The 56,267-nt window shown below is 64.1% G+C and carries 49 protein-coding genes and 1 riboswitch (1 of these 50 running past the window's edge); of the genes, 19 read left to right on the forward strand and 30 right to left on the reverse strand.

The annotated features are described in order from the left end of the window. Window positions 1–27: the 3' portion of a hypothetical protein gene (locus tag FRC98_RS02545; protein WP_146979727.1), read on the forward strand. Its footprint begins 288 nt before the window's first position; the window shows 27 of its 315 coding nt (coding positions 289–315); the start codon falls outside the window, past its left edge; its stop codon occupies window positions 25–27. On the opposite strand, the gene FRC98_RS02550 is transcribed toward FRC98_RS02545, so the two are convergent. The 3 genes from FRC98_RS02550 to FRC98_RS02560 form a co-directional block, all read right to left on the reverse strand. After that, window positions 10–705 (reverse strand): DUF2306 domain-containing protein, encoded by a 696-nt coding sequence (locus tag FRC98_RS02550; RefSeq protein ID WP_230467193.1) that lies wholly within the window; start codon window positions 703–705, stop codon window positions 10–12. The genes FRC98_RS02545 and FRC98_RS02550 overlap by 18 nt on opposite strands. Before the next feature lie 111 nt (window positions 706–816). Then, window positions 817–2,322, reverse strand: a complete 1,506-nt coding sequence (locus FRC98_RS02555; RefSeq protein ID WP_146979729.1) for an SLC13 family permease — start codon at window positions 2,320–2,322, stop codon at window positions 817–819. A 78-nt stretch (window positions 2,323–2,400) separates the two neighbouring features. Next, window positions 2,401–3,486, reverse strand: coding sequence for a hypothetical protein (locus FRC98_RS02560; protein WP_146979730.1), 1,086 nt, complete (start codon window positions 3,484–3,486; stop codon window positions 2,401–2,403). Window positions 3,487–3,866: 380 nt separating this feature from the next. On the opposite strand from FRC98_RS02560, the gene FRC98_RS02565 reads away from it, so the two are divergent. Then, window positions 3,867–4,271, forward strand: a complete 405-nt coding sequence (locus tag FRC98_RS02565; protein WP_146979731.1) for a hypothetical protein — start codon at window positions 3,867–3,869, stop codon at window positions 4,269–4,271. A gap of 303 nt (window positions 4,272–4,574) precedes the next feature. Then, window positions 4,575–4,788, forward strand: a riboswitch (cobalamin riboswitch). A 131-nt stretch (window positions 4,789–4,919) separates the two neighbouring features. Further along, entirely contained in the window at window positions 4,920–5,360 is a 441-nt protein-coding gene (locus FRC98_RS02570; protein WP_230467194.1) for an acyl-CoA thioesterase, read from the forward strand. 128 nt (window positions 5,361–5,488) lie between these two features. On the opposite strand, the gene FRC98_RS02575 is transcribed toward FRC98_RS02570, so the two are convergent. From FRC98_RS02575 to FRC98_RS02595, 5 genes are all read right to left on the reverse strand, one after another. Further along, window positions 5,489–8,587, reverse strand: a complete 3,099-nt coding sequence (locus tag FRC98_RS02575; protein WP_146979732.1) for an HzsA-related protein — start codon at window positions 8,585–8,587, stop codon at window positions 5,489–5,491. Between the two features lie 454 nt (window positions 8,588–9,041). Next, the gene (locus tag FRC98_RS22155) at window positions 9,042–10,022 is read right to left on the reverse strand and encodes a pirin family protein (RefSeq protein ID WP_146979953.1); all 981 of its coding nucleotides are present in this window, start codon (window positions 10,020–10,022) and stop codon (window positions 9,042–9,044) included. A 974-nt stretch (window positions 10,023–10,996) separates the two neighbouring features. Next, window positions 10,997–12,913 carry a hypothetical protein gene (locus FRC98_RS02585; RefSeq protein ID WP_146979733.1) on the reverse strand — a complete coding sequence of 639 codons (1,917 nt, stop codon included), beginning with the start codon at window positions 12,911–12,913 and terminating at the stop codon, window positions 10,997–10,999. Between the two features lie 170 nt (window positions 12,914–13,083). Further along, window positions 13,084–14,340, reverse strand: a complete 1,257-nt coding sequence (locus FRC98_RS02590; RefSeq protein WP_230467196.1) for an Nramp family divalent metal transporter — start codon at window positions 14,338–14,340, stop codon at window positions 13,084–13,086. A gap of 124 nt (window positions 14,341–14,464) precedes the next feature. After that, window positions 14,465–15,253, reverse strand: a complete 789-nt coding sequence (locus FRC98_RS02595) for a sulfite exporter TauE/SafE family protein (protein WP_146979734.1) — start codon at window positions 15,251–15,253, stop codon at window positions 14,465–14,467. Window positions 15,254–15,541: 288 nt separating this feature from the next. Between FRC98_RS02595 and FRC98_RS02600 the strand changes: the two genes are divergently transcribed. Continuing rightward, a complete protein-coding gene (locus FRC98_RS02600; protein ID WP_146979735.1) occupies window positions 15,542–17,656 on the forward strand; it encodes a M13 family metallopeptidase in 2,115 nt (704 codons plus the stop codon). A 154-nt stretch (window positions 17,657–17,810) separates the two neighbouring features. Here the strand turns inward: FRC98_RS02600 and FRC98_RS02605 are convergent, their stop codons facing one another. From FRC98_RS02605 to FRC98_RS02615, 3 genes are all read right to left on the reverse strand, one after another. Continuing rightward, on the reverse strand, window positions 17,811–18,203 hold the full coding sequence (locus tag FRC98_RS02605; RefSeq protein ID WP_146979736.1) for a VOC family protein: 393 nt from the start codon (window positions 18,201–18,203) through the stop codon (window positions 17,811–17,813). A gap of 82 nt (window positions 18,204–18,285) precedes the next feature. Then, a complete protein-coding gene (locus FRC98_RS02610; protein WP_146979737.1) occupies window positions 18,286–18,921 on the reverse strand; it encodes a hypothetical protein in 636 nt (211 codons plus the stop codon). Window positions 18,922–19,027: 106 nt separating this feature from the next. Then, window positions 19,028–19,609: a hypothetical protein gene (locus FRC98_RS02615; protein ID WP_146979738.1), complete on the reverse strand. Its 582-nt coding sequence runs from the start codon at window positions 19,607–19,609 to the stop codon at window positions 19,028–19,030. Between the two features lie 151 nt (window positions 19,610–19,760). Here FRC98_RS02615 and FRC98_RS02620 point away from each other — a divergent pair, with 151 nt between their 5' ends. Continuing rightward, entirely contained in the window at window positions 19,761–20,453 is a 693-nt protein-coding gene (locus tag FRC98_RS02620) for a protein-L-isoaspartate(D-aspartate) O-methyltransferase (protein WP_230467197.1), read from the forward strand. 21 nt (window positions 20,454–20,474) lie between these two features. Here FRC98_RS02620 and FRC98_RS02625 read toward each other — a convergent pair whose 3' ends face one another. The 11 genes from FRC98_RS02625 to FRC98_RS02675 form a co-directional block, all read right to left on the reverse strand. Next, window positions 20,475–20,786 (reverse strand): GNAT family N-acetyltransferase, encoded by a 312-nt coding sequence (locus tag FRC98_RS02625; protein WP_146979739.1) that lies wholly within the window; start codon window positions 20,784–20,786, stop codon window positions 20,475–20,477. A 35-nt stretch (window positions 20,787–20,821) separates the two neighbouring features. Continuing rightward, window positions 20,822–22,108: a glutamate-1-semialdehyde 2,1-aminomutase gene (gene hemL, locus FRC98_RS02630; protein WP_146979740.1), complete on the reverse strand. Its 1,287-nt coding sequence runs from the start codon at window positions 22,106–22,108 to the stop codon at window positions 20,822–20,824. Between the two features lie 59 nt (window positions 22,109–22,167). After that, window positions 22,168–23,196 (reverse strand): ferrochelatase, encoded by a 1,029-nt coding sequence (gene hemH, locus FRC98_RS02635; protein ID WP_146979741.1) that lies wholly within the window; start codon window positions 23,194–23,196, stop codon window positions 22,168–22,170. Between the two features lie 24 nt (window positions 23,197–23,220). Further along, the gene (gene hemB / locus FRC98_RS02640; protein WP_146979742.1) at window positions 23,221–24,204 is read right to left on the reverse strand and encodes a porphobilinogen synthase; all 984 of its coding nucleotides are present in this window, start codon (window positions 24,202–24,204) and stop codon (window positions 23,221–23,223) included. Between the two features lie 14 nt (window positions 24,205–24,218). Continuing rightward, window positions 24,219–25,607: a protoporphyrinogen oxidase gene (hemG, locus tag FRC98_RS02645; RefSeq protein ID WP_146979743.1), complete on the reverse strand. Its 1,389-nt coding sequence runs from the start codon at window positions 25,605–25,607 to the stop codon at window positions 24,219–24,221. A 23-nt stretch (window positions 25,608–25,630) separates the two neighbouring features. Further along, entirely contained in the window at window positions 25,631–26,659 is a 1,029-nt protein-coding gene (hemE, locus tag FRC98_RS02650; protein WP_146979744.1) for a uroporphyrinogen decarboxylase, read from the reverse strand. Then, on the reverse strand, window positions 26,656–27,378 hold the full coding sequence (locus tag FRC98_RS02655) for a uroporphyrinogen-III synthase (protein WP_146979745.1): 723 nt from the start codon (window positions 27,376–27,378) through the stop codon (window positions 26,656–26,658). Before FRC98_RS02655 ends, hemE begins: the two co-directional genes overlap by 4 nt. Continuing rightward, window positions 27,375–28,283 (reverse strand): hydroxymethylbilane synthase, encoded by a 909-nt coding sequence (gene hemC, locus FRC98_RS02660; RefSeq protein ID WP_230467198.1) that lies wholly within the window; start codon window positions 28,281–28,283, stop codon window positions 27,375–27,377. The genes FRC98_RS02655 and hemC overlap by 4 nt, the downstream gene beginning before the upstream one ends. After that, the gene (gene hemA, locus FRC98_RS02665; RefSeq protein ID WP_146979747.1) at window positions 28,273–29,562 is read right to left on the reverse strand and encodes a glutamyl-tRNA reductase; all 1,290 of its coding nucleotides are present in this window, start codon (window positions 29,560–29,562) and stop codon (window positions 28,273–28,275) included. Before hemA ends, hemC begins: the two co-directional genes overlap by 11 nt. A 1-nt stretch (window position 29,563) precedes the next feature. Beyond that, on the reverse strand, window positions 29,564–30,394 hold the full coding sequence (gene ccsA / locus FRC98_RS02670; protein ID WP_146979748.1) for a cytochrome c biogenesis protein CcsA: 831 nt from the start codon (window positions 30,392–30,394) through the stop codon (window positions 29,564–29,566). A 122-nt stretch (window positions 30,395–30,516) separates the two neighbouring features. Continuing rightward, window positions 30,517–31,356 (reverse strand): carbon-nitrogen hydrolase family protein, encoded by an 840-nt coding sequence (locus FRC98_RS02675; RefSeq protein WP_146979749.1) that lies wholly within the window; start codon window positions 31,354–31,356, stop codon window positions 30,517–30,519. A 503-nt stretch (window positions 31,357–31,859) separates the two neighbouring features. Here FRC98_RS02675 and rimP point away from each other — a divergent pair. From rimP to FRC98_RS02720, 9 genes are all read left to right on the forward strand, one after another. Continuing rightward, window positions 31,860–32,399: a ribosome maturation factor RimP gene (gene rimP, locus FRC98_RS02680; protein ID WP_146979750.1), complete on the forward strand. Its 540-nt coding sequence runs from the start codon at window positions 31,860–31,862 to the stop codon at window positions 32,397–32,399. Then, window positions 32,396–34,123, forward strand: a complete 1,728-nt coding sequence (nusA, locus tag FRC98_RS02685; protein WP_146979751.1) for a transcription termination factor NusA — start codon at window positions 32,396–32,398, stop codon at window positions 34,121–34,123. Before rimP ends, nusA begins: the two co-directional genes overlap by 4 nt. Window positions 34,124–34,191: 68 nt before the next feature. Then, a complete protein-coding gene (locus FRC98_RS02690; RefSeq protein ID WP_230467199.1) occupies window positions 34,192–34,758 on the forward strand; it encodes a DUF448 domain-containing protein in 567 nt (188 codons plus the stop codon). A 246-nt stretch (window positions 34,759–35,004) separates the two neighbouring features. Continuing rightward, window positions 35,005–37,767, forward strand: coding sequence for a translation initiation factor IF-2 (gene infB, locus FRC98_RS02695; protein WP_230467200.1), 2,763 nt, complete (start codon window positions 35,005–35,007; stop codon window positions 37,765–37,767). Window positions 37,768–37,808: 41 nt separating this feature from the next. After that, window positions 37,809–38,174, forward strand: coding sequence for a 30S ribosome-binding factor RbfA (gene rbfA / locus FRC98_RS02700; protein WP_146979754.1), 366 nt, complete (start codon window positions 37,809–37,811; stop codon window positions 38,172–38,174). A 54-nt stretch (window positions 38,175–38,228) separates the two neighbouring features. Then, complete coding sequence (locus tag FRC98_RS02705; protein ID WP_230467201.1) at window positions 38,229–39,275, forward strand: DHH family phosphoesterase; 1,047 nt, start codon at window positions 38,229–38,231, stop codon at window positions 39,273–39,275. A gap of 44 nt (window positions 39,276–39,319) precedes the next feature. Further along, entirely contained in the window at window positions 39,320–40,210 is an 891-nt protein-coding gene (truB, locus tag FRC98_RS02710; RefSeq protein ID WP_230467202.1) for a tRNA pseudouridine(55) synthase TruB, read from the forward strand. A 68-nt stretch (window positions 40,211–40,278) separates the two neighbouring features. Further along, on the forward strand, window positions 40,279–41,331 hold the full coding sequence (locus FRC98_RS02715) for a saccharopine dehydrogenase family protein (protein ID WP_146979757.1): 1,053 nt from the start codon (window positions 40,279–40,281) through the stop codon (window positions 41,329–41,331). Between the two features lie 63 nt (window positions 41,332–41,394). Further along, window positions 41,395–43,515 (forward strand): Tex family protein, encoded by a 2,121-nt coding sequence (locus FRC98_RS02720; protein ID WP_146979758.1) that lies wholly within the window; start codon window positions 41,395–41,397, stop codon window positions 43,513–43,515. Window positions 43,516–43,603: 88 nt separating this feature from the next. Here FRC98_RS02720 and trxB read toward each other — a convergent pair whose 3' ends face one another. From trxB to FRC98_RS02745, 5 genes are all read right to left on the reverse strand, one after another. Next, complete coding sequence (trxB, locus tag FRC98_RS02725; protein WP_146979759.1) at window positions 43,604–44,587, reverse strand: thioredoxin-disulfide reductase; 984 nt, start codon at window positions 44,585–44,587, stop codon at window positions 43,604–43,606. 83 nt (window positions 44,588–44,670) lie between these two features. Further along, window positions 44,671–45,255: a hypothetical protein gene (locus FRC98_RS02730; RefSeq protein WP_146979760.1), complete on the reverse strand. Its 585-nt coding sequence runs from the start codon at window positions 45,253–45,255 to the stop codon at window positions 44,671–44,673. A 151-nt stretch (window positions 45,256–45,406) separates the two neighbouring features. Beyond that, window positions 45,407–46,840, reverse strand: a complete 1,434-nt coding sequence (gene glnA / locus FRC98_RS02735) for a type I glutamate--ammonia ligase (RefSeq protein ID WP_146979761.1) — start codon at window positions 46,838–46,840, stop codon at window positions 45,407–45,409. A 108-nt stretch (window positions 46,841–46,948) separates the two neighbouring features. Then, the gene (locus FRC98_RS02740) at window positions 46,949–47,290 is read right to left on the reverse strand and encodes a P-II family nitrogen regulator (protein WP_115603038.1); all 342 of its coding nucleotides are present in this window, start codon (window positions 47,288–47,290) and stop codon (window positions 46,949–46,951) included. A gap of 68 nt (window positions 47,291–47,358) precedes the next feature. After that, the gene (locus FRC98_RS02745) at window positions 47,359–48,543 is read right to left on the reverse strand and encodes an ATP-grasp domain-containing protein (protein ID WP_146979762.1); all 1,185 of its coding nucleotides are present in this window, start codon (window positions 48,541–48,543) and stop codon (window positions 47,359–47,361) included. Between the two features lie 187 nt (window positions 48,544–48,730). Here FRC98_RS02745 and FRC98_RS02750 point away from each other — a divergent pair, with 187 nt between their 5' ends. Then, on the forward strand, window positions 48,731–50,017 hold the full coding sequence (locus FRC98_RS02750; RefSeq protein WP_146979763.1) for a Glu/Leu/Phe/Val family dehydrogenase: 1,287 nt from the start codon (window positions 48,731–48,733) through the stop codon (window positions 50,015–50,017). Between the two features lie 14 nt (window positions 50,018–50,031). On the opposite strand, the gene FRC98_RS02755 is transcribed toward FRC98_RS02750, so the two are convergent. The 3 genes from FRC98_RS02755 to FRC98_RS02765 all read right to left on the reverse strand — a co-directional run bounded on the left by FRC98_RS02755 (window position 50,032) and on the right by FRC98_RS02765 (window position 52,807). Beyond that, complete coding sequence (locus FRC98_RS02755) at window positions 50,032–50,475, reverse strand: hypothetical protein (protein WP_146979764.1); 444 nt, start codon at window positions 50,473–50,475, stop codon at window positions 50,032–50,034. Between the two features lie 86 nt (window positions 50,476–50,561). Then, window positions 50,562–51,350 (reverse strand): hypothetical protein, encoded by a 789-nt coding sequence (locus FRC98_RS02760; RefSeq protein ID WP_146979765.1) that lies wholly within the window; start codon window positions 51,348–51,350, stop codon window positions 50,562–50,564. A gap of 62 nt (window positions 51,351–51,412) precedes the next feature. Further along, window positions 51,413–52,807 carry a zinc-regulated TonB-dependent outer membrane receptor gene (locus tag FRC98_RS02765; RefSeq protein WP_146979766.1) on the reverse strand — a complete coding sequence of 465 codons (1,395 nt, stop codon included), beginning with the start codon at window positions 52,805–52,807 and terminating at the stop codon, window positions 51,413–51,415. A gap of 312 nt (window positions 52,808–53,119) precedes the next feature. On the opposite strand from FRC98_RS02765, the gene FRC98_RS02770 reads away from it, so the two are divergent. The 4 genes from FRC98_RS02770 (at window position 53,120) to nuoF (ending at window position 56,200) form a co-directional block, all read left to right on the forward strand. Further along, window positions 53,120–53,638, forward strand: a complete 519-nt coding sequence (locus FRC98_RS02770; protein WP_146979767.1) for a hemerythrin domain-containing protein — start codon at window positions 53,120–53,122, stop codon at window positions 53,636–53,638. Between the two features lie 32 nt (window positions 53,639–53,670). Further along, window positions 53,671–54,156: a GNAT family N-acetyltransferase gene (locus FRC98_RS02775; protein WP_230467203.1), complete on the forward strand. Its 486-nt coding sequence runs from the start codon at window positions 53,671–53,673 to the stop codon at window positions 54,154–54,156. A 118-nt stretch (window positions 54,157–54,274) separates the two neighbouring features. Next, complete coding sequence (locus FRC98_RS02780) at window positions 54,275–54,805, forward strand: NADH-quinone oxidoreductase subunit NuoE family protein (protein ID WP_146979769.1); 531 nt, start codon at window positions 54,275–54,277, stop codon at window positions 54,803–54,805. Window positions 54,806–54,898: 93 nt separating this feature from the next. Continuing rightward, entirely contained in the window at window positions 54,899–56,200 is a 1,302-nt protein-coding gene (gene nuoF, locus FRC98_RS02785) for an NADH-quinone oxidoreductase subunit NuoF (protein ID WP_146979956.1), read from the forward strand. Window positions 56,201–56,267: the final 67 nt, after the last annotated feature.

A 56,267-nucleotide genomic window follows, 5' to 3' on the forward strand; every position in this document is an offset into this window, starting at 1 on the left:
GAGAAAGACTCAGTGGGTGGGAGTTGAGCGTCGGGCCAGAAGACGCGCGCGCCAGTCCGAGCGCAGCCGCCCCTTGTAGGTGGTGGCGCGGATGTAGAGTTCAGCGAGTATCAGGTTGGGGACCCAGCAGAGCCAGGTGATGAAGGGGTACCACTGATCCAGGGTGAGAAAGGCGGGGTGGGGGAGCATGCGCACGGTGACGACGGCCAGGGTGACCAGGTAGCTGCGCAGCATCCACTCGCGGTGCTCGCGGAAGCGGCGGCCGAGGGCGGTTTTCAGCGCCATCCAGGTGGTGAAGAACCAGACGACTGCCAGGGTGGCGAAGCCGAGTTTTGCAAAAATGCCGTACTCGTTGGCGGTGGCCAGGGCAAAGCCTGTGATGCTGCTGACGAAGATGGTGACCACGTAGACCCAGCCCGACCAGCGGTGGTAGCGGGTGCGCAAATAGCGGCGGATGAAGTTAAAGGGCCCGAGCATCAGGGGCGGGAGCGCGGTGAGGATGTGGATGCCCAGGATCAGGTTGTTGAGGCGGTGCTGGCCGGCAAAAACCTCGGAGGAGAGGGGCTCAGAGCGGGTGAGAAAGCCGTGGGAGACCAGGATATAAATCACCGAGGAGGCCGTCACAAAGGCCACCACCGTGGTGAAAAACCAGACGACGCGCTGGTAGAGCTCAAAGGAATCTTGAGGGGAGCGGGGATCTGCCATACGCAAAAAGTCTCGGCTCGTCGGGGCCAGGGGGAGGAGCGTTTTGAGGCACCTTAGACGTTGACAGAAAGGTGGCGGGGGCTCAACCGGGGCCTCAGGCGCGCCGGGCGCTCAGATCCCCCAGGCCACCGGCAACCACAAGCGCCCCAGAAGGGCGATGAGCACGATAAAGGCGATGTTGAGGCGCAGGCCGGCGCGCATCATGTCGTTCATGGTGACGTAGTTTGAGGCAAAGACCACGGCGTTGGGTGGGGTAGCCACCGGCAGCATAAAGGCGCAGGAGGCGGCGGTGACCACCGAGATCATCAGGGTGTAGGGGTGCAGACCCACGACGGTGGCCAGGATGGCGACCACGGGCACAAAGATGGTGGCGGTGGAGGTGTTGGAGGTGACCTCGGTCAAAAAGATGACGACGGCCACGAGCACTAGGATCACCAGAATGCCCGGGGCGCCTTCTAAAAAGCCCAGACCCTCGGCGAGCCAGGTGGCAAGGCCGCTGGCCTCGATGCCGCTGGCCAGCGCCAGCCCCCCCCCGAAGAGCAAAAGAATGCCCCAGGGCACCTCGCGCACGTCTTCCCAGACGAGCAGGGGCTCACCGGGCTCGCAGTGGGAGGGGACGATGAAGAGCAGGATGGCGCCGAGGATGGCGACGGTGGTGTCGGAGAAGCCGCCCAGGCCAAAGGTTGCCAGGTGGGGGGCCAGCGCGCCGCGAAGCACCCAGAGGCCGGCGACGAGCGCGAAGATGGCGAGCACGCGGCGCTCGGAGTGGCGCATCGCGCCGAGCTCGCGCAGCCCCTCGTCGACGACCTGCGCGATGCCCTCCATGCCACCGATGCGAATGGGGTAGGCCCTCTTGGTCAGGTAAAACCACGCGATGAGGATGCCCACGATCGCGATGGGGAGGCCGTAGTACATCCACTGCAAAAACGAGATCGTGGTGCCGTAGACGCGGTCCACGTAGCCCACAAAGATGGCGTTGGGTGGGCTGCCGATGATGGTGGCGATACCGCCGATCGACGCCGAGTAGGCGATGCCCAGCATCAGCGCCATGCCGAAATGAAAGCCGCCGGGGCGGGTGTCGATCTCGGGCTGGTGCTTTTGGGTGAGGGCGGCCACCTGGGTGACAACGGCCAGGCCGATGGGGACCATCATCATGGCGCTGGCGGTGTTGCTGATCCACATCGACAAAAAGCCCGTGGCGACCATAAAGCCCAGCACCAGCCGCGAGGGCTCAAAGCCGACTTTGGCGATGATGGTCAGCGCGACGCGGCGGTGCAGGTGCCATTTCTCCACGGCGATGGAGAGCAGAAAGCCGCCCAGAAAGAGGTAGATGAGCTCGTGGCCGTAGTTGAGCGTGGTCTCCGCCGCGGGGAGCACCCCGGTGAGCGGAAAGAGCACAATGGGCACGAGCGCTGTGACGTAGATGGGGATGGCTTCGGTGAGCCACCAGATGGCCATCAAGAGGGTAATGGCCAGCGCGGCGGTGCCGGCGGCAGATAACCCCTCAATGCCCTGGCCGAGCATGATCAAAAAGAAGACCACCGGGCCGGCGATCAGGCCGATGCTTTTTGCCGGGGTGCGGGTGGGGGCGGGCGTTTCAGCTGAAGGGGGGGTCATGTGGCGAGCACTCCGAAGGAAGGAGCGCACAGATTAAGGGATGGGTGGGGGTGGTCAAGGTAGGGAGCTCATGACTGCTCAGGGGGAGCAGATCTCTGTGCACGAGAGGTCGTGGCCGATGTTGCAGGCCGACTCCCAGGTGCGGGCGGCGGCCTGGGCCTGGCCGCGCTGGCAGAGCACCACGCCCAGGGTGTGGATGATGTTGCCGTTTTCGGGGGCGAGGTCCACGGCCTTGCGAGCGATGGTCTCGGCGGTGGCGTCGCATTGGCCGGCGCCGTAGCAGCGCTCCCATGCCAGGCTGTTGCAGGCGTCGGCGTCGTCGGCGTCGCAGGCGGACTGATTGTAGATCTCGCGCGCTTCGGTGGAGTTCCAGTGGGCGTTGGCGAGCTCGCGGCAGGCTTCGGGGTTGCCTTCGGTCAGGCAGGCGTCTTCGTGAAGGTCGCGGAACATGGCCTGGCGCTCGGCATGCCAGCGCTGCTGGATGCGGTTCTGGAGTTTCTGGTGACGCTCTTTGAGGTGTTGGTCGAGCCCGATGCCGGTGCCGTGCACCAGATATTGCACGCGGGTCTGGTCGCCGACGGTGTTGACCATGGGCTGCTGGCGAGCGTGGCCAAAGAGGGTGTTGATGGCCGGGCAGGCCGCCCGATAGTCGAAGCGCCAGGCCTGTTGCGGGTCGCCTTCATGCTCCAGAGGGAACTCCATCGCGCAGGGGTACTCGGAGCAATTGACGGTGGTCTCCGGGGGAAAGACATCGGGGCACTCTTGCATGAGCTGGTCGACCATCTGCTCAAAGTTCTCGGGCCGAAAGGCCTCGTCGAGCTCGGCGGGAAAGGCCATGGGCACCTCCGGGGAGGTGCGATCGATGAGCTTTGCGAGCTCGTCGTTATGCTCGCGCAGGGCGTCGCGCTCCTGGATGGCGCTGGCGAGGGATTTCTGGGTGAGCGCGAGCGTCTCCTCGCAAGATTGGCCGCTTTTGGCCGCGGCCTCCTGCAGCTTCGCCAGGGTCTCCTCGCCCGCGCCTTCGCCCGGAGGCCGGTCCGCCGCGTTATAAGCGATCATCGTCGGACCCTCGGCGGGCTCGGATGAGAAGAGCAGGAAGGGCAGGGCGCCGGACGTGATGCCGACCACAAAGACGATGAGGTAGGAGAGGTAGGTTCGCATCATGCTATCGCTCGGACATCGATGGGCGCAGAGACAGGCAGAATGATGAGGAGAGTAGCAGACGAAACGGGGGTGTGGGAGAGGGCGCGCGCGCGGGTTGGGATGGTCGAAGGTGGTCGTTTTGTGTGGGTCGTGTGTTCATAAAATGAACATGGTCTGTGCGTTTTGCGCAGAGACATGCAAATAACGACCTAAAATCAGCATGAAACCCACCTGGCATGTGTATTGCTGAAGGGCTTGCCACCCTGATTGAGGAGGTCGTCATGGAAGCCCTGAAACTACATCAAATCGTCGTTCAACTGCTTCTTTTACTCGTCCTGAGCGTGTTCGCGTTGGGCTGCGCTGCGGGCGGGCGCGTCGGTCTTAGCGCGACCCCTGCAGAAATGGGGAATCTTTCGAGTTATCAGGCCCACGGCGCCATTGAGTTGGGCGATGATCGCACGGGGGGATTTTTGGTCTTCCAGGAGCTTCGTGTGGGCATGAAGGGCCTGGGAATTGGTGGTGGGGTCAAGTTTCCCATCTATATCGAGACGGAGAAGCTGACCTTTTACGGGGCTCCGTCCCTGGGCTTTGTGGCAGGATATGTGGGCGATGAAGAGCGCTCCGGCCTCAACGTGCGTCTGGCGGTAGGACTTGCCGATCGCCAGCATAAAGGGGGTGGGGCTCTCGATCGTTTGTTCGGGTGGGACTACGACACCCGTACGATCAGCCTGGAGGTCTCGCAGGTCATGAACACCGAGCGGTTCATGCCGACGACGCTGGTGCTCAGCGTGGGGCGGTTGCGTTGAGGGTAGGAATGGGCAGTGGTTGCCGGGCTATCGCGGCCCCTTCGGCAGCGGGCGTTTCAGTCGCGGATAAGGGGGGCGGATTGTGTTGTGGAGACACAGAGATAAAAGCGACAAAGGGGAGGAGGGCTACGGAGGATGCTGGCAGTCCACGCGCTCGGAGGAGTCTTTGTGGCTACCGCATCCCGGGGGCAAGGAGTGGCCCCGAGCATCACCGCGCGGCTTGCCCTGAGCGCATGTGCCCCCGATACTCCCCCCGCGCTGGTGTCCGCCCCGTGAGGGGCTGGCGAGTAGCCGGGAGGAATCGGCCCATGATGGCGTGTGGGTCGGGGACTTTTGGCCAGAAGAGGGAACCCGGTGAGATTCCGGGGCTGCCCCGCAGCGGTAAGCAAGAACGAAGGCCACATGAAAGGCACTGGCTCTTTTAGAGTCGGGAAGCCGTGGCCGGTAGGAGGTGAGTCCCGAAGGTGGGGCTGCCGCGCTTGCAAGCCCGAAGACCTGCCCGCGCCGGGTGATCTGAGCGAAAAACGGACCCCGTACCGACCTTGATTCTCGCGGGAGATGGGCAGGTCGCCGCGCGCGCCCCTGGATGGGGGGTGCCACGGCTCTCTGTGCATCTTCGGCCTTCATACGACTTTGAGAGGCAGACCGATGCACAGCTCCAACGACATGCTCGACCCTCAGACCCTCGCCCCCGGTCAGGTGACCGAGGTGCAGCTCATTGAGATGGTCTTTCCGCAGCAGACCAACCACTACGGCACGCTCTTTGGCGGGCAGGCGCTGGCGTTGATGGATAAGGCGGCGTTTATCGTGGCGTCGCGTTACACGCGGCGCACGGTGGTGACGGCGTGCAGCGAGCGCTGTGATTTTCATGTGCCGGTGCGTCAGGGGCAGCTCGTGGAGCTGACCGCGCGGGTGGTGGAGACGGGGCGAACCTCGGTGACGGTGGAGGTCACGCTTGTGGCCGAGGATCTTTTGAGCGGGGATCGGCAGCCGGGCACGCAGGGGAAGTTCGTGATGGTGGCGCTTGATGCGCATGGGAAGCCGACGCGGGTGCCGGCGCTGGCGACATCGGCAGAGACCTCGATGTGAGGGGAGCCCCCCCGGGGCGGAGGCTTCGGAGCGAGGGGCAGGAGCTCCAAAAAAAGCCGGCCCCCCTGGCGGGGGCCGGCTCTGGCTGATGATGCGGCAGACGTGCCGAGCAGCAGGATCGGGGTGGTTCAGTCGCTGAGCTCGAAGTAGCGCTCGCGGCGAGTCTGGTTGCCCTGCTGATCGTAGACGGTGACGGTGATGGTGCCGCTGCTCACCGGGGTCTCAAGAGGCAGCGCCCAGACGCGATCGTGGCTTTCGACGAAAAGGTCGGCCAGCTCACTTCCAGCCGGGCGGCCCTGGATCTCGAAGTCGGCGATGACCGAGGTGCGCGCCTCATCGAGGGCGGTGTAGTAGTCGAAGGCGCCGAAGCGAATCTCCTGCAGAGGCTCGCTGATGTGCCGCTCGCGGGGGCTTGCGACCACGAGGGTGGGGCGAAGGTCGTCGAGGAACCAGCCGTAGCCAGACTCGGCGGCGTCGATATGGTCGACAGGGCTGCCAAGGTCGATCCAGCGGGCGATGGTCATCTTCTCGTCATGGGTCAGCGCCGGCACGTCGGAGCCGGGCGGGGGCATGAGCTCGCCGATGTAGTCGAGATCGGAGTCGTTGGGGTGGGCACCCTCGGGGAGGGTGGAGGCGTCGCCGGGGACGCTGGCCGAGGGGTGGTCTTCGTTGCTCCAGCCGTCGAGGCGGCGGCCAAAGACCTTCCAGGTCAGCAGGCTTCGCCGCGACTGGAACTTGCGGATGGTGCGTGAGGCGTTGGCCTGGCGCCAGCGCGGGGATTCGCCCACGCGGACCAGCGGGGGGATGCCCCATTGGGCGGCCGCGTCGTTGTTGAGGCGATGCCAGGTGCCCGGATAGCCGTCGATGAGCTCGGTGTCGTCGAGCACCAGATCCATGGCCGGGCCACCGGTGCTGCTCTCGGAGTGGCAGGGGGTGCAGGAGCGCTCAAAGAGGGGCTGGATATCACGCAGGTACTCCACATCCACGGCGCGCTCAGATCGCTCGATGAGCGCCGGCTGCCCCTCATCATCACGGGTGAGCAGGGGCGTTGTGCGGGTCAAGTCCCAGATCTGGTAGTCCTCGCGTGCGGCGGCAGTCGCTTCAAAGTCCGTCGGGCTCTGGGAGTGCGCGTGGCATCCGCCGCAATCGTAGCGAACCTCACCGGGGCGAAGCTGGTGCCAGGTCTGCGAGGAATTGAGGACCATGCCGTCGCGGTCCAGGGTCTGGAAGGTGAAGGGGGTGTCGGCCGGAATTTTGGCCAGAAAACTCGTATCGGGGTTGCCATCCGGGTCGACCACAGGCTCGCCGGCGTCATCGAACTTGCGCACCGGGATCTCGCCAAGGATGCGCAGGCGTTCGTTGGCGTGGTTGGTAAACTTCACGCCGGAGTGCGTTCCGTAGCTGCGGTGGGTCGGGGTCTCCATCGCGACGATGCGCACCGCCCAGATGTCGTCGTCGGTGTAGATGCCCGAATCCGCGCCCTGCACAAACCAGTTGGAGCCGGTGTTGTTCTGGGAGGTGTTAAAGGGCTCCAGGCCGTCGAAGGCGTCTTTGCCCTGGCCGGGGCGGGTGTCGCGTTTGATGAGGCTGGCGCTGCCGAGAAGGGCGAAGGGGCTTCCCGTGGGAAGTTCGTCGGCGTGCTCCTGATCTTCGGGAAGCCAGCTCAGCCGCGCGGGCTCCTCGATGCCGTAGATGTCGCGGTAGGCCACGACCGCGCGGGGCTGTTGCTCGTTGTAGGCCGGGTCGTTTTTGATCTCGATGAGATCTTCGGGGTTGAGCACCGGCTCACCGGCGGCCAGGCGGTAGATGCCGCCGTCGTAGTAGGGGATGGGGGTGGGGCGGTTGAGGTGGTTGGCCGGGCCGGGGGTATAGACCAGCAGAAGATCGTTATGGGGGGCGGCCGAGGGGTGGGTCACCTTGCCGGTGAACTCGCCAGTGTCAGGGTGAATCGACGCGGCGCTGTCGCCGCCCAACGCGAAGGGGGTCAGCGAGTAGAGCCCCTGTGGCGAGAAGGGAAAGCGCATGTACTGCGGGTTTCCGTTGGAGTACCAGCCGATCTGGATCCTGGGGTTGCTCGCGTCGTCGGGCACCGGCGAGCCGAAAGGAGCTCGGTCGGGCTCGGGCAGGGTCAGCGGGAAGGCCGCCAGGGTGCCAAAGCCGTTGTTGTTCTGGTTGTAATACTCGGTGACGGTTACATGGCCGTTGGAGAGCTGGGCGAAGAAGTGAAATGAACTCGCGGAGGCGAAGGAGCTCATCAGGGGGTTCCACTGACGCCCATCGGGGTAGATGACCCACAGCGCCCAGTTGCGCTGGTCGCGCAGGCCCTGGGACTCGTAGCTGGAGAACATTACGCGGCCATCGTGAAGGATGTTCGGATGCAGGGCGCTACCGAGGTTGAGGTGGCCGACCGGCTCGACATTTTTGCCGTCGGCGTCCATCACGTAGAGGCGCAGGTTGGGGAAGGTAAAGTCTTTGTTGGGGAGCATGGTGTCGCGGCTGGACGTGAACATGATCTTGCCGCCGGGCAGCGGCGTTGCGCCCAGGTTGAAGACGCCGTAGCCCGGGTAGTTCTGCCCGCGCTCCTGAGCTTCGAGCATGTTGGGGGACCAGTTGCCGGCGCCGGTGTTGGGGGTCCACTCCTGGTGGGTCAGGCGCACGATCTGGCGGCTCTCAAGCTCGATGCGATAGATGTCGCAGCCGGCTCGGGGAGCGTCGCGGCGCTGGGTGTTGACGTCGACCACGTCGGGGCAGTGCGAGTAGAGCACCGAGGTTCCGTCGAAGGTCACAAAGGGGTCGATCACCGCGCCTTTCTCACCGCCGGAGACCAGGACCTCTTCGCTGCCGTCGGGACGAAGAAGCATCAGGTCGGTGCCGGGCTCCATGCGGATGGGGTCCTTGACCTCGGGCCACTCGGTGTTGGTCTCGTCGCCGTAGCGCGGGGCGCGCACATACACGATGTCGTAGTAGACGCCTTGCGCCACGTCGTCGGGAGTGCCGGGTGGGGGCTCGCCGGGGTGGTAGGGCAGCCCCGGCCCCTCGGCGCGACCCGGGTTGTTCGGATCGTCGGGATCGCTGGGATCATTCGGGTCATGGGTATCCTCACCCACGTCGCCGCCATCGGGAGCGTGGCCAGGGGTGAGGTCATCGCCTCGCGTCTCTTCGGAGCAGGCTGAAGTGAGCGCAAGGAGAAGCCCGATACACAGGTGTGTGAGAAGAAGTCGCTGCATCGTCGCCTCCATATAAGGCAAAATCGTCATTAAAATTTCTACGCCGTGAGCCAACGTTGACGCCATGTCTGCTGCATCGAGAGCACCCTGAGCTGCGTTGCAAATCCTCGACGATGCTAAAGCATCGCCTGTGGTTTTCGCCTTGCCCAGGCCACTCTCGATTTCGCATCCAAAGGCGTCAACATGGTCTCACGGCGCTATAAGCGGATAGGTCCATCATTTCGCCGCGGGCATTGAGGCATACAGATGGGGTTCGCGACGACAAAAGGCCCCGGAGTTTCATCAAGTGAGCGAATACTAACATTGCGGTGCCGGGCCCGCACATGTGTGTTTGCAAAAGGTGGTAACGCCGGGGGGCTGATGCCGGGGAGCGTGATAAGAGGCATAAAAAACGCCGAACCTTTGGAGAGGTTCGGCGCTTTTTGACGCGTTCTTCAGGTGGGTGCGGTGACGATCAGACCGGCTCCTCAAAGGTGCCATCGGCGTGGAGCGCAAAGCGCCCCTTTTTGACTTCGTGGACCGGACCGTTGTCGCCAAAGGACCAGCCCCCGAACTGGGTGCGCTGGTAGTCGGCGTAGGCCTGGCGGATCTCGTCCTGGGTGTTCATCACAAAGGGACCGCGCTGGGCGATGGGCTCGTTGATGGGGCGGCCCTGAAGAAGCAGGACCTCGGCCTCGGCCGGGCCGCCCTCCAGGGTGATGGCGCCGGGATCTTCCACCTCGACGCGGCGTTTGTTGGCGATGGGGCGGCCGGCGATGGTCACGCTCTGGCCCTGGTGCACGTAGAGCGAGCGCAGAGTGCCGGGGTTGACCTCGGGAAGCTCAAGCTGTGCGCCGGCCTCCAGGCGAATCGACCAGATCGCCACGTCGCTCTCTTTGCGCGCGGCCCAGGAGGCGGGGGGAGGGGCCGGGGGGCGGTGACCTTTAAAGGTGCCGGCGGCGATGGTCAGCTCGCTGATGCGGCCTTTTGCGTCTTGCTCAATGACGCGGGGGATGCGCTCGTTCCAGAGCATGGTGAAGTGCGGGTCGACCATCTTGTCGGCGCGGGGCAGGTTCATCCAGATCTGAAAGAGCTCCAGAGGGTTGGGGGCGTCGTCGCGCAGAAGCGGAAACATCTCGGAGTGCTGGATGCCGCGGCCCGAGGTCAGCCATTGCACATCACCGGCGCCGTAGCGGGCGGTGGCGCCCATGGAGTCGGTGTGGTCGAGAAAGCCAGAGCGCACCACGGTGACGGTCTCAAAGCCACGGTGAGGGTGGCGAGGAAAGCCGGGGACGCTCTGGCCGTGGTACATCCGCCAGGGCTTTTGCTCGTCGAAGTCGCGGCCGAGATGACGGCCCGCCAATGATGCAGCCGGGCCCATCTTGCCGTTACCCTCGGGGTAGTCGTCGCGGTGGTGGGCACAGAAGAGAAAGGGATCGGTGGTGGGCCAGTGCATCGCGTCGATGGCGCTGACCGCTTTGATGGTCGCCGGGGGATGCTCAAGGTCGGGCGTTGATGCGGCGCCCGGATCGGTAGGGGAGGTGGCGCGGGCGGGGCGGTTGTCGCGCTCGATCTTCTGGCAGGCGACGGCGGGCAGCAGCGCGCCGGCGGCCAGCATCTTCAGCGCGGTGCGTCGGGCCACCACCGGCGTTCCGATGCGACCGGGGGAGGGCTCGCTGAGCATCAGGCGGCCCGCCAGCCGCTCATCGGCGATGTTGAGCGACTCGCCACAATAATCGTGGAGCTGCCAGGCCTCGAAGATAAGATCGGCAACGTCGTCGCTGGTCAGCGTGTGGCCATGGGTGACCCGGGTGTGCAGCGCTTCCAGGCGCAGCGCGACCCTGGCCTGGGGAGGCGGCGAGGCCTGACGTGCGTAGATCGCTTGGAGGGAGCCGGCCTGGGGGAGCTGGCCTTTTTCGCCGGTGTGGATGTCGCTGAGGGGCTCGGGATGCAGAGCATTGAGCAGCCAGGCCACACCGTGCCAGACCTCCTCAAAAGCCCAGTCAAAGGCATCGAAGGTGAGGTTTTCGGTGGCTTCATCCAAAAAGGCTTTGCCGCGGCGCAGGGCATCTTCCGGAGTCATACATCAGGCCTGTGAAGAGGTTTTTCGTCGGGAATTCAGCGACTTTGACATCTCTGACATCGTAGCCTCAAACGTGTTTGAGGGTGGATTCATTTCATAGATATGGCGCATGTTTGGTATGCAGAAGGCGCATGTTTTGGAGGAGGTCCAACGAAGAACGCCGGCGCTCCGATCGGAGCGCCGGCGTTTTTTCAATCAGGGCAAGCGTTGACCCTGAGAGGGGGCAGGCTGCTGGCTTTTTCAATCAGGGCAAGCGTTGACCCTCAAAGCGCTCAGGCTGCTGGCTTCGCGCTCATGAGCGGACTACGCCCGACGAGCCTTTTTAAAGCACAGCCCCGGGGCAACGCTCAGGGGGCCAGTACATGGACATAACCCTCCCCGCCGTCTCCACCTCGGGTGGTGTTCCAGGGGCCGTTGTTCAGCGAGCCGACGCCACCGATGCCGCCCGCGGCCGAGGGCAGCACGCTGCCGCGATCGGCCTCGGCTGTTTCGGTGTAGATGAGCACCAGGCCGCCGGCACCGCCTCCGCCGCCGCCACCCTCACCGTTGTCTTCGCGCACGGCGTTGTTGCCGTTGAGGCCGGCGGCGCGCACCGCTCCGTTAAGCTGCACCTGAGCCGCGGCGATGAAGATGATGCCGCCCCCCGCGCCACCTGCACCACCGCGCGCCCCGTCGGAGTTGCCCGCACCGCCGGTGTAGTGGTCGGCACCTCCGCCGCCCCCGCCGGAGCCGGCGGTGAGCAGCGTGGCATCGCCCGCGCCGTAGGTCGTTCCAGCGATTCCGCCACTGCCGTGTTTGCCGACGCCGTTGGCGCCCGCTGTGGCGTGGGATCCGCCGCCTCCGCCGCCGGCGTCATCTTCGGAGCCGGAGCCGCCATAGGTACCTCCGCCTCCACCGCCTTCGTTATTACCGCGCGCGCGAAGTCGTGTGGTCTTCAAAAAGGTCTCTCCCTGCCCGCCGGTGCGCGTCGTTCCGCTTCTCTCGCCGCGAATGCCACCGACAAAGCCCAGCCCGTCAGCGAGGATCTGGCCGCTCTCGTTGACCGTGAGCGTGCCCGAGACGCGGAAGGCCACCACGCCGCCCAGGGTGCCGTTCCAGGCCGACGCCGTCAGGGTGCCGTCGACGATTAAATCGCTGAAGTGGGGCACGCGCTGCACCATGGTGGTGTCTGCGGCGTCGTAGACGTGGGTCAACGCCGTGCTCAGCGAGAGCGTGTCGTCGGTGACCGACTCGACGAACGCGAATTCATGGGTGCCCGCCGCGCCGATGAGGCTCTTCATGGTGATGACCAGCACCTCGTCGCCCGCCTCGAAGAACGAGGCGTCGCTCACCGTGAGGGTATCGGCGGTGTGCGAGATCAGCGAGGTCTTGTCGGCGTCGATCAGCAGGGGCTCGCCAGTGAGCACGCTGACGTCACCCTCGCTTCCGTCACCGTAGTGCGGGGTGTTAGGGGCGGCGCAGAAGCCATCCAGGCAGAGGCGGCTGAGGCAATCATTGGCGAGCAGGCAGGCGCCGGCGGTGTCGCAGGCGGAGCAGGAGTCGCCACCGCAATCCTGGTCGGTCTCACTGCCGTTTTGCACGCCGTCGTCGCAGGAGGGCGCAGCGCAGAAGCCGCCGTCGCAGACGCCGCTTGCGCAGTCGTTGGCGATGGCGCAGGCAAGGCCATCATCGCAGGCGCCGCAGGCGCCGCCGCAATCGACGTCGGTTTCGTCGCCGTTTTCCACGCCGTCGTCGCAGGCGGGGATGGCGCAGAAGCCGCCGTTGCAGACGCCGCTTGCGCAGTCGTTGGCGATGTTGCAGGCCAGGCCATCATCGCAGGCGCCGCAGGCGCCGCCGCAATCGACGTCGGTCTCGTCGCCATTTTGCACGCCGTCGTTGCAGGCGGGGATGGCGCAGATTCCTTCGTCACACACGCCGCTGCTGCAATCTTCGGCGATGTCGCAGCTCAATCCCTCGTCGCAGACGCCGCACTCACCGCCGCAGTCGACATCGGTCTCGTCTCCGTTTTGCGCCCCGTCGTCGCAGGTCGGGTCGGGAAGCGCGGGGCTCACGCAGACGCCCTCGTCGCAGACCTCGCTGGCGCAGTCACTGTCCTCGTCGCAGCTCTGAGCCACGTCGCACGTGCCGCAGGTGTCGCCGCCGCAGTCGACATCGGTCTCGACGCCGTTTTGCGCGCCATCGTCGCAGGTGGGGGCCGGGACATTGGGAACGACCGAGGCATCATCGCCGCAGGCCGCCAGCGTCCAGGCCAGGCATAGAAACATCAGAAATCAAAGAGGGGATCGGACCATCGGATTTGGCTCCAGAGGATTTCGCGACTCGCCAGGTGTGGCGCGCGCGCGGGGGATTGGAAAGGGTTGTTGCGCCATGTAAAGCACACCCTGCCCCCGATGGCCAGCCCCCCTTCGAGGGGGGGGCTGCTGGAGCCGCGGGCTTAGCCCATCATCCCACCGAAAATCGCCTCGAGGACGCCGCGTCCGGAGCTGATCGCCACGTAGGTGGCAAAAATCACCAGCACCACGTTGATCAGGTTGCTCTTCCATCCATTGACGTGCTCGCCCATCGTCTTCTTGTCGTTCACCGCCCAGAAGAGGAAGGCCGCGGTCAGCGGAAGTCCAAACACGCCGTTGAAGGCCGGGAAGAGGGTGATCATCTGTACGATGCTCAGGCCGGTGACCGCCGAGACGATGGGCGACGACATGCCCAGCAGGATGCCGCCGGCGTAGATGAGTTTGAAGGACTTCGAGTCCTGCTCTTTCTCGGGGGCGTCGACGGCCTCCAGGATCATGTAGGGGATGGTCCACATGATGGGCACGATGCTGTTAAACGCAGCGCCGATGACTCCGAGCAAAAAGACGACCATCGCCCACTCGCCAAGGACTTCGGCCAGGGCCTGGCCGGGCGTAATGAAGCTGGTTAGTTCGGTGTAGCCGGCCGGGCGGAGTACGGCGGCCGACACCACGATGATGCACACGGTGATAATGCCGCCGACGATGTAGCCAAAGCTCAGGTCGTGGCGCACATCGGAGAGATCTTCTTTGGTGGTCCAGCCTTTCTTTTTGACGAGGATCGACTCCAGAAAGAAGTTCGGCCACAGCGCGGTCGTCCCCAGAATCGCAGCTCCCAGCAACATCGCGCCCTGGTCGGGGAGTGAGGGCACAAAGCCCTGCGCAACTTCCACCGGGGAGGGACCGCTGGCACCGGCGACGACGATGTAGAGCACGAGCAGCACGAACATCATCGCGGTCACGAACTTCTCGACGCGGTCGTATTTGAGCACGCCGGTGAGAATCGCGGCGACCCCGGCGACGAGCGCCACCGGCTGCCAGGCCAGCGCCTCGCCAGTGAGAATCTCAACGGACATCCCCACCGCCGCAGTCAGCGCGACCGTCCAGGCGATGCACCCCAGCGAGAGAAAGAGGGCGATGGTCAGCGCCGGGCCTTTGCCGATCTTTTTGCGGATAAAGCCCATCAGCGTGTCGCCAAAAATGCCCAGGCGCGCGCTCATATCCTGGGCCATAAAACCCAGGAGCACCGCGCCGATCACCGCCCAGATCAACGCGTAGCCGTACTCAACCCCGGCCTGGCTGGCGATGTAGATGGAGCCGCTGCCAAAGTAGCTGGCGACCATCACAAAGCTCAGGCCGTACTTCTCGAAAAAACGCTTCATAAGGGACTGCACTTTCAACATAAGTTCTCGTTGTGTTGGGGGTGGAAGGGGGCAAGGGGGGCGCGAGACGTGCGAGGGCATCCCGCGCGTGTGGGTCTTGCAAACCATGAAGATGGTGGCGATCGGAGGGTGATACGTCGGCGCGCTATGTCGTCCCGGCGCCCGAGAGCATGTAGATGCCCAGGGCGAGCAGCACGAACGCCAGGCCTGTTTTGAGGCGAGTGGGGTCGATGCGGCGGGCGATGACCCAGCCGGCGACGGTGCCGATGAAGAGGGGGATGCCCACCAGTATGGCGAGTCCCCAGTCGATGGCACCGACCATCGCAAAGCCCAGCGCGGCGAAGGCCGCGATGAAGATCGACTGCACCTGGGCAAGCGCCACCGCCAGGAGCATCGGCACGCCCAGCACCACCATCAGAGGCACGGCCAGCACCGGGCCACCCACGCCGAGAAGTCCGCCGGGCAGCCCCACGGCAAGGCCCAGACCCGCCATCGCCAGGCGACCTTTCGGGGAGTCGAGCTCAAAGTCTGCAGGTGCTTCCAGCGCGCGGGAGCGAGAGCGCTCGCGCACCAGGATGATCACGCCCGTCATCAGCACGAACCCGCCGAGCAGAAGCCCGAAGAGGTCGGCGTCGAGCACGGTGTTGAGCCGCGCGCCCACAAAAGCCCCCACCACGCTTGTGAGGCTCAAGATCAGCGCGGCGTTACGTGCGGTCGACGTCGCCAGCTGTCCGGAGCGCAGGTACGCGTAACTTCCCAGAAGGCCGGTGCCGATAAAGGTCACGCTGGCGGTGCCAGCGACGGTGGCCGGATCGATGTCGAGCAGAAGAAAGAGCGCGATGGTGACGAAGATGCCACCGGGCCCGATCGTGGTGATGCACACCCCGCCGATAAGCGCGATAAGAACAAGGATAATGCCAAGCCCGAGAGTCATGGGGGCCTTTAGAGAGGGTCAACCAGGCTGTCCGAGAGGACGGCGACGAACGCAGGGCGCAGCGAAAGGTCGGGGGGAAGAGGTGACCTGTGCACCCATAAAGCGCGCAGAGTATACATAATTCCGGGCGTTTTGGGGAGGGAAGATCGAAAATACCCGCTACGCCCCCCCGGAGCGAGGATTGCCGAGGGGGGCGATGGCGGTTAAGCAGGTGGCGAGTATTTGAGACAAAGCAGCGTCTGCCCGGGCAGACGACGGAAACAGAGCGAAGCGAAAAGCGAGGCGTGTATGAGGTTGAAAAAGAGCAGCTGGTGGTTGGCCGGGTTGGGCCTGGCGGTGGGAGCGGCGTGTGCGACGCAACCGCAGAGTGCGAGCGAAGAGACCGAGCCGCAACTCGGCGTGGAGGTCGAAGAAGCCGCGGAGGCCGAGGCCACTGGCGAGCCGCGTTTTGGCAACTTCGGCTTTGATACCGAGGGCATGAACACAGATGTCACCCCCGGCGACGATTTTTACGCCTACGCCAGCGGCGCCTGGCAGGAGACCACCGAGATTCCCTCGGACCGCGCGCGCTACGGCGTCTTCGACATGCTCAGCCTGGAGGCCGAGGAGCAGGTCAACCAGATCATCCTCGCCGCCGCAAAAGAAGGCGGAGAGCCGGGCAGCAACGCTCAGCTCATCGGCGACCTCTACGCGAGCTGGATGGACGCCGAGTCCATTGAAGAGGCCGGTCTAAAGCCGCTGCAGCCTCATTTCGCCGCCATCAACGCGCTGGACTCCCATGACGCCGCCGCGCGTCTGATGGCCGACCCGGTCTACCCGGTGATGGTCAGCGTGCGCATCATGCCCGACCCGGCCGACCCCACCGTCTACACGGTGAGCTCCGGGCAGAGCGGGCTGGGGATGCCCAACCGCGACTATTACCTGGATGAGTCCGAGCGCTTTGTGCAGTACCGCCAGGCCTACCTCGAATACATCGCTCGTCTCTTCGAGCTCGCCATGATCGAAGGCGGCGTCGAGAAGGCCGAGGCCATCCTGGCGTTGGAGACGGCGATCGCAAAGGCGCACTGGACCCGCGAGCGCTCCCGCCAGGTCGAGGAGACCTACAACGTGCTCAGCGTCGAGGAATACGCGGCGCTGGCGCCCTCCCTCAAGCTCGCAGAGGGCCTGGAGATCCGCGGGTTGACCGACCTCGATAAGGTCATCGTCTCGCAGCCCAGCGCGGTGGAGGGCATCGGGGAGGTCTTTGCAAACGCCTCGCTCGATCTTCTCAAAGATTACCTGACCTTCCACTTCATCTCCGATCGCGCGTCCTGGCTGCCGAGCGCCTTTGATGAGGCCAGCTTCACTTTTTACTCCAAGACGCTGCGCGGCACCGAAGAGCAGCGCGAGCGCGACCGCCGCGGCACCGAGCTCGTGGGCTGGACCCTGGGTCACGCCGTGGGCCAGGAGTACGTCGCGCTGCACTTCCCGCCGGAGTCCAAGGCGCAGATGGAAGATCTCGTCGCCAACCTCACCGAAGGGTTTGAGGGCCGCCTGAAAACCCTCGACTGGATGGACGACGCCACCCGCGCGCAGGCTCTGGAGAAGTTGTCGACCTTTGAGCCGCGCATCGGCTACCCCGAGACGTGGGACAGCTACGAAGGGCTGGAGCTGGCCGCCGACGACTATTTTGGCAACCGCCTGCGCATCAGCGAGCATCGCTGGAACGAGGAGCTCAAGCGCTTTAAAGAGCCCGTCGATCGCGAGCGCTGGAGCTGGCCGCCGCAGATGGTCAACGCGAGCTACAACCCGCTGATGAACCAGATCACCTTCCCGGCCGGCATCCTGCAGGCGCCTTTCTTCGATCCCCACGCCGATCCGGCCATGAACTACGGCGCGATCGGGGCGGTCATTGGCCACGAGATTGGCCACGGCTTCGACGACCAGGGCCGCCGCTTCGACGCCCATGGGCGCATCCGCGACTGGTGGACCCCTGAGACCAACGCCGCGTTTGAAGAAGCTTCAAGCCGGCTGGGTGAGCAGTACTCGCAGTTCTGCCCGATCGACGACCTCTGCATCAACGGCCAGCTCTCGATGGGCGAGAACATCGGTGACCTCGGTGGCATGCAGATGGCCTATGCGGCCTACCGCAACTTCGTCGAGAAGACCTATCCCGAGGGCGAAGCGCCAGTGATCGACGGCTTCACCGGCGACCAGCGCTTCTTTTTAGCCTGGGCGCAGGTCTGGCGCTCGCTCTACCGCGACGACGCGCTTCGCGCCCAGCTCGTCAACGGCCCGCACTCCCCGGGCATGTACCGCGTCAACGGCGTGGTGCGTAACCTCGACGCCTGGTACGAGGCCTTCGATGTGACCGAAGACCACGCCCTCTACCTGCCGCCGGAAGAGCGCGTCCGCATCTGGTGATTTTTAATCAGGGGAGCTGGGTCTGAAGTTGGGTGAGGCGTTGATGCCCCCCAACATCGGGCGCACTGCCTGAACGAAAAACACCCCCGAGATTCGCGTGGATCTCGGGGGTGTTTTCGTTCAGTTCGCTGTGTAAAAGCACGCTCTGGCGAACTCAGGCGTCGGGGCTATACGGAACGGCCGGCGGCTCCCACAACTCAAATCGGTTGCCCTCCGGATCGACCGCCCATCCAAATTTGCCAAACTCCGAGTCTTCGGTCTTCGCATCGACCTCGACCCCGGCGTCGCGCAGGCTTTGGAGCATGGCGTGGAGGTCGTCGACGCGGAAGTTGATCATGAAGGCCTGGCGCTCGCTTCCAAAGTACTCGGTGTCTTTTTTGAAGGGCGCAAAGATGCTGTAGGCCTCCGGCTGCGTCTCTTCTTTGTTCTGGAAGATGACGTAGCCATCGAAGTCCGGGAGGCCCAGGTGCTCGACGTACCAGGCCTGAAGGGCTTTGGGGTCGTTAGCGCGAAAGAAGATGCCGCCGATGCCGGTGACGCGTGCCATGCGATGCTCCTCGAGGTTGGAGGGGAAGTCCTGCGAAGAACATCGCATAGGGGCAGCGCGCGCGTCTATCGAGCCTCAGGCATTATGAGGCTGAGGGCTTTGAGCGCGGCGCGGCGGCCATTGCGCGAAGGCCGAACCACCCCAGCAGAAGAACAATCAGCAGGCGGTTGGGGCTCGACGAGTTGCCGCTGCTGCTGCAATCCAGCGGGCCCTCGTCCGACCTCTGGCCGGGCGGCAACCTGTAGGATTGTTCAAGGCTCAGGTTCACCTCGTGGGTGGCCTCCCCGTCATGGGCCAGCAGGAACGCCGAGGTTGAGTCGCTGCCGATAAAAGGCTCACCCTCCTCATCGAGCCCGGCCTCCAGAGGCACCCCAAGCTCAGCGCCGGCGGGGATCTCGGCGAGCAGGCAGCTCGCGTCGAGCTGGCCATCGGCCTCAAGCGCCACGCACTCCCCGTCGTAGAAGCTCAGCGCCCCCTCACAGCCGTTGCTCAACGTGATGCTGATGGCGCAATGATCTTCTCCCTCGGGCAAAACCTCAAAGGGCGCGTCGCTCTGCAGGCAACCAAGCGTCTCGGCGATCGAGGCGTCGGTGGTGCAACGCAGCGGACCGAGCTCGGGGCTCGTCGCGCTGGCCTCACTCAGGGTGACGCTCAGACTCATCACCAGCGCCGTCAGCGCGATCGCGAATCGGTGGAGGAGGTGTTGTCCAGAAATCATGGCCGGCCTCTCAAGCGTGGGGTGACGCGTATCCAACGCGCCCGTTGTCGGGCTTCATCGCTGGATAGTTGCAGAGAGCGTGCCAACCAGGGGCTTGCCGGGGCGCTCAGGTGCAGCGTAGATCCGAGACCGAGCCCAGACGAATGGTGCACAGGTTGGACGTGCATTGCGCATCATCATCGCAGGGCTCGCCACTCATGCGCCGGCAATACGTGTCTTCGCAGGCGCGGCGGATGCCGTCGGCGTTGGAGCAGTCGGCGTTCATCACGCAACGCTCCTGGTCGAGCGCCTCGGAGGCCACCTGGCAGGTGGCCGGGCCCTCGGCCGGCCCGGCACAAAACGCCCCCGGCCCGGCGCACTGACTGGCGTCGTCGCAGGGCTCGCCAGGCTGGCGCTTCGCCTCACAGCGGCCGCGGGTAAAACAGCCCTCCTCGGTGGTGACGTTGCAGGGCTCGTCATAGGCGCAGTAGGTGCCCGGGCAGCAGGCCGGGCCCTGGTCAGGGTTGCAGGCGCGCGCCGGATCCAGGCACACCACCGCCGTGCAACTTCCACCCTGGCAGGCCTCGCCATCAAAACAGTCCAGATCGCTCTGGCAGGCCGGCTCCGCGTCGGAAGAACAGGCGACCATCAGCGTGCTTAGAAGCAACGCAGCACCGTGGCGAATGAGAAGGTCTGAGCGTCGTAACATCGAAGGGCCGGGGTGGGGGAAGACAGCGTCAGGTAAGCCTAATCGAGCCCTTTGCCGTACTCAAGGTCAGGGGCCGGAGGTTTGGTGCAAACCTGCGGGTGTGCAGCTTTGCCATCAGCAGCGATGGACTTCCTCGTTACGCGGAGTCGTGATGTCAGACGCACGAGAGGATCGCTACGCCCCGGCGCGCCGCAGGATGGTCGAGCAGCAGATACGCTCCCGGGGCATCGAGCTTGAACCGGTACTTAAGGCCATGGCCGAGGTGCCCAGGGAGCGTTTTGTCCCCCGGCGCTACCGATCGCAAGCCTACGAAGACACGGCCCTTCCCATCGGAGGCGGCCAGACCATCACCCAACCTTATCTGGTGGCCTGGATGACCGTGCTTCTGCGACCGCATCCCCACGATCGGGTGCTGGAGGTGGGCACCGGCTCGGGCTATCAGGCCGCCGTACTCGCCAGGCTCGTTGACGAAGTCTTCACCATTGAGCGGGTCGATGAACTCGCCGCGCGCGCTCGCCATACGCTGGCGGACTTAAGCGTCGATAACGTCGCGGTGCGCAGCGGCGACGGGTCGCTCGGCTGGGCCGGCGTCGCGCCTTTTGACGGCATCATCGTGACCGCCGGCGCCCTCACCATCCCCGAGCCGCTGCTTGAGCAACTTCGTGTGGGCGGCCGGCTTGTGATGCCGCTCGGCCCGCAGAGCGCGCCGCAGACCCTGGTGCGTGTCACGCGCACCTCCGAGCGTCGCTACCGCCGGGAGGAGTTTGGCCAGGTGCGTTTTGTGCCCCTGATCGGCGAAGAGGGCGCCGATGAGGCGCCCTCTCGCGGGGATTTCTGGTTTTAATCGACGAGCGCCTGAGCCTGCTCAGGGCAGGTACGCCGCCTCAAGCACATCGTGGTAATCCGGCGTCTTCTGCAGGATCGCGCGCGCCGCCGAGCAGGATGGCGAGATCTTGCAGTCGGTGCGGCGCGCATGTTCTACGGCTGCGGCGACAAGTTTGCGCGCCATGCCCTGACCCCGCATCGAGGTGTCGACAAAGGTATGATGCACCTCCATCGCGCCGGAGGGCGCGCGGCGATAATCGATCTTTGCCACCCGCTCACCATCCCTCTCTAGGAAGATGGAACCACCGGTTTCGGTCTCTTGATGCGAAAAGTTCGGCTCGTGCTCGCTCATGGTGGCTCCTTGGAGTGGGGGAGGGTGTGCGAGGCTCAGTCGGCAAAAACCTCCGCCAGCGCCTCTTCGGCACACGTCAGGGTCTGGTCGATAAGGTCGTCACTGTGGTGCGTCGACAAAAATCCGGCCTCGTACTGGCTGGGCGCCAGGTACACGCCGCGCTTGAGCATGGCGTGGAAGAAGGCGTTGAAGCGCTCAAGGTCGCAGCCATGCACATCCTCATGGGTATGCACGGTTTTATCGGTAAAGAAGACCCCGAACATCGCGCCGACCCGATGCTGGGTCATCGGATAGCTGTGCTTGTCGATGATCGCCTGCATGCCTTCGCTCAGGCGCAGGCTGGCCGCCTCCAGCCCCTCGTAGACCTCGGGCGTGAGCAGCTGCAGAGTCTTCAGACCGGCGGTCACCGCGATCGGGTTTCCGGAGAGGGTGCCCGCCTGGTAGACCGGCCCATCGGGAGCGACATGACGCATCAGCGCCTCTTTGCCGCCGTAGGCGGCCAGCGGGAAGCCGCCGCCCACCACCTTTCCGAAGGTATAGAGGTCGGGAGTGACGCCAAATCGGCCCGCAGCGCCACCGTAGCCCACGCGGAAGCCCGTCATGACCTCATCGAAGATGAGGACCGTGCCGTGGGCATCGCAAAGCTCTCGCAGGCCCTCAAGGAACCCGGGGTCGGGCGGAATGCAGCCGGTGTTGCCGCAGACCGGCTCCAGAATGATCGCGGCCACATCGGTGGGGAAGGTCTCGAAAATCTGGCGCACCGAGCCCAGATCATTGAACTGCGCAAGCAGCGTGTCTTTGGCCGTGCCCTCGGTCACCCCGGGGGAGTTGGGCGTACCCAGGGTCAGCGCGCCGGAGCCCGCCGCGATCAAGAAAGAGTCGGCGTGACCGTGGTAGCAGCCTGCAAATTTGATGAACTTGTCGCGGCCGGTCGCCCCGCGGGCCAGGCGAATCGCCGACATGCAGGCCTCGGTGCCGCTGTTGACCAGGCGCACCACATCAAGGCCGGGAACCCGCGCGATCATCGTCTCGGCAAGCTCGATCTCCAGCTCGGTGGGCGCACCAAAGGACGAGCCTTTCGCCATCGCCGCCTGACACGCTTCAACCACCTCCGGGTGGGCGTGACCAATGATCGCCGGGCCCCAGGTCAGCACGTAATCGATGTAGCGGTTGCCATCGGCGTCAAAGAGATACGCTCCCTCGGCGCGCTCGATAAAGGGCGGCGTGCCCCCAACAGACTTAAACGCTCGCACTGGCGAGTTGACCCCGCCGGGGATGGATTTGGTGGCGCGCTGAAGGAGCTGCTGGCTTTTTTCGAGCATAGCGGAGGCTTCCTGAGTTGGTGAGAAGTTAAGGTGGGGTGCGGTCTTTAAGGCCACGCTCAGGCGGCGAGTTTGCCGTCGAGGTAGTCGGTCACAAAACGCTCAAGGAGGTCGATCCACAGGGTGGAGTCGTTGAGGCAGGGCACAAGGTCATAGTCCTTGCCGCCGGCCTTGATGAACTCTTCTTTGCCCTCCATGCCCAGCTCTTCGATCGTCTCCAGGCAGTCGGCCACAAAGGCTGGCGAGAAGACCGCGATGGATTTGACGCCCTTCGACGGGAGCTCTTCGAGCACAAAGTCGGTGTAGGGCTTGAGCCAGGGGTCACGGCCCAGGCGCGACTGGAACGACACCGACCACTGATCACGCTCAAGGCCCGCCTTCGCCGCGAGCATCTTCGCGGTGGTGAAGCACTGGTGGCGGTAACAGAAGCTATGCGCGGGGTGGCGCGTCTCACAGCAGTTTTCCATCCGCAGGCAGAAACAACCCGAGGGGTCGGTCGCTTTGACCTGGCGCTCCGGGATGCCGTGGAAGCTAAAGAGCACGTGGTCGGGGTTTTTGGCCAGCGCGTCTTTGGCCCGCTCAAGCACCGCGTCGATGTACTGCGGATCGTTGTAAAAGGGCGGCTGCACCACCAGGCGCAGCTTCGGGGCGATGGCGTCCATGGTGTCCTGCACTTTGGCCACGGCCGTCTCGTAGCTCGACATGGCGTAGTGCGGGTAGAGCGGAATCAGAAAGAGCTCGGTGACCCCCTGGGCCATCAGCGCGCGGATGCCCGACTCGGCCGAGGGGTTGCCGTAGCGCATACCCACCTCCACCGGAAGATCGATGCGCTCGCGCAGAAGATCGCGCACCCGGTAGGTGGTCACGATCAGTGGCGAGCCCTGCTCGGTCCAGACCTCTTTGTAGGCCTCGGCGGATTTGGGGGCGCGGGTCGGGGCGATGATTAAGTTCACCAGCGCCGAGCGTTGAATCGGGTTGATGTCGAGCACCCGCGGATCGCTCAAAAACTCGCGCAGGTAGCGGCGCACATCGCCGGTCTCGGTGGAGTCGGGAGAGCCCAGATTAACGAGCAGGACACCTTTACTCATAACTACATGCCTGAAAAAAAGAGGTCAGCTAAGGTCGCCGGCCAGGTCGCGGGCGAAATAGGTGATGATGATGTCGGCGCCGGCGCGCTTCATCGCGAGAAGTTTTTCCGTGGCGAGCGCGCGCTCATCCACCCAACCATTCGCCGCAGCTGCCTTCACCATCGAATACTCGCCGCTGACGTTATACGCCGCCACCGGCAGGTCGAAGTTGGCGCGGATACTGGCCACGATGTCCAGGTAGGCAAGGGCGGGTTTGACCATCAGGATGTCGGCGCCCTGCTCCACATCGAGGGCTGCCTCAACCAGCGCCTCGCGGGCGTTGGCCGGGTCCATCTGGTAGGCGCGTCGGTCGCCGGACTGCGGCGCGGAGTCGACCGCGTCGCGAAAAGGTCCGTAGAAGGCTGAGGCGTATTTGACGGCGTAGCTCATGATCGGAAGATCATGAAAGCCATCTTCGTCGAGGGCCTGTCGCATCGCGCCGATCATGCCGTCGATCATGCCCGAAGGGGCGACCATGTCGGCACCGGCGCGCGCGTGGGAGATGGCCTGACGCTGCAGGTTGCTCAAGGTCGGATCGTTGAGCAGGCGCCCGTCGTCGGCCAGCACGCCGCAGTGGCCGTGGTCGGTGTATTCGCAAAAACAGACGTCGGTGATGACGTAGAGGTGCGGGTGGCTCTTTTTAATGTGGCGCACCGCGCGCTGGATGATGCCGCCTTCGGTGTCAAAGGCGTCGGAGCCCACGGCGTCTTTATGCTCGGGGATGCCAAAGAGGATCACCCGCGGTACGCCGGCCTGGCTGATGGCGTCGAGCTCGCGGTCGAGCTCGTCGAGCGAGTGCTGGAAGATGCCGGGCATCGAGGAGATCTCGCGGCGGATGTTGCTGCCGTGCGACACAAAGATCGGCATGATCAGGTCGTCGCGACGAAGATGCGTCTCCCGCACAAGGTCGCGGATATGCGAGGTCGCGCGCAGGCGGCGCGGTCGGCGAGTCAGGTCAAAAGAGCTCATCGTGAAGCCGGGGTTTAAGCGTGGTGAAGGAAGTCGGTGACGCGCGCGGCGTGCGCGTGTCGCGCGTCGAGGAGCGCGGGAAGCGCGACGGTGTCGCGGGTGTTGCCCGCAAAAAAGACGCCGGGCATCGCCGCCTCAATCTCGGAGTAGGCGTCGAGGACGAGCTGGTGGCCCACCTCAAACTGCGGGATGGCGCGCTCCCAGCGCGAGATGTGCACGAACTCCGGCTCCGCGCGCAGCCCGAGGATGCGGTTGAGGTCGAACTTCACAAGCTCGAGCACCGCGTCGTCATCGAGGAGCGCAAGCTCAGGCTGACGCGCGCCGCCCACAAAGGTCGTGAGGTTGACGCGGCCCTCGGGCGCGCGCTCCGGGAACATCGAGGAGACAAAGAGGCTGCCCAGGGTGTGCATCTCTTCAACCCGAGGCGCCAGCACCCCGAAGCCATCGAGAGGGTGGGCGACGTCGCCGCGCTTAAAGCCGGTGGAGACGAGCGTGCAGGGCGCAAAGGTGATCTTCGCTACGCGCTTGAGCGCGGGCTCCGGCGGCGTCACACCCTTCAAGCGAAGATCGGCCACAGCGTAGGAGGGCAGGGTGGAGACGACGGCGTCGACGCTGACGCCGGCGTTGGACTTGCCGCGTCGGTAGAGCACCCGCCAGCTCCCCTCATCGCGGCGAAGACCGGTGACTGGCGCGCCGAGCTTGAGCTCGCCATTGAGCTTTGAGGCCAGCGCGTCGGTCAGGGTCTGGAGGCCACCTGTGAATGAGAGGAGGCGTTTTTTTGCCGGCGGTGTATCGGAGTCGGGGGATTGAAGCTTGCGCTTGATGGCACCGAGCACCAGCGAGCCGGCCTCATCCTCAAGTTCTTTGAGCATCCCGAAGGTGTGGCGCGCCGACATCTGGCGCGGGTCGCCGGCGTAGGTGCCTCCTACAAAAGGATCGAGCAGGTAGTCGAGCACTTCCCGACCCAGACGGCGCTCCACAAAGTTCGCCAGGCTCTCGTCGACGCCCTCCCGATCGAAGCCGGGAATCAGCGGCTCGGCCAGAAGTCGAAGTTTGGCCGAGGTGGAGAGAAGTTCGCTCTTCAAGAACGCAGCCGGCGATTGCGGCAACACCAGCGGCCGTCCGTAGCGCACCACATAGCGGCGCGACGCGCTCTCGCGCGCGTCAACGATGGCGTCATCCAGCCCGAGCTCCGAGAGCAATGAGGCCAGGGCCGCAGAGCGCTGAAAGAGGGTGTGCGGCCCGTGCTCGACCAGGTAGCCCTCGATGCGCGAGGAGCGAAGCGGACCACCCACACGCTCGTTGGCCTCAAAGAGGGTCACACGCATCCCGGCCTGCTCCAGCGCGTACGCGATCGAAAGCCCGGAGATGCCCGCTCCTAAGACGGCGATATGAGGTGTCATGGTCGCTCCGCTCACAGCTCTGATTACTGACCGTAGGAGGTCACCGTCTCGACCAGCGCCTCCATGCACTCGATCTTCGCCTGGGGGGTGATGCCGTGACCCAGGTTGAAGATGTGCCCGTCGAGCCCGCGCATATCATCGAGGATACGCGTGGCTTCTTTGCGCACGATCTCCGGGGTGGTGTTGAGGATGATCGGGTCGAGGTTGCCCTGCACCGCCACGTTGGCCGGCAGCGCGCGGCGCACATCGCTCAGGCGCGCGGTCCAGTCCACACCCAGCACGTCGGCGCCGGTGGCGACCAGCGGGTCGAGCAGATGATGCATGCCCTTGGAGAAGACCACCGTGGGCACCCGACCGCCGATGGCCTCCACCACGCGGCCCATCCATTTGGCCGAGGCGTGTTCAAAGGCGTGTGGCGAGAGCACACCGCCCCAGCTGTCGAAGATCTGCAGGGCGTCGACGCCGGCGTCGATCTGCATCTCGAAATAGCGCACAAGCCCGGCGGTGATCTTCTCCATCAGCGCCTCAAAGATCTCGGGCTCCGAGTAGAACATCTGCTTGGCGCGGGCGTAGGTTTTGGAGGAGCCGCCCTCGATCATGTACGTCGCGAGCGTCCAGGGGCTGCCGCCAAAGCCAATCAGCGCGCGCTCATCGCCGAGCTCTTCGCGAATCAGTTTGATGGCCCCCGGCACATACGCCAGCTTCTCTTCGATCGCATCGATGGAGAGCTTGTCGATGTCGGCCTTCGATTTGAGCGCGAACTCCATCTCGATGCCGCCCACATCCCTAAAGTGGTAGGGCTGGCCCAGCGCCTCGGGAATCACCAGAATGTCGCTAAAGAGGATCGCCGCGTCCATATCGTAGCGACGCAGAGGCTGGGTGGTGACTTCCAGCGCAAGCTCCGGCGTCTGCACAAGCTCATGGAAGGAGTACTTCTCCTTGAGCTTAAGGTACTCCGGCAGGTGGCGGCCGGCCTGACGCATCACCCAGATGGGCGGGCGGTCAACGGGCTGGCTTTTGCAGGCGGCGAGGAAGCGTTGGCGGCGGTTCATGTGGGGTCCTGAAGTATGGCCTCAACCAGAAGGTCGCGGTCGGGGCTCGGGGCAATAAGGTCGACGGGTAAGCCAAGGTCGCGAAGACGCTCTGCTGTGCGCTCGCCAATGGCCGCAAGTCGCGGCCGGGGCTCAAGATCGGGCACAGCGAGCATGGCTTCGTGCAATGCTTCGGCGCCGCGGGAGCTGGTCAGGGTGACCCAGTGGGGCCGATGCTCGACCAGGGCCGCGCGCAGCGCGGCGACGTCGGGCACGCTCTCATAGACCGGCACCGGGTGGAAGGCAACGCCGCGACGCTCGGCCAGCGCGCTCAAGTCGCGCTCTTTATCGAGCAGCCCGAAGGCGATGATGTCGCGCGCCTCCACTGCTTCGAGCAGCTCTTTGAGGCTTTCAAAGTGATGCTCCGCGGGCACCGACACCGGCACGCCCAGCGCGCTTGCGATCAGCTCGGCGGTCATCGGACCCACCGCCACCAGGTGATGGTCGCGGGCGTTGTTGGGGCTCAAGATGTGTTGGGCGATGACGGCCTCGGCGGCGCGCGCGCTGTAAAAGATCACCAGATGCGGCGCGCTCAGGCGCGCGCGCAGCGCGCCGGCGTCAATATCAAGCCAGGCCACCTGCAGCGCCGGGCAGTGCAGAAGTTCGGCCCCCTCCACCGCAGCGGCGGGCCGGGTGCCGGTGTCCAGGATGCGCAACGCGATCTCCGGGGTGGGGGTCATGCGCGAAGGATGCTGCGGGCGCCGCGCTCCAGGAAGTCCTCGACCAGCGCGCTCGCGAGCTGATCGGGGTCCTCGCCAGTGCGACTCTCATGCAGGCACTGTTGACCATCGGTCGAGGAGACCCAGGCGTGGAAGACCCACTGCCCGGGCGTCTCGGCCGGCTCACAGTAAGCCCCCAGCGCCACCGAACAACCCCCTTCGAGCCGGCGCATAAAGATGCGCTCGGCGGTGACCGCCCGCATCGTCGCCTCGTCGAGAATGGGGGCAATCAGCGCGTCGATGTCATCGCGGCCAATGCGCGACTCCAGGCCAATCGCCCCCTGACCCACCGCCGGAACATACTGGTCGGCCGGCAGCGCCGACGTGACCCGCTCGCCCATCTCCAGGCGCTCCAGCGCGGCATGCGCCATGATGATGCCGTCAAAGCCCTCACGCTCCAGCTTCTCGAGCCGGGTGCCGATGTTGCCGCGCAGGTCAGCGAACTTCAGGTTGGGCCGGCGGTGCAAAAGCTGGGCTTTTCGGCGCTGACTTCCGGTGGCGATGGTCGCTCCGTCGGGCACCTCATCAAAGGTGGCGTAGCGCGTGGAGATGAACGCATCCAGCGGGCTCGCTCGCCGCGGGCTTCCGGCGAACTTCATGCCTTCCGGCAGCGTCGAGGGAAGATCCTTGAGCGAGTGCACCGCCAGATCGATGGCGTCGCTGGCAAGCGCCGCTTCCAGCTCCTGGGTGAAAAGCCCCTTGGCACCAATGGCCGGCAGGGGCACATCGGTGCGCAGGTCACCCAGGGTGTCCATCGTCACGATCTCGACGGTGAGCCCCGGATGCGCCGCCCTCAAGAGGTCGGCCACATGATGGGTCTGCCATAACGCCAGCGCTGACTTTCGCGAGCCGAGCTTAAGGTTCATCGGGGTTCTCATCGTTGTTCTGTAAGTTGTAGAGCGAGAGCACAAGGTTGAGATCTTCGGAGCGCAGCGTGTTGTTAGCCACCGAGCTGCGCAGATACGAGATCGGGTTATGCAAAAGCTTTTTGACCAGCCCGCGGCTGAATTCTTCGAGCATCACCCGCTCCTGCTCGGAGATGCGCTTGTTATGGCGGTCGATCTCCTGGGTGCAGACTTCCTCAAAGTAGCGCGCCAGCGAAGCGATGGTGGGGGTCACCGCCATCGACTGCTGCCAGGCGCGCCACTGCTCGAGCATCTGCTCAATGATGGCCTCCGCTGCGGGGATCTCATCTTTGCGGGTGGCCAGGTTTGCGGCCACCACATGCTCCAGGTCGTCGATGTTGTAGAGGAAGACGCTGTCAAAGCGCGCCACCTCCGGATCGACGTTTCGCGGGTTGCTGATGTCGATCAAGAAAAGCGGGCGGCGCTTGCGCGCCTTCATCACCGATTTGAGCGCGGCGTGGGTGAGCAGATAATCGGGTGAACCGGTCGCAAAAACGGCGACCTCCGCGCTCACGATGGCGTCTTCAAGCTCATCAAGCGGCCGGTAGGTGCCCTTGAACTGCTCGGCCAGAAGGCGCCCGCGCTCCTCGGAGCGGTTGAGCACCACAAATTTTGTGCCGCCACTCTTCTCAAAGTGCATCGCCGCGGCCTCGGCCGTCTCACCGGCGCCCACCAGCAAGATCTCGCGCTGGTTGAAGTCGCCAAAAATCTTGCTGGCCAGGTCCACCGCCGCCGAGCTGATGGAGACGGCTCCCTCGCAGAGCGCCGTCTCGGTGCGCACCTGCTTGCCCACGCGGATCGCAAACTGAAAGAGGCGGTCGAGCACAGGTGACTTGGCCGAGCTGGCCAGCACCTGGTCATGCACATCTTTAACCTGCGCCAGAATCTGATTCTCACCCAGCGCCAGCGACTCCAGAGAGGCGGCCACGCGGAAGGCATGGCGCGCCGCATCGTCGTCGTAGGCAATGAGAGGCCGGGGAAGGGCGTCGGGCGCAATGCCGCGCAGCCGGGCGACCTCCGGCCCGAGCTCCTCCCACACCGTGGGTGGCGTGGGGCCGTAGAGGTAGATCTCGGTGCGGTTGCACGTCGAGAGCACCGCGGCCTCACTAAGCCAGCGCTGACGGCAGAGCGGTACCAGCGCTGCAATATCCGCAGCGCTCATCGCCAGGGCGTCGCGTTCAGCCAGTGTCGCGTTGCGATGGCTAAACGAGATGAGGGTGAGCCGGTTGGGTGAGGTCATGCTATTGGAAGGTGTGGAAGGAGCTAAAGAAGGTGTTGACGAGCACCATCGACGCGATCAGCGCCAGGTAGCCCCCGAGCGAGAGGTAGCCCATGCGCAGCCCCGAGAGTTTACGCAGCTTCGCCCAGATAAAGGCCACCGCGTAGGCCGCCCAGGCGACGTAAGTAATGACGATCTTGGGGTCGAGCAAGCTAAAGTCGTCCAGAACGTAGATCGCGACAAAATGCCCCGAAAAAAGGCCCAGCCCTAAGAGCACAATGCCGGCGAGTGTGGCCAGACGGCTCATGTTCTCGAGCGTGTTTAAGGGGGGCAGGCGGCGAAAGAGCGCGCCCAACTCGCGGCTTTTGAGCTGCCTGGCGAGCAACACATACATCAAGGCGTAGATCGCGCTGATGGCCAGAGAGACAAAACCCGAGAGGATGAAGATCACGTGCACCCCGTAGACCGGGTGCTCGTGCAAAAGCGGATGCGCGGTGTTCGGATCGATGATCAGCGAGGACCACGTCTGCGCGATGGCCGACAGCCCCACAAAGAAAGCCCCGGTGTTGGGCTCGCCATGGCGACGTTCCGTCAGCGCATAAATCAGACCGATGGCCAACGCCAGAAGTGAGAGAAACTCTCCCTTCGATGACACCGGGAAATGGTTGAGCTCCACCCCTCGCAGCGCCAGATACGCCACATGCGTGCCCAGCGTGCCGTAGAGCAGCGGTGAGCCCCAGAAGCGCTGATCCCCGCGATCTTTACGCGCGACAAAGCGGCGCACATAAAGCGCGAAGATGGCCATGTAGGCCAGCGGGAGCGCAATCTCAATGAGTTGGAAGACCTGCAACATGCGGGGCCTCTACGGCAGACATCAGAGGGGCGGTCAGGGGTGAGTGATAAAGGAGCAGAGAAAACCTCGCTCCCCTTAAGGACGACCTCCGCGGGCACTGATAGTCCGCCCGGGGCGGCGGGTCAAACCTCGTGTGCGTCTGGAGCGCTCAGTCCCAGACGTTGATGCGTGAGCACCGGCATGCTCGTGCGAATCTCGCGTTGACGCTCCAGGTTGAGATCCGCCACCACCACGCCGTTGCCCTCTTCGAGGCATCCCAGGCAATCGCCCCAGGGATCGTAGATGACGGAGTTTCCAAAGGAAGCGCGGCTCCCGTAATGGTGGCCCCACTGGTTGGGCGCCAGCACGAAGCATTGATTCTCGATGGCGCGGGCCCGCAGCAGGGTATGCCAGTGAGCGCGGCCTGTCGGCAGCGTGAACGCCGAGGGGACCGTCAACATTTCCGCGCCCCGCAGTGCGAGCTCCCGGTAGATCTCGGGGAAGCGAAGATCGTAGCAGATGGTCAGCCCCACACGCGCCTGATCCTCGCCCAACGCGACATCGGTCAGCACAAGCTCTCGGCCGCCCATCACGCTCTGCGACTCCATCAGCGTGAGATCCCCGTCGACCTTCGCGTCAAAGAGGTGGATCTTGCGGTAGACCGCCGCGATGTCGCCGGCAGGGCTCAGGTGAACCTGGGTATTAAAGGTGCGGCCGGGGTCGGGGGAGGTCTCTGCGAAGCTGCCCACGGTGAGGTAGACGCCCAGCTCCCGCGCCATCTTCCGAAAGGTCTGAATCTGCGGCCCATCCAGTGGCTCGGCGATGGGGAGTTTGTCGCGATCCGGCCCCAGGAAAGGTGCGCATTCCGGAAAGATCACCCAGCCTGCGCCTTGCTCTGCGGCGTCTTCCGCCAACTTCTGGCAGGTCTTCAGGTTGGCTTCGATGTCGCGAGTTGAGGCGATCTGAGCGAGGGCAACGCGCATAAAAGGGTCCTTTGCGAGAGAACATCGTCGATAAGCTGCATCTTCTGCCGGCGTCGCATGCCGTTAGGGCCGGGCGGTCGAAACATCGTGAGCGAACGCATGGCTGTCAACGTCGCGCTGCCCACCGGGGATTCCGCGTTCAACCGCGGCGACGAAAGCGGCGAGTGGGGGGCCTGAGGCAGACTGGACCTTGACAGATTCGTGGCCCTTGTTTACTACATCGGCCCGCGGCGGGCACTTCAGTTGGAATCAGTTGGAAGAAGCGCGCCGGGTTGTCAGTTCATCGGGATAGAGCTGGCAGGGAGAAGCCTGAGAGTGTGTTCAGTTTTTGTCAGGTCTCTCCTCGGGCGACGTCAGGTAAAGTAAGGATCATCTGGCGTCTCGCTACATTTCGCGGCGCTGAGCGAAAGTGGGCCCTCCAAGCCCGCTTTTTTTATTTTTCAGGCCCGGGGTTAGCGTCCCGTCACAGCGATGAGTTTGAACACAGGTAAGGCCGAGGACACGTGGGTAAGAAACGACGAAAAGAGCGACGCGCCAAAGCGCCGGCGTTGCCCCTGAGCAATGAGATCGCCGAGGCGATTGAGGCCTGGGCGCACGAGGCCGCAGAGGTGCATGAGCTGGAACTTTACGACGTGGTCACCAGCAGCGCTGGCGGCTGGTCGGTGCAGATCTTTGTGGACCGCCCCGAGGCCGAGCCCGGCACCGGCGTGGCCGTCGAGGAGTGCGCCCGTGTCAGCCGCTATGTCGAGGCGTTGCTCGACGCCGATGAGCGTGTCCCGGAGCGTTACGTGCTGGAAGTCTCCAGCCCGGGCGTTGAGCGCAAGCTCACCAAACCTGCGCATTATGAAAAAGCGGTCGATCGCGAGGTTGAGCTTGTGGTTCGCGAGCAGATCGATGGACAGAACAAGGTAGTCGGGCGGCTGACGTCTTTTGAGGACGACACGCTGACCCTCGAGATGGACGGCGCCACGGTCACCATCCCCCTGAGCGGGGTGAGCCGGGCGAAGTTGACGTTCGACTTTTCAGGAGCGAAGCAGCGATGAATCTCAACAGTGTCATCGAAGAGGTCGGAAGGACCAAAGGGATCGATAAATCGATCCTTGTGGAGACCCTTGAGGCGGCCATCTTGACGGCCGCGCGCCGAACCTACGGCGCGCAGCGCGAGATCGAAGCCGAATACAACGAAGAGAGCGGGGAGGTGCAGCTCTTCCAGATCATCACGGTGAGTGATGACGTGGAGAACCCCTACCGCGAGGTCTCCGTTGAGGAGGTGCGCGAGGCGGGCTTTGAAGCCGAGCCTGGCGATGAGCTCCTCTTCCAGATCTTCTACCGCGAAGACGACAAAGAGAAGGCCAAGGCGCAGGACAAGCGCTACGGCAAGCTGCTCAAGCTCGACTCGTACAACTCCACCTTCGGCCGCATCGCCGCGCAGACTGCCAAGCAGGTCATCATTCAGCGCGTGCGCGAGGCCGAGCGCGACATCATCTACGATGAGTACAAAGACACCGTCGGTGACATGGTCATCGGTCGGGTGCGCCGCTTTGAGAAGGGCAACATCATCGTGGACCTGGGTCGCACCGACGCGATCCTGCCGCGCCGCGAGCAGACCCCGCGTGAGAGCTACCGCCCGGGCGACCGCCTTCAGGCGATGATCAAAGAAGTTCAGAAATCCAGTCGCGATCCGCAGGTTGTCTTAACGCGTGCCGATCCCATGCTTCTGCTCAAGCTGTTTGAACAGGAGGTTCCGGAGATTCACGAAGGCGCGGTGCGCATTGTGGCCGTGGCCCGTGAGCCGGGTGTGCGTACCAAGGTGGCCGTCTACAGCCGTGACAGCGATGTCGATCCGGTCGGCGCCTGCGTTGGTATGCGGGGCTCGCGCGTTCAGGCTGTGGTCCAGGAGCTGCGCGGTGAGAAGATCGACATTGTGCCTTACGTCGAAGACACCGCCCGCTTCGTGTGCAACGCCATCAGCCCGGCGGAGGTCGCCAAGGTCTTGATCGACGAGTCGAACATGACCATGGAGCTTATCGTCCCCGACGATCAGCTCAGCCTGGCGATCGGTCGCGGCGGACAGAACGTGCGTCTGGCCGCTCAGCTCACCGGCTGGAACCTCGACATCATCAGCGAGACCCGACTCAAGAACATGATGGCCGAGTCGCGTGCGCAGCTGCTGGAGTTTGAGGGGATCACCGAGGATATGGTCGATACGCTTTTCACGCTTGGATACAACAAGCTCGAGCATATGGCGCACGCCGCCGCTCCCGAGCTTGCGCAGATCCCGGGACTCAACGCCGAGTCGGCCGCGCGTATCATTGCGGCCGCCGCCGAGATCCTCGCGCGTCCCGCCCCCGGCTCGCCGGAGGCGATGACCGAGGCGGACTACGAGCGTAAGGCGCTCGAAGAGATCCGCGGCGTGGGTACCAAGGTCGCCGCCTCGCTTCACGACTCGGGCTACATCACCGTGGAGCATATCGCGTTTGCCGAAGACGCCAGCAAGCTGGCGGAGGCCGCCGGCCTGGGCAAAAACGTCAAGAAGGCTAAGCAGATCCTCAGCGCCGCTGAAGATCACCTCAAGCGCGAGCTGGAGCTCGACGACGAAGCCTTCGAGGCGCGTCGTGCCGAGTTTAAGGCAGCGCAGGCCGAAGGCGCCGAGTCGACTGACGAGGCCGAGGCCACCGAAACACAAGAAGAACAACCGGCCACCGCCGGCGATGAAGCAGCACAGCCGGCGGAAGCCACCAAGAGTGATGATGAGGAGGACGCCTGAACGTCGGTAAGCACACAGCACCAGGTGAACAAAACCCCGATCTTCCCCACACCCCGCAGCGCACCTGCGTGGGGTGTCGGGAGGTCGCGGAGCCCGCGGGTTGGGAGCGTTTTGTCTATGTTGAGGGTCACGGGTTGATCCACGACATACGACGCAAAGCTCCCGGCCGCGGGGTGTGGGTTCACGCTGATCCGCAATGTCTGCAGAAGGCGCTTGAGCGCGGCGGGTTTCAACGCTCGCTCAAGCGTCGCGTCGAGCTTCCCGCGCTCTCTGAGCTGCTGGAACAAGTTCGCAGCGGCGCGCGCCGCCGCCTCGATGAGGCGCTGCAGATCGCGTTGCGGGCCCGCGCCACCACCCCGGGGCAGACCTTCGTCAAGGAGGCGATGCGCAACGACACCCTTGTCGTGCTCATCCTCGCCAGCGACGCCGGTGAGAGCACCCGCACCAAGTTCGCCACCAACGCGCAGCGCAAGGGCATGGACGTGATCGAACTCTGGACCGGCGATGAGCTGGGCCAGATGGCAAAGGGCGAGGCCTACGTCTCGGTGATCGGCGTTGAAGCCGGCCCCCACGCCGAGCGAATCTTGAAGCATTGGAAGAGTTTGGAGGCGCTCAGTGCGACTTCGAAAACATAGTGATTGAACACGTCGCGGATCCTCGCCAGCCGGTGAGGGTGCCTGCGTTTTGAAGGGCCTTCTCTTTGTGGTAGTAAGCGCTCGAGAAGGCGATAGATGGTCAAGAAAGCCGACGATCGCGACGAGAAAGAAGACTGTCCGCGCGGAGCGTCATCAAACACCGACGGACAGAGTGGAGACGATATGCCTAAGCAGCAACGCGTATATGAGCTAGCCCAAGAGCTAGAGATCAATAAGCAAGAACTGGTGTCCAAGATTAACGAGCTCGACCTGGGATTCTCCGTCAATAACTACATGACGGTGCTTAATCCGCCGGAGATCGACTCGATCAAGGCCGCGCTCGGCGGCAAGAAAGCCGAGGCGCCCAGGAAGAAGGCCACCAAGTCGAGCAAGAAGAAGAGCTCGAAGAAGGCCGAAGAGCCCGCCGAAGAGAAGGTGGAGGCCGCTCCGGCCGCCCCGGTGGTTCGGCGCCGCCGTAAGGCCGCGACCGAGGAGGAAGAGTCCACCGAGGAGAGCACCGAGACTGAGGTCGAGGTGGTTCGCCCGACGGTGCGTCGCCGCCGTAAGGTAGAGACGGCCGACGAGGTCGAAGAGAGCGCCGAAGAGCCCGAGGTTGAGGCCGAGGCGCCCGAAGAGGTGGAGGCCGAAGAGGCGCCTGCCACCGAAGAGCCCGCTGCCGAAGAGGCTTCGGTCGAAGAGGTCGCCGCCGAAGAAGCTCCGGCCGCTGAAGCCGAAGAGAGCGCGGATGTCGCCGAGCCGGCCGAGGAGACCGAAGAGGTCGCCGCTGCCGCCGAAGAGGAGGCTCCGGCCGAAGAGGCTCCCGCTGCCGAAGAACCGGCCGCCGAAGAGCCTGCCGCCGAAGCGAAGAGCGACGCCGGTGAAGAAGCTGCCGACGGGGCGGAGACGCCCGCAGCACCGGTGGCTCCCCCGGTTCGTCGTCCGCCGCCGCGTAACCCCAAGGGTGGCGCCAAGGTGCTCGGTCGCATCAGCGAGAGCGTCCTCAAGGACCGACTCGCTGCTGAAAACAAAGACTTCACCCCGGGCCCCTCGCGGCGTCCCAGCGGAGGAGGCGGTTCGCGCTCCTCGAGCAGCCGTCGCCGTGGCCGCACCAAGCGCGTGGTGGAAGGATCGGATCTTTACGGACCGAAGTCGCGTCGCAGCCGTCGCGGAGCATCGCGTGGTCGCAGCCGCGGTCGGGCCAAAAAGACGCAGAAGACCGAGATCACCCAGGCAGCCGAGCACAAGCGCGTGATCCGTATCGAGGACGTCATCTCGGTCGGTGACCTCGCGCACTCCATGGGCATCAAGGCCGCACAGGTCGCCATGAAGCTCATTGAGAGCGGCATGATGGCCACGGTGAACACCACCCTGGACTTCGAGACCGCCGCGTTGATTGCCGATGAGTTCGACTACACCGTTGAGAACGTCGCCTTCGATATCGCGAACTTCTATGACACGAACCCCGATGAGGAGGAGACCCTCGAGCGTCGCGCTCCGGTCGTCACCGTCATGGGTCACGTCGACCACGGGAAGACCTCGCTCCTCGATGCGGTGCGCGCTTCTTCGGTGACCAGCGGCGAAGCCGGTGGCATCACTCAGCATATCGGCGCCTACATGGTGGAGACCACTGCCGGTATGGTGACCTTCCTGGATACCCCGGGTCACGAGGCGTTCACCGCGCTTCGTGCACGTGGTGCCAAGGCCACCGATATCGTGGTCCTGGTCGTCGCCGCCGATGACGGTGTGATGCCGCAGACGGTTGAGGCGATTAACCACGCCCGCGCCGCCGAGGTGCCGATCATCGTCGCGATCAACAAGATCGATAAGCCCGGCGCCAACCCCGACCGCGTTAAGACCGCGCTGACCGAGTACAATCTCATCCCGGAAGAGTGGGGCGGAAGCACCCTCTTTGTGGAGGTCAGCGCCCTTGAGAAGCTCAATATCGACGGGCTGCTCGAAGCGATCTCGCTTCAGGCCGAGCTCCAGGAGCTCAAAGCCCGCCCCGATCGCGACGCTCAGGGTATCGTGATCGAAGCCGAACTCGACATCGGACGCGGTCCGGTGGCCACCGTGCTCGTGCAGCGCGGTACGCTCAACCGCGGTGATATCCTGGTCAGCGGTCGCTACTACGGCCGCGTGCGTACCATGCACAACGACCGCGCCCAGACCATCGACAAGGCCGGCCCCAGTCAGCCCGTCGAGATCACCGGTCTGAGCGGTATCCCCGAAGCCGGCGAACCTTTCTTTGTGGTGACCGAAGAGCGTGACGCCAAGCGCATCACCGAGAACGTCGCCGAGCAGCGTCGTAAAGAGGTCATGGCCAGCCGCGCCAAGGAGTCGGCCGGTAGCCTCGAAGATCTCTCGGCGATGATCGCCCGCGGTGAGATGAAGACCCTTAAGGTCATCCTCAAGGGTGATGTGCAGGGCTCGGTCGAGGCCATCAAGGAGGCCTTCGGCAAGCTCGGTAATGATGAGGTTCGCACCAAGATCATTCACACCGGTGTCGGTGGCATCACCGAGAACGACGTCAACCTTGCGGCCTCTTCGGATGCCGGCGCGGTGATCGTGGGCTTCAACGTGCGTCCGGACAACCGGGCCGCCGAGGTCGCCGAGAAGTACGGCGTACAGATCCTCACCCACAGCATCATCTACGACGCCATCGAGCAGGTGCGCGGCATTCTCGAAGGGCTCCTCTCTCCGATCGTTCAGGAGAAGGTCCTGGGTCACGCCGAGGTCCGCGAGACCTTCAGCGCGCCGAAGATCGGTACGATCGCCGGTGTGTACGTCACCGACGGGATCGTCCGCCGCAACGCCAGGGCTCGCCTGCTCCGCGGCGAACGGGTCATTTACGAGTCGACGGTCGGTTCGCTGCGTCGCTTCAAGGATGACGCCAAAGAGGTCAAGACGGGCTTTGAATGCGGTCTGAGCATTGAAAACTACAACGACATCAAAGTTGGTGACGTTGTGGAAGTCTTCGAACTCGAAGAGGTCAAGGCGACCTTCGATTGAGGTAGGCACGTCACCTCAGTTACGGGTAGCCGGAGAACACCATGAAACAAAAACGCAGCTACAAACGCACCGAACGGGTCGGGCAGCAGCTCCACGAAGTTATCGCGGGGCTGCTGCTCACCGACGCCGACGACCCGCGCCTTCAGCTGGTGCAGGTCACGGCGGTGGAGATGAGCCCGGATCTTCGGTACGCGAAGGTTTACTTCATCATGCTCGACGGTGAAGAGCCCGAGGACGGCGTAGAGCCGGCCCTGGAGCGCTTCGCCGGTTTCGCCCAGCGCTCCATTGGCGAGCAGCTTCGCCTGCAGTTTGTGCCTCGCCTTACCTTCAAGTTCGACGAGGCGGTGATGCGCGGGCGCGCAATGGATGAACTCCTCTCAAAGCTCCCCAGGGGCACTGAGACGTGAGCTAAATGAATGCATGCCCGCGATGTGCGCGGCGCCTGAATGGAGATTGTGGTCATGAGTGCGGAGACACACCATCCGTCGGGCGCTGCCACAGCGCCGGTTGTTATTCCGACGAGCCCTGAGCTCGAAGCGCAGATCGACGCGTTTGCAGAGCTCCTCGACAATCACCAGCGCTTTCTGGTGGTTGCGCATGCCTACCCCGATGGTGATGCGGTGGGCTCTACACTGGCGATGGGGCTGCTTCTGGAGCAGCTCGGAAAAGACGTCACCTTCTTCAACGTCGATCCGGTCCCCTACAACTTCCGCTTTCTTCCCGGCGCCGATCGTTGGATCACCGACGCTCCCTCGGAGCAGCCGGAGGTCACGGTGATGCTGGACTGCGCCGAGCCCGGTCGCCTGGGTGAGGGGTTCCCTCAGGGCGCGTGGGGCACAACGATCGCGGTGGTCGATCACCACAAAACCTGGGATCCGAACTTCGCCACCACGTATGTGCGTGACGTGAGCGCGGCGTCGACCGGCGAGTTGATCTATCGGCTGGTGCGCCGCTACGGGCAGTTGAGCTCGGAGATCGCGCAGAACCTCTACTGCTGCATGATGACCGACACCGGCAGCTTCCGGTACTCCAACACCAGCCAGACCGCGTTTCGCGTGGCCGGTGAGCTGGTTGAGGCCGGCGCCGATCCCTGGCATATGACCAGCCATATCTACGAAGATCAGCCGCGCGAGCGTCTGGAGCTTCTCTGCCGGGTGTTGGCCACGCTCAATGTCTCGGAGTGTGGTCGACTCGCGTTTTTGCGTGTCGAAGATGCGATGCTCGAAGGGCTGAACTCCGACGAAGACCTCACCGACGGGTTTATCAACTACGCCCGCTCGATTCGCGGCGTGGAAGTGGCCACCCAACTTCGGGAGGCCGAGGACGACACCTGGCGAGTCTCGTTCCGCTCGCGCGGCAAGGTCGATGTCTCCGCGCTGGCCGAGAAGTTCGGTGGCGGTGGGCATCATAACGCCGCCGGATGCCGCATCAGCGGCACCCCTGGCGAGGTCGAGAGTCGCCTCGTCGCCGCGCTCGTCGAGATGCTCGACCAGCCCGAGTCCCCTTAATACCCTTGTGCCTCGCCAGCGGCGATCCACGTGGAGTTGTACGCATGCAAAGCCAGGACGGCTTGATCCTGATCGACAAAGACGCCGGCATGACGAGCTTCGACGTGGTGCGTCGGGTGCGCAGGTTGGCAGGCACCCGCAAGGTCGGCCACACCGGCACGCTCGACCCGGACGCCACCGGGCTGATGGGCGTCGTGCTCGGGCGCTGCACCAAACTCGCCAACTTCCTGACCCTCGACGAGAAGGTTTACGCCTTTGAGATGGTGCTCGGGAGCGCCACTGACACCGAAGATGCCTCTGGCGAGGTGATCGAGGTGGCCGGCTGGGAGCATGTGACGCGCGAGGCCTTCGAAGAGGCGATGGCCGGTTTTCTGGGAACCATCCAGCAGGTCCCGCCCATCTACTCGGCGCTTAAAGTCGACGGGAAGCGGGCCCACGCTCTGGCGCGTGCCGGCGAGGAGGTTCACCTTGAGGCGCGCCCGATCGAGATCTTTGAACTGGAGCTCATGAGCTTTGAGCCGCCGCACGTTTCGATGCGGGTTCGATGCGGCTCGGGGACCTACGTGCGAGCGCTGGTGCGCGACCTTGGAAAAGCGGTGGGCAGCGTCGCCCATACCCGCAGCATCCGTCGCATCTCGGTTGGCGAGTTCGATCTTGAGCAGGCCTATCGCCTGGACGAACTCAGCGAGGAGAACTTCTGGGAGAAGGTGCTCTCGCCGGCGCGTATGGTCGGGAGCCTGGACCAGGTTCACATCGATGACGAGCAGCGCCGCGCGGTGGGGTTCGGGCAGACCATCCTGGTGGCACCTGAACTTCCGATGGATGCGCCCATCGCGGTGATTGATGCCAACGACGAGCTCGTCGCGATCATGGCTCGCAAAGAGAGTCACGACCCGCAGGGAAGTCGCCTGGCACCGCGGCGTGTGCTGATTTAGGCCCCTCCTGGAACCCGGCGTGTGCCCCATCCTCGGCGGGTTCGTGCTTTTGTAGTGAGGTGTGTGAGGTGGACCCGATCATTGCGATCTATGGTGCGAGCGGTTTTGTGGGCCGCATGCTCTCCCGAGCGCTCTGTGAGGGCGGACGTTCGCTGCGTCTGATCGGTCGCGACCTCGGGCGCCTCGAAGAACTCGAGGAGGAGCTGCGCGCCGACGGGTTTACAGCGCTCTCGGTGCGACAGGCGCGCCTCAGCGATGAGGCCGGTCTTCGTGGAGCGCTGCGGGGCTGCACCGCGCTGGTGAACTGTGCCGGGCCTCTGGGCAATAAGACCCGGGCGCTGGTCCAGGCTGCCCTCGATGAGGGCGTGCACATCTTCGATATGGCCGGGGAGCAATCTCAGGTTCACTGGATGTGGGACCACATCGATCGGCCGGCGCGGGAGTGCGGGCTTGTGGTGATGCCGGCCTGCGCCATCGAATACGCGCTGGGAGATTTCGCCGCCGAGATCGCGCTTGTGAAGGCGGCCTCTCGCATCGTGATCTGCTACGCGGTGCGTGAGATCAAACTCAGCCAGGGGGCGCGAAAGACCTTTGTGCATGCGCTTGGCGAGGGGGGCTATAGTTTTGTGGATGGCAAGCTGGAGCAACATCGCGCGGCACATCGCCTTTTTGATGTTCCCTTTCCCGGGGGGCATCACCGAAAGGGCGTGTGGATTCCCGGTGCCGAGGCGATCCTTGTGCCGCCGCGCGGTGGTGTCTCACGCGTGGAGAGCTGCGTGGTCACGGGGGAGGCCGTGGTGCGGATCCTCGCGACCCTCTCCGGCGTGTTGCCCTCGGTCGTTCGGGCGTTGAGGCCCGTCGCCGACCGCATCGTCGAGCAGGGCGATGAGAGCGACCCGTCGGTGGGCGAATATCTGGTCATTGCTTTCGACCCCAAAAGCTCCGAACCCTATGCGATGTTGACCGGCGAAGATGTGTATGCGACGAGCGTGCGCATCGCGGCCGAGTGTGTCAGCCGTACGGTGGATGAGGGGCCTGTGAAGGTCGGGGTGACCTCACCAGCGGCGGTGTTCGACGTGAACACGTTTCTCGCTGCTGTGGGTGTGCGGCGCCTGCTCTGAGCGAAGCGATCGACCTCGAAACGACATCTGTGTTTCAAAAAATCGATGGTGATAAAGGAAGTTATGGAAACTCGTATTGCTCGAGAGTTGGGAGTTCGCGAAGATCAGGTGCGAGGTACGCTCGCGCTGCTTGATGAAGGCAACACCGTCCCCTTTATCGCGCGTTACCGCAAAGAGCGCACCGGGGGGCTCGATGAGGTTCAGATCCGCGATGTGGCGCGCCTCAGTGAGCAGATCCGGCAGACCGAAGATCGTCGTGCGACGATCCTCGCGTCGATCGAAGAGCAGGGCGCGTTGACCTCCCAGCTCCGATCCGCCTTGCTCGCCGCCTCTACACTCTCGGAGCTCGAAGACCTCTACGCCCCCTACCGACCCAAACGCCAGACCCGCGCCACCCGCGCCCTGGAAGCCGGTCTGGGCCCGGTGGCCGAAGCCATCGAGCGCGGAGAAGATCCGTCGCGACTCGCGTCGAAGTTCCGCTGTGAAGACTTTGCCACCGACGACGACGTCATCGCCGGTGCCCGCGATATTCTCGCGGAGGCGATGGCCGATGATGCCACCGTCCGCTCCTATGTGCGCGACGCCATGCGCCGTTCGGGCAAGCTGATGAGCAAGCGTCGCCGCGGCGGTGAAGAGGACCCGAAGTACAAGATGTACTTTGAGTTCTCCACGCCGGTCGAGAAGATGCGGCCGCACCAGGTGCTGGCGATTCGACGCGGCGAGAAGGAGAAGGTCTTGAGCGCCGGGGTTGAGGTGCCCGAGGAGCGGCTTGTGGATTGGATCATCGGCCATCGCGTTAAGGTGGGTGGGGTGGCCCGCAAACACTACAGCGAGGCGATTCGTGACGGGTTCGGTCGTCTGCTGCACCCCTCGCTGGAGCGCGATGTGCGTGGCGATCTTGAGGAGCAGGCCGATAAACACGCCATTGGCGTCTTTGCGCTGAACCTGAAGAACCTGCTCTTGCAGCCGCCCCTGGCCGGCCGCGTGGTCCTGGGCGTCGATCCCGGGCTGCGCACCGGCTGCAAACTCGCTGTGGTCGACGCCACCGGGCGCCTGATCGACACCGGGCACATGTACGTGCACGACGGACGCAAACGCGATGTGCCCGACATCGTGGCGGCGATGGTGCACAAGCACGGCGTGCAGGTTGTGGCCATCGGCAACGGGACCGGAAGTCGGGAGACCGAGGAACTCGTCGCCCAGGGCCTGCGCGGCAAGCAGGGCGTGCATTACGCCATCGTCGATGAGGCCGGCGCCAGCGTCTACAGCGCCTCGGACGTGGCGCGCGCGGAGTTCCCGGACCTGGATGTGAGCGTGCGTGGGGCAGTGTCCATCGCGCGCCGTATTCAGGATCCCCTGGCCGAGCTTGTGAAGATCGATCCGAAGAGCATCGGCGTGGGCATGTACCAGCATGACGTCAACCAGAACGCGCTCAGCCAGGAGCTCGACGCCGTGGTCGAAGATGTGGTCAACGCGGTAGGCGTGGATCTGAACTCCGCCTCACAACCCCTGCTGGCGCGCGTGGCGGGCATCGGGCCGACGCTCTCCAAACGCATCGTGGCGCATCGTGACGCCAACGGTCCCTTCGCGTCCCGCGCGGCCGTCAAAGACGTGCGCGGGCTGGGGTCGAAGACCTATGAGCAATGCGCCGGGTTTCTGCGTATCCGCGACGGAAAAGAGCCGCTCGACAACACCGGGATTCACCCCGAGAGCTACCCCCTGGCCCGCGATATCCTCAAGCGAGCCGGAAAGGCGTTGGGTGACGCCGGGCTGAAGTCGGCGCTCGACGCCCTGGAGCGCTCCGGGGAGCTACGCGCCATCGCTGAAAAACACGGAGCCGGCGCCATGACCCTTCAAGATGTGCTCAACGCGCTGGTGCAACCGGGTCGCGACCCCCGCGACGAGCTCGATCCGCCGAAGCTGCGCAGCGATGTGCTCAACGTCAATGATCTTCGCGAAGGCATGGTGCTCGAGGGTACGGTGCGCAACGTGGTCGACTTCGGTGCGTTCGTCGATATCGGTGTGAAGCAAGACGGACTCGTGCACGTCAGCGAGATGGCCGATCGCTACATCAAGAATCCCTACGATGTGGTGGGGGTGGGCGATCGGGTGCGTGTGGCCATCGTGTCGATCGATAAGGATCGCGGTCGCATTGGCCTCTCGATGAAACAGGCCGCCCGCTAATTTGGCCTGGACGGGGGCAAAATACGAACAAAAAAACTCGCCGACCTGGAGGTCGGCGAGTTTTTAAGTGATTGATTTTGCGTGGGAATCAGGCGTCCCAGTCTTCGGTGCGGCGCTCTTCGATCACGTGTTCGCTCTCCAGGAAGCGCTCCGCGTCGATGGCACCCATGCAGCCCGAGCCGGCCGCGGTGATGGCCTGGCGGTAGGTGAAGTCTTGCACGTCACCGCAGGCGAAGATGCCCGGCACGCTGGTGGCGGTGGAGCCGTCCTGGGTGATGATGTAGCCGCTCTCGTTGGTCTTGAGCTGCCCCTTAAACACGGCGGTGTTCGGAGTGTGACCAATGGCCACGAAGACGCCGGTACAGGCCAGCTCGCTGACCTCTTCGGTCTGGTTGTTGTAGACCTTGATGCCGGTCACGCCGGACTCGCGGGTGCCCAGAACCTCCTGAACTTCGCTGTTCCAGAGCATCTCGACCTTGGGGTTGGCGAGCACGCGATCCTGCATGATCTTCGATGCGCGCAGCTCATCGCGGCGGTGCACCAGCGTGACCTTGGAGGCGAACTTGGTCAGGAAGTTGGCCTCTTCACAGGCCGAGTCGCCGCCGCCGACGACCACGATCTCCTGGTCGCGGAAGAAGTAGCCGTCGCAGGTGGCGCAGGTGGAGACGCCGTAGCCCATCAGCTCGCTCTCCGACTCCAGCCCCAGCAGGCGCGCAGAGGCGCCGGAGGAGATGATCATGGTGCGGGTGTGAAAAACCGTGCCGTCATCAAGCGTGACCTTAAAGGGGCGCTTGGAGGTGTCGACGTCGGTGATCAGCGCGATGTGGTTCTCCAGTCCGAAGCGCATCGCCTGGCTGCGCATACGCTCCATAAGCTCCGGCCCCATGACGCCTTCGGGAAAGCCCGGGTAGTTCTCCACGTCGGTGGTGATGGTGAGCTGACCGCCGGGCTGGGGGCCTTCAAAGAGCACCGGCTCCAGGTTGGCGCGGGCGGAGTAGATGGCGGCGGTGAGACCGGCCGGGCCACTCCCCATGATGGTCACGTCGTAGAGTTCTTTCTTGAGTTCAGGCATCGTCTTTCTCCGTTGGACTGCGGGTTACAACAGGGGTGGGGCCGGCCCCGCTCAGTGAGGCAGCCGGCGATACGTCGATCGCCTCAGGGGGTAGAGCCTGGTGGTGTATCGGCGGCCGGAGGGGAGATGTTCTCCCAGGAGGCCAGGATGAGGTCGACCTGAGCGATGAGCGCTTCGCTGTGCTCGTCGCTGGCAAAAGCAATGATCTGATAGCCATAGCCCTGGTGAACCAGGTAGGCGTTGATGTAGCGCACCGGGTCGCCGTGGAGCTCGCCGCGCGCAATGACCGAGAGGCCCTCGACGCCGCCCAGGCGGATCGGGCTCTGGCGGTCGATGATAAGGTTGTCGACGGAGCGGTCGAGGGTCTCCATGCCCAGGCGCTGCAGTTGGTGCACATCGGGGGTGGGGAAGGTGGGCAATTTTTGAGGGATGACCATCAAAAAGAGCGCATCGTCGAGACTTGCAGCCACCTCGGCGTGGGGGTTGATGCTCTGGGGGGGCTCCGCGATCCACTCGGCCGGAAAGGTCAGCGCATACGGCGCTCGTTCACCGGTGACTCGCCAGGCCGGCTGGGCGGCGGGCTCATTGCTGCAGCCCTCGCAACCCGTGATGCCGAGGAGCAGCGCAAACGCAAGGGTCAACAGAGTCAGCTGGCGAGGGAGGATCATCGAAGCTCTTTCCATAAGGAAGCGTGGCACCGCGCCGACGCGGCTAACACCGGGCCAACCGGCGAGTGCGCCGGCATCTTCCTGGAGGGGGATGATAAGGAGGGGGGCTGGAGCGCGGGCCCGCCTGCGGGCCCGCGCTCATGACGTTACATCAAACGTCGTAGTACATCGCGAACTCCAGCGGGGTGGGGTGGAGGTTCGCAGGATGGACTTCTTTCTCCATCTTGTAGGTGATCCAGGCCTCGATGGCGTCTTCGGTGAAGACGTCGCCGCGCAGCAGGAACTCGTGATCTTCGGCCAGCGCGACCAGCGCTTCTTCCAGGTTCGCCGGGGCGCTGGGCACCTTGGCGAGCTCTTCGGGCGGAAGGTTGTAGATGTCTTTGTCGAGCGGGGCGCCCGGATCCATCTGCTTTTCGATGCCGTCAAGGCCAGCCATCAGCATCGCGGCGAAGGCCAGATAGCCGTTGGAGGAAGCGTCCGGGGTACGGAACTCCATACGACGCGCTTTGGGGCTGGAGGCGTAGGTCGGGATACGCACCGCCGCCGAGCGGTTACGGCTGGAGTAGGCCAGACGAATCGGCGCCTCATAGCCCGGGACCAGACGCTTAAACGAGTTGGTCGTCGGGTTGGTCAGCGCGATGAGCGCGCGGGCGTGATGCAGGATGCCGGCGATGAACTGAAGGCCGGTCTCACTCATCCCGGCATACCCTTCACCGGCGAAGAGGGGCTGGCTTCCCTTCCACAGGCTCATGTGGGTGTGCATCCCCGAGCCGTTGTCTCCGTGGAGGGGCTTGGGCATAAACGTGACCGTCTTGTTGTGGCGACGCGCCACATTCTTGACCACGTACTTGAACCACTGAAGATCATCGGCCATGCGCACCAGGCTGTTGAAGCGAATGCCGATCTCGCTCTGCCCGCCGGTGGCCACCTCGTGGTGGTGCACATCGACCTCGATGCCGCAGGCCTCGAGCACCAGCGACATCTCGGTACGCAGATCGTGGAGACTGTCGTTGGGCGCGACCGGGAAGTAACCCCCCTTGTGCGCCGGCTTGTAGCCGAGGTTGGGGCCTTCGTCGCGGCCGGTGTTCCAGGCGCCTTCCACCGAGTCGACCTTGTAGAAGGAGTGCTGGGTGGCGGTGCTGTAGCGGATGTCGTCGAAGATGAAGAACTCGGCCTCGGGGCCGAAATAGGCGGTGTCGGCGATGCCGGTGGTCTTGAGGTAGTTCTCGGCCTTCTGGGCAATGTAGCGCGGATCACGGCTGTAGGGCTGGCCGGTGATGGGATCGAAGACGTTGCAGATGAAGCTGACCGTGGGCTCGCGGCAGAAAGGATCCATGCGCGCGGTGGTGTGGTCGGGGCGCACCTGCATGTCGGAGGCCTGAATCGGCTGCCAGGCACGCAGCGAGCTGCCGTCGATGCCCAGGCCCTCTTCGAAAAGATCCTCGGAGATGCGGTGGGCCGGAATCGTCAGGTGCTGCCAGGTCCCCAGAAAGTCCATGAACTTCAGGTCCGCCATCACGGCGTTGTTGTCCTTGGCGAAATCAATCGCATCTTTGATCGAATTGATGGGCGTTGCGGTGGTCATGATGATCCTTTTTCGGTTGGGTGCGCGATCAACGCAAAAGAACTCCCCAGGACATAATACGATCGCCACACAGCGCTGGGGGCGCGCGCGGCGAACATCGATTCAGGCTTACGAGAGCGCGTCCGGACCGGACTCGCCAGTGCGAATACGGATGGCCTCGTCGACGGGCAGGACAAAGATCTTGCCGTCGCCGACGTGGCCGGTTCGCGAGGCGTCGGTGATGGCCTCAATCGCGCTGTGTACAAGCTCGTCGGGAACGACCAGCTCGACTTTCACGCGGGGCACAAAATCGACGATATATTCGGCGCCGGGATAAATCGGCGCTTTTCCTCCCCCTCGCCCAAACCCTTTGACCTCCGAGACGGTCATCCCGTGGATGCCGGCCTCGTCGAGACGGTCTTTCACGTCGTCGAGTTTAAAGGGCTTAATAATGGCTTCGATCTTCTTCATAGAGACCTGTGGGGGCAGCCGTTGTTGGCGTGGCACCAAAACGCGTTACTTAGCGAATTGGCAGGAAATTATCCACCCGAATCATGCGACGGCTCAGGGGATGTAGGCACGCATTGCGGCGGGGCAAGTTCGATCTCGACGCGGTTGTGGGCTTCAAGGAGCGCGTGAGCCACGCTGGCGTAGTCCGATGCAGAGGCACGAATGCGACCGACGGACTGCCCGACACCGACGCGCTCGTCGATCGTGTCACCGGGCTGCACCCGGCAGCTCACCGCGCTTATGTGGGCCAGCTGGCGGCTGCGCCGAAGTCCGCGCACCGCCTGCACGCGCCCGGCACCCGGGTGAAGAAAGTAGACGCCCTCATAGCGGCGATGGCCGCCAGGGAAGCGCGGGATGCGCCCGGTCTCAATGTCGAGAAAGGCCTGCCAGGCATCAAAACCGTAGGCGTCTCCGATGAGCTCCATCAGCGCGCCCCCCGGAGGGCGTGCGGCGAGCTCGCCGACGATGTCGCCGCGATCCGAGGCGAAAAACTCCATGTGCGTCATGCCCTGTTCCACGCCCAGCGCCGCGATCGTCTGTCGGTTGAGCTGTGCGATGACCTCCACCCGCGCCTCTGGCAAGTCGGCGGGCACGATGTTCGCCCAGCCCGGGCGCAGGTAGCTTGTGACGTTGAGAAAGCGCACCTGGCCGCGATGCACGAAACTCTCAACGCTGAACTCGGTGCCGGGCACAAAGGCCTCGGCCAGCAACCCGGGGCGGAGCGCGGCTTCGACCTCAGCGCGGGTTTTGCAGATATGAGTTCCTCGCCCCCCGGAGCTGTCCGGCGCCTTGATGACCAGGGGGAGCCCCAGATTCTCCAGGAGGTCGTTGGCTCGCGTCGAAGCGCTGATGGTCCGGTACGTCGCGCAGGGGACGCCGGCGGCGAGGAGCGCGTCTTTCATCAGCGCTTTGTCGTGGCAGCGCCGGGCGGTGGCGACGCTCATCCCCTTGATGCCCATGCGCTCGCGGAGCAGGGCGGCAGGGACAACTGCAGATTCGCCGGAAGCGATGACCGCATCAATGGTGGAGCCGGCGGCCAGCTGGCGCGCGGCCGCCTCCCAACTCGCGATGTCGCCGTTGAGGTCGATGCTGGCCCAGGAGACCCCGCTTCGAGGGGGCTGGCGTGTACTGTCGACCAGAAAATGGGCACGCCAGCCGCGCGTCAGGGCGGCCTCATGGGCGTCGCGGCGAAAGCCGATCATCACCAGGTTCATCGCGTCTCGGGCTCGCAGGTCATGTCCTAAAGTCAGCGCAATATAGGGCCGGGCACCGCGGAAGCAAAGTCTCGCCAGGGGGCAGTAATCTCTCGGCTCCTGTGCTTGATGGCCTGTGCTCGGTGCGCAGCTTCTGCGAGCACGCCCCCCGAAACAGATGTTCACTGCAACTTAGTCCGGATTCGGTATGACCTTATTTGAAGACGCAAGTCAGGCCCTGGCCGCCGCCATCGAACGATTGAACTTGAGCGAAGACGTCATCGAACGCCTTCGTCATCCCACCGCCAGCGTGAAGATGTCGCTGCCCGTGCGCATGGACAGCGGACATCTCAAGGTGTTTCCGGCCTACCGGGTGCGCTTTAATACGGCGCTGGGGCCCGGGAAGGGCGGGCTTCGTTTTCATCCGGAGGTTGATGTCGATCACGTGCAGACGCTGGCGTTCTGGATGACGTTTAAGTGTGCGCTGCTCAATCTGCCTTTCGGCGGCGCTAAGGGAGGCGTGCGCGTCGACCCTAAAGGGCTCTCGAAGATGGAGCTTGAGCGTCTCTCCCGCGCATATATCGATGCGTTCGCCGACTTCATCGGTCCCAACCGCGATGTTCCCGCCCCGGATGTCTACACCAATGAGATGATCATGGGTTGGATGGCCGACCAGTACGCCACGATCATGAGACGCCACGTCCCGGCGGTCATCACCGGAAAGCCGCTCGCCCTGGGCGGTTCTCGCCATCGCGACAAAGCCACAGCGAGCGGTGCGTTCATGGTCATCGACGCGTTTATGGCCGAGCATGATCGCAGCCCGGAGCAGACCACCGTGGCGATTCAGGGCTTTGGCAACGCCGGCGCCGAGCTCGCAACCCAACTCTATGATGCCGGTTATAAGGTTGTGGCCGTGAGCGACTCCAAAGGAGCGGTCTGTGATCGAGAGGGGCTCGATGTGCCGGCGCTTCGCGAGTACAAGACCCACGACGAGGCCAACGGAGTCTACGATGCCTACGCGCTGCGCGATTGTGATGACACGCGCTTTGAGCGCATCAGCAACGAAGAGCTCCTGGAGCTGGACGTGGACTTTTTGATCCCCGCGGCGCTGGAGAATCAGATCACCGAGGAGAACGCCGATGCGATTCGCGCCCGCGTCATCTTTGAGGTCGCCAACGGCCCGGTGACCACACAGGCGGCGCAGATGCTGGAGGAGCGCGACATCTCCGTGCTCCCCGGCATTCTGGTCAACGCCGGCGGAGTGACGGTGAGCTACTTTGAATGGGTTCAAAATCGGCGCGGCGAGAGCTGGACTGAGGATGAGGTGGTGGAGCGCCTCGATGCCCGTATGCGTGATGCGTTTGAGCGCGTGCGAGATGCGCGCGAGGAGCACGGCACCTCCTGGCGCGTTGCCGCCTACCTGGTCGCCCTCAAACACCTCAATGAGGCGCTCCATGCGCAGGGGACCCGCGAGTATTATCAGTCGGAGCTCTGAGCCTCGCTGTTTCGTTACATGATCGCGGGCGGGGGCTCGCTCTGGTGTGCGCGTCGATCCTCCGGCGGTAGCGCCACATCGGGCCCCTGAACGTTGAGCCCAAAGGGGCGCTTGATGTCATCGCGCAACCACACACTGATGGCAAAGATCGAGAGCGGCAGCGTGATGAGAAACGCCAGGGAGAGCGCGAGCACCGAGAGCACGAACTGCCAGGCCCAGGGGCGAAGAGGCACCGCCGCTGCAATCCCGAAGGCCAGCGTCAACCCGAACATCACCGAGGTGAAAAAGATCGGATCGAAGCGCACCTGCGAGATCGCCAGTGGGATGTCGAGCGCGCCGCTCGCAACGCCCACGCCCAGCGCCGTCAACCCCAGAAAGAGCAGGGCATGGACGGCCAGATAGACGCTCACAAAGATGTAGCCGGAACGCGCCGGCGGCTGAACCCTGGTGAACCACATCGCATAACTCCGAGGTCGCGGGGGGCGAAGAGCGCACCGTGTATGCGCTGCTCTCGAAGTTAGGCGCGGGCGCGCCGCGCCAAAGTTCACGAAGGAGACGGGGTCAACGCCAGATGTTGCGCCACGCGCTCCAGAAGCTGCTCGGCGATGGCGCGATTTCGGGTGTTCGTGATCCGCACCGTGCCGTCCTCTTCGACCTCGGTCTCGCTGAGGTCGAGCCCCTCGACGATGTCTTCGTTCAGGCCGATACGAAGATCCAGCCATTGCTCAAAGGGGGAGGACGCATCGAATTGCAGGTCGATCGGCGAGCTTAAGCGCAGCCCCCGCACCGGGACATTGGCCCGGTAGGCCCGCGTTTGCCCCTCGTGGGTCAATGCGCCTTGAAGTTCCAGGGCGCCGAGCTCCACCTCGACCTGCGTGACCGCACCCCGGCGGGTCACCTTAAGCCTCTCCTGCGCTGAATCGTCAGTGTCCAGGGTCGCGTCGAGGGGGCGTGCGGAGACCACCTGCGGGCCGCCGGCGCTCTCCTGAAGAACCTCGTCGTAAGGCACAAGACGGCCGTCATCGGCGTGGCAGTGGCCGCCGTGGCATAAGGAAAAGCCCGGCGGCGGGTTGGCCGGGTCCAGCTCCTCAGATGAATCCGATGAAGTCGTCGCGCCGCCCTCACTGAGAAGGCGAATCGAGGTCACCTCCAGGGTGATAGCCTCGATATGTGGGGATGGCGAGTCGGTGAGGCCGGCGTTTTGAACGCTCACGTCGACCCAGCCCCAGGGCTCGCCATCGGTAAACGCGCATCCGGCGCTGCTCACGATGGCCAGGGCGGCGACGCCGATGAGAGCGAAGGGAAGTCGGCCTGAGAAGATGCGGGATGTCATGATGCGAGCCCTCGCAAAAAGGGAAGAGAGGTGTGGGTGGGGCGGGGTAGGATGTGGCAAGCTCAGTAGGCGTGCGCGCCGTGAGCGCCGGCGACAAGATCGAGCTGCAAAAAGACCATATGGGTGAGCGGGGATGCGCCTTCAGGTTGATGATCAAGGCCGTACTCAAGCCGAAGGCGGCTAAAATGCGTCGGGAGGTAACTCAGGCTCACAGAAGCGCGCTGGCGAGGATCTTCCCAGGTGGGGTCGAGAGGATCGTTGGCGACGCCGTGCACCCGCTCGTAGCGTGTGGCGAAGGACCAGTGAAGGTTCGGGCTGTAATAGAGATCGGTGTAGCCGCCCCAGTCCTGCAGCACGGTGCCCGTGGGCGCGTCGAGCGCTCCGGGATCCTGGCGACGGCGCACCATAACCTCGCTTTGCCACCCCAGCTCCGAGCGGCCCTGGCTGCCGGTCGTGGTCCGTTTGAGCAAAAGGTCGACCCCGTAGATGTCGGTGCGGTTGCCTCGCCCGCTGCTGTTCGGCCCGTTCACCGCGTTGAGACCGAGCAAAAGCCCGCCGCGCTGCCCGATGTCCCAGAATTGCTCCAGCCTGAAGGCGACGCTCAGGTCGGTGAGCGAGGTGATGTCGCTGTCGGACGCCAGAAAACTGCGCCCGGTCGCACCGCCGGCGATATTTTGCGCGCTGAGTGTCCAGCTCGCCAGCCAGGGAAGCGGCAACAACCCACCGACCTCTGCACCGAGCCCCCTCAAGCCCTCGCCGCCAAAGAACTTCCCGATGACCAGCGGTTGCGTGGTGAAGTTCCAGGCATGGAGGTGGGTGGGGTTGATGCGCCCGAAGTTGGTCAGAAACTGCCCGGCCCTCGCCTGCAACCCCCAGGGCAGCGCCAGGGTCGTGGCATACGCCTCCTCGACCTCCAGCCCGTAGAGAGAGAGCAGAATGTGACTGTCAAAACGCCAGTAAGGATCGATGCCGGCCGCCAGCCCCAACTCCAACCCCTGAAGATTAAATCCCGTCTGGGTGGCATCATGCCCGCCGAGCAGCGAGGGCTCCTGAGAGAACCAGGCCAGGGCAAAGTCGGCGATAAGCGAGATATCAGGATTCATCGTGGCGAGTACGCCGGCACCGGGCACCTCGGCCCGTCGCGCGGGGGGCTTCGCGGTGTCTTGCTGCGAAGTTGACGCGCCGTCTTCGCCAGAGAGCTCCGACTCCAGGCGCTCAAGCTCATCGTCGACGCCTTCATCCGACGAACCCTCGTCGGTCGGCTCCGGCGGTGGCGACGACTCCAGCTCCGCCTCCAGCGCTTCGAGCTCTGACTCAACCTCCTCTGCCGAACTCTGCGCGCTGGCGAGTCCCGGGAGGGGGAGCGTCAACGCACCCACCAGCGCCACGATCATCGAGAGCCGGGCAGGGGGGCGATGCGCCCGACAAGGGGGCGGCGAAAGCGAAGCGTGGATCATAGCGCGGGCTCGAGCATGCGTTTGGACGTTAAGACGTCGAGGGGAATGAGGCGGCGGCATCGGAGCAAGAGGAGGACGGCCCTCACAGATAGGATAACTTGCACAGATGCAAATCTATTGCAATAGGTGTCGCGAGCGTCGCATGTTCGACCGGCCCACCCGCCTCATAAACCCGCCAGGCACCGGGCAGAAAGCGCGCCTCGCCGGCTTGCACCTTTAGCATCCGGTCGCTATCTTTCGCGCGCCTGCCGGCGCTTACGCGTCGATTGAAAGGCGCACCGCCCTGTCGCAGCACCGGAGAGCGAAGCAGCCATGGAACACGACTCCCCCAAATCGAACGCCTCATCGGACCTGATCGATCGTGTTCATCACGAGCATGTGCACCTGCGCCGACTGTTTGAGGACCTCGCCGGCACCTTTGAACGCATCGGCGCCGAGCAGACCAGCGCTGAGCGCAAACGTGAGCTCATCGAGTCGGCCTCCGAAGATATGGAAGTCGCGCTCGACGACATGCTGGAGCACTTCAATCAGGAAGAAGAGATCTTTTTTGTGGAGATCGAGGAGCGTTTTCCCGTGCTCTCCGACCGCATTGAAGCGCTGGTCAAAGGGCATGAGTTGATGGGACAGCGCACCCGCTGGCTTCACGAGCAGCTGGGCAAGTCGGCCGAAGAGATCGGGCGTAACCTCACGGTGATCCTCGACGTTGTGCGCTCAATGGCCCGCATGATCGAGGAGCATACCGAAGAAGAGACCGCGCTCTTTGATGATGTACTGACCAAGATCCCGGCCGATGAGCGCCGTGCGCTCCTTGAGAAGATGCGCGAGATTTGAGCTGAGCGGGCTTTCTGCGAGGTATGAACGCGATGTCTGATGAGGTGATTGAGCTTCCTGTGCCTGAGGATGCGCCCGTGCTGGCGCGGCTTTTCCAGGAAGATATGAACGATCTGGGCGTGGAGACCACGCTCGACGATCTGGAAGCGCTCGCCAGCGAGGTGATCGCCGATGCTAACGCTGAGCCGGCGCGATGTGTCTGCTACGTGGCCCGTCTGAAAGAAGGCGAAGACGCGGTGGGTGTGGTTCTGGCGAACTTCCACTGGTCGCTGAAATTTGCCGGGCGCGCGCTCTGGATAGAGGAGCTCTATGTCACGCCAGCCGCGCGACGCCGGCGCCTGGGCCGCCGCCTGGTTGAAGAAGTTCTTGATTGGGCCGAGGCTCACGGCATCCGCGGTATTGATCTGGAAGCGTATCAGGGCAACACCCCGGCCTCGATCCTCTACCGTTCACTGGGATTTTATCGCCTCGGGCGCGAACGCTTCTACTATCGGCTCGGCCCGGCGGAGTTTCTCTAACGAAATCAGGGCGCGGTGTAGTTGACACCGCTCGGCCCCCGCAATTAGGTTTCCCCGGCTAAAGGCGTGCTCAAATTGCACACCGATTTTCGCCACCACTTGGAAAGGTCGTCAGATCATGGCAGTTGAATTCTCTGAGAAAGCGGACGCCGAGTTCAAAGAGCTCGTCTCTCGATATCCCAACACGCTGGCCGCGATGTTGCCGGTGCTGCACCTGGCGCAGCGCGAGTTTGGCTGGATTTCGGTCGAGGTGATGGACTACATCGCCGAGCGCCTTGAAGTGCACCCGACCAAGGTGCTCAACGCGGCGACCTTCTACACGATGTACAACAAGTCGCCCGTCGGGAAGTGCCACGTGCAGGTGTGCACCACGCTCTCCTGCGCCATTCGCGGCGGCTACGAGCTCATTGAACAGCTCGAAGAGAAGCTCGGCGTCAAGCTCGGGGAGACCCGCGATGACGGCGCCTACACCCTCTCTGAGGCCGAATGTCTGGCGTCGTGTGGCACCGCCCCGATGTTCCAGGTCAGCTACTCCGATGGCGAGATCGAGTACTTCGAGAACCTCGAGGACGAGGCTCGTGTCAATCAGGTCATCGAGCAGCTCAACGCGCGGCTCGCCAGCCTGCCCGATCCTCGTAAGATGCACTGAGCCGCCCGACTGCCTTGCAGCCGCCGGCACTGAGACGGAGCTCGCCGCCACCTTTAACGGTCGCCCGCGAGCCTGAAGGGAAGAGACGTCATGATGCAGGAAAAGTACCTCAGCCGTAATTTCGACATCCCCAACGCGCACACCCTGGAGGTCTTCGAGGCCAACGGGGGCTATCAGGCCATGCGCAAAGCCTTCAAAATGGACGGGGAGACGATCATCGAGGAGGTCAAAACCTCCAACCTGCGCGGCCGCGGTGGCGCCGGCTTCCCCTGTGGCATCAAGTGGAGCTTTTTGCCCAAGGAGAGCGATCTTCCCAAGTACCTGGTGGTCAACGCCGATGAGGGCGAGCCGGGCACGTTTAAGGATCGCTACCTGATGGAGCTCGATCCGCATCGTCATATCGAAGGCTGCATCATCGCCGCCTGGGCGCTGGGGATCCGTTACGGCTATATCTTTGTGCGCGGCGAGCTCCAGAGCGCGATCCGTCGCCTGGAAGGCGCGATCAAAGAGGCCTACGCCAAGGGGTACCTGGGCGAGAACATCCTGGGCACCGGCTTTGATTTTGATCTCTACGTGCACCCGGGCGCCGGCGCCTACATCTGCGGCGAAGAGACCGGCCTCATTGAGGCGCTCGAAGGCAAGAGCGGTCAGCCGCGCATGAAGCCGCCCTTTCCGGCGGTTGTCGGTGCCTTCCAGGCCCCGACCATCGTGAACAACGTCGAGACGATCTCCTCGATCCCCTGGATCATCGAGAAGGGCGGGGAGTGGTTCGCGTCGATGGGCGTCGAGAAAAACGGCGGCCCGAAGCTCTACGGTGTGTCCGGCCCGGTGGTTCGCCCCGGTGTCTACGAGGCGCCCTCGGGTGTGACTGTGCGTGAGCTTCTCGAAGATTACGCCGGCGGCATGCTCCCGGGCCACGAGCTCAAAGCGTTCATCCCCGGCGGCTCCTCCTGCGCGGTGATGACCCCCGATAAGCTCGACTCGCAGATGGGTTTTGAGACCATGCGCGAGGCCGGAAGCTCGATGGGAACGGCCTGCATCACCTTCATGGACACCGACACCTGCATGGTGCGCCTGGCGGCGCGTCTGGCGCACTTCTACCACCACGAGTCCTGTGGTCAGTGCACGCCCTGCCGCGAAGGCAGCGGCTGGGTGGCCAAGGTTCTCGACGAGATCGAGGCCGGGCGCGGGCGTATGGAAGATCTCGATCTTCTGCTCGATATGTGCGGAAACATCGAGGGCAACACCATCTGCGCGCTCGGTGACTCGATCGCCATCCCCGTGCGCAGCTACGTCCAGGTGTTCCGCGAGGAGTTTGAGCGCCACATCGAAGAGGGCTGCTGCTCCTTCCCGGCCTGGTCGAAGCGCCGCAAGGGCTCCAGCGAAGCGGCCTAATTTTGAACCCTCAAGCGCACGGTCTGGGGCTTTGACCTCGTTGAGAAAGTGCGCTATCAGACCTTCG

This window comes from Lujinxingia vulgaris (genome assembly GCF_007997015.1).
GTDB lineage: Bacteria > Myxococcota_A > Bradymonadia > Bradymonadales > Bradymonadaceae > Lujinxingia > Lujinxingia vulgaris.

What these genes read in the sequence shown, in the direction of transcription:
- FRC98_RS02550 (WP_230467193.1), bottom strand. Translation starts at nt 705, where the DNA reads ATGGCAGATCCCCGCTCCCCTCAAGATTCCTTTGAGCTCTACCAGCGC.
- FRC98_RS02555 (WP_146979729.1), bottom strand. Translation starts at nt 2,322, where the DNA reads ATGACCCCCCCTTCAGCTGAAACGCCCGCCCCCACCCGCACCCCGGCA.
- FRC98_RS02560 (WP_146979730.1), bottom strand. Translation starts at nt 3,486, where the DNA reads ATGATGCGAACCTACCTCTCCTACCTCATCGTCTTTGTGGTCGGCATC.
- FRC98_RS02565 (WP_146979731.1), top strand. Translation starts at nt 3,867, where the DNA reads ATGGGGAATCTTTCGAGTTATCAGGCCCACGGCGCCATTGAGTTGGGC.
- FRC98_RS02570 (WP_230467194.1), top strand. Translation starts at nt 4,920, where the DNA reads ATGCACAGCTCCAACGACATGCTCGACCCTCAGACCCTCGCCCCCGGT.
- FRC98_RS02575 (WP_146979732.1), bottom strand. Translation starts at nt 8,587, where the DNA reads ATGCAGCGACTTCTTCTCACACACCTGTGTATCGGGCTTCTCCTTGCG.
- FRC98_RS22155 (WP_146979953.1), bottom strand. Translation starts at nt 10,022, where the DNA reads ATGCACTGGCCCACCACCGATCCCTTTCTCTTCTGTGCCCACCACCGC.
- FRC98_RS02585 (WP_146979733.1), bottom strand. Translation starts at nt 12,913, where the DNA reads ATGTTTCTATGCCTGGCCTGGACGCTGGCGGCCTGCGGCGATGATGCC.
- FRC98_RS02590 (WP_230467196.1), bottom strand. Translation starts at nt 14,340, where the DNA reads ATGTTGAAAGTGCAGTCCCTTATGAAGCGTTTTTTCGAGAAGTACGGC.
- FRC98_RS02595 (WP_146979734.1), bottom strand. Translation starts at nt 15,253, where the DNA reads ATGACTCTCGGGCTTGGCATTATCCTTGTTCTTATCGCGCTTATCGGC.
- FRC98_RS02600 (WP_146979735.1), top strand. Translation starts at nt 15,542, where the DNA reads ATGAGGTTGAAAAAGAGCAGCTGGTGGTTGGCCGGGTTGGGCCTGGCG.
- FRC98_RS02605 (WP_146979736.1), bottom strand. Translation starts at nt 18,203, where the DNA reads ATGGCACGCGTCACCGGCATCGGCGGCATCTTCTTTCGCGCTAACGAC.
- FRC98_RS02610 (WP_146979737.1), bottom strand. Translation starts at nt 18,921, where the DNA reads ATGATTTCTGGACAACACCTCCTCCACCGATTCGCGATCGCGCTGACG.
- FRC98_RS02615 (WP_146979738.1), bottom strand. Translation starts at nt 19,609, where the DNA reads ATGTTACGACGCTCAGACCTTCTCATTCGCCACGGTGCTGCGTTGCTT.
- FRC98_RS02620 (WP_230467197.1), top strand. Translation starts at nt 19,761, where the DNA reads ATGTCAGACGCACGAGAGGATCGCTACGCCCCGGCGCGCCGCAGGATG.
- FRC98_RS02625 (WP_146979739.1), bottom strand. Translation starts at nt 20,786, where the DNA reads ATGAGCGAGCACGAGCCGAACTTTTCGCATCAAGAGACCGAAACCGGT.
- hemL (WP_146979740.1), bottom strand. Translation starts at nt 22,108, where the DNA reads ATGCTCGAAAAAAGCCAGCAGCTCCTTCAGCGCGCCACCAAATCCATC.
- hemH (WP_146979741.1), bottom strand. Translation starts at nt 23,196, where the DNA reads ATGAGTAAAGGTGTCCTGCTCGTTAATCTGGGCTCTCCCGACTCCACC.
- hemB (WP_146979742.1), bottom strand. Translation starts at nt 24,204, where the DNA reads ATGAGCTCTTTTGACCTGACTCGCCGACCGCGCCGCCTGCGCGCGACC.
- hemG (WP_146979743.1), bottom strand. Translation starts at nt 25,607, where the DNA reads ATGACACCTCATATCGCCGTCTTAGGAGCGGGCATCTCCGGGCTTTCG.
- hemE (WP_146979744.1), bottom strand. Translation starts at nt 26,659, where the DNA reads ATGAACCGCCGCCAACGCTTCCTCGCCGCCTGCAAAAGCCAGCCCGTT.
- FRC98_RS02655 (WP_146979745.1), bottom strand. Translation starts at nt 27,378, where the DNA reads ATGACCCCCACCCCGGAGATCGCGTTGCGCATCCTGGACACCGGCACC.
- hemC (WP_230467198.1), bottom strand. Translation starts at nt 28,283, where the DNA reads ATGAACCTTAAGCTCGGCTCGCGAAAGTCAGCGCTGGCGTTATGGCAG.
- hemA (WP_146979747.1), bottom strand. Translation starts at nt 29,562, where the DNA reads ATGACCTCACCCAACCGGCTCACCCTCATCTCGTTTAGCCATCGCAAC.
- ccsA (WP_146979748.1), bottom strand. Translation starts at nt 30,394, where the DNA reads ATGTTGCAGGTCTTCCAACTCATTGAGATTGCGCTCCCGCTGGCCTAC.
- FRC98_RS02675 (WP_146979749.1), bottom strand. Translation starts at nt 31,356, where the DNA reads ATGCGCGTTGCCCTCGCTCAGATCGCCTCAACTCGCGACATCGAAGCC.
- nusA (WP_146979751.1), top strand. Translation starts at nt 32,396, where the DNA reads ATGAATCTCAACAGTGTCATCGAAGAGGTCGGAAGGACCAAAGGGATC.
- rbfA (WP_146979754.1), top strand. Translation starts at nt 37,809, where the DNA reads ATGAAACAAAAACGCAGCTACAAACGCACCGAACGGGTCGGGCAGCAG.
- FRC98_RS02705 (WP_230467201.1), top strand. Translation starts at nt 38,229, where the DNA reads ATGAGTGCGGAGACACACCATCCGTCGGGCGCTGCCACAGCGCCGGTT.
- truB (WP_230467202.1), top strand. Translation starts at nt 39,320, where the DNA reads ATGCAAAGCCAGGACGGCTTGATCCTGATCGACAAAGACGCCGGCATG.
- FRC98_RS02720 (WP_146979758.1), top strand. Translation starts at nt 41,395, where the DNA reads ATGGAAACTCGTATTGCTCGAGAGTTGGGAGTTCGCGAAGATCAGGTG.
- trxB (WP_146979759.1), bottom strand. Translation starts at nt 44,587, where the DNA reads ATGCCTGAACTCAAGAAAGAACTCTACGACGTGACCATCATGGGGAGT.
- FRC98_RS02730 (WP_146979760.1), bottom strand. Translation starts at nt 45,255, where the DNA reads ATGATCCTCCCTCGCCAGCTGACTCTGTTGACCCTTGCGTTTGCGCTG.
- glnA (WP_146979761.1), bottom strand. Translation starts at nt 46,840, where the DNA reads ATGACCACCGCAACGCCCATCAATTCGATCAAAGATGCGATTGATTTC.
- FRC98_RS02740 (WP_115603038.1), bottom strand. Translation starts at nt 47,290, where the DNA reads ATGAAGAAGATCGAAGCCATTATTAAGCCCTTTAAACTCGACGACGTG.
- FRC98_RS02745 (WP_146979762.1), bottom strand. Translation starts at nt 48,543, where the DNA reads ATGAACCTGGTGATGATCGGCTTTCGCCGCGACGCCCATGAGGCCGCC.
- FRC98_RS02750 (WP_146979763.1), top strand. Translation starts at nt 48,731, where the DNA reads ATGACCTTATTTGAAGACGCAAGTCAGGCCCTGGCCGCCGCCATCGAA.
- FRC98_RS02755 (WP_146979764.1), bottom strand. Translation starts at nt 50,475, where the DNA reads ATGTGGTTCACCAGGGTTCAGCCGCCGGCGCGTTCCGGCTACATCTTT.
- FRC98_RS02760 (WP_146979765.1), bottom strand. Translation starts at nt 51,350, where the DNA reads ATGACATCCCGCATCTTCTCAGGCCGACTTCCCTTCGCTCTCATCGGC.
- FRC98_RS02765 (WP_146979766.1), bottom strand. Translation starts at nt 52,807, where the DNA reads ATGATCCACGCTTCGCTTTCGCCGCCCCCTTGTCGGGCGCATCGCCCC.
- FRC98_RS02770 (WP_146979767.1), top strand. Translation starts at nt 53,120, where the DNA reads ATGGAACACGACTCCCCCAAATCGAACGCCTCATCGGACCTGATCGAT.
- FRC98_RS02775 (WP_230467203.1), top strand. Translation starts at nt 53,671, where the DNA reads ATGTCTGATGAGGTGATTGAGCTTCCTGTGCCTGAGGATGCGCCCGTG.
- FRC98_RS02780 (WP_146979769.1), top strand. Translation starts at nt 54,275, where the DNA reads ATGGCAGTTGAATTCTCTGAGAAAGCGGACGCCGAGTTCAAAGAGCTC.
- nuoF (WP_146979956.1), top strand. Translation starts at nt 54,899, where the DNA reads ATGCAGGAAAAGTACCTCAGCCGTAATTTCGACATCCCCAACGCGCAC.